Below are 53,660 nucleotides of genomic sequence, written 5' to 3' on the forward strand. Positions count from 1 at the left end.
CTAAAATTTGAGCTAAGCGATAAGCGAAGCCAAATTTTAGTAGTCAATTCTTGCGAGTGAGTGGAATTTTAAAATTTGCTTCGTCATACATATAAATTTCAGATAAATTTTAATTCTTAGGTACGAGTTCTAAGACGTTGCAGGCTCGTTTGCTGCCCATTTTGCAAGCTTTATCAAGGGCATTTGCAGATAGATCAAAGCTCTGCTCTACGCCGTTTCCTTGCAGATATTTTGTAGCTAGCTCGTAGCAAGCTTCGCTGCTGCCATTTTCTCAAAGCGACTTAAATATCTCATAAGATCTAACCAGATCTTTCTCCACGCCAAGACCTCGCCCTAGCATATCAGCATATAAAAAGCAAGAGGTTTTGTCTTTGTTCTCGCACTCGCTTGAAAGCTTTTTAGTAAAGCTCTCGCAAGCTTTTGCGTCACTTTTGTTGATGCAGTTTTGCATATTTTCATCCCAGTTTGCACTTAGAGATAAAACGGCAAAGGCTAAAAATAAAATGGATTTTTTCATAAATTTCCTTGAGAGAGATAAACCCCCTTTGGGGGAAAGGGGGTCATTACAAAAAGGAGGTTTCTTGTTGGACAAGTGGAATAATACAAGCCTCGTCTAAATTTAAAACCAACTCTTATTTAACAAAAAACAATCAAACAAGATCTCTCTTGCTAAAGCCCAAATAGCCGCAAACTAGTAAGATCACGCCAAGCACCAAAGGATAGATGATCGCATAAGCTACGAAGGTCGTTTTTGAAAATGTGCCTAATATAAAGTAAGATGCAGTACCTATGACTGCTAAATTTGGGTCAAAAAGGCTAAGTGCGGCTATCCTAAAAAGCTCAATCGGATTTAACATCGCGATAGAGTAGATGACGTACTCATCGACAGAGCTTCGCATAAGCAGCCCAATGAGCGCTAAGTCGATAAAAGCTAGCATGATAAGCCAGAGCAAAAACGCCACGCCTTGGCCAGTTTCTTGGTTTTTTATAAGGCTTGAGATGAAAAAGCCAAGCGATAAAAAGACGATACTTAGGCTAAAAAGCAGACCAAAGTAGAGCACCAGCACGCCCCAAGGTATCGACACGCCCTTTATAAAGCCAACCACCACGCAAAGCAAAAGCGAGAACAAAAGCGGCACAAAAACGACAAATGTCCGCCCAAGCGCCTTGCCAAAGTAGTACTCTTTAAGGCTTAGCGGGAAGCTTAGCACGTATTCAAGCAGGTTTGTATCCCTGTCTTGATTTATGCTTCTAACGGTTGAGATAAGGATAAATATCGGCACGATGATGACACAAATTTGTATAAACAAAAGTAGCGCCCTTGTTAGTCCAGAAAAGCCTAGCACGCGCGAGTCGGTCACTCCGCTAAATAAAAATCCTATCATCAAAGCAGAAAAAAGAAGCGCATAGATCGCAAACCACCTTGAGCGAAACGACTCTTTGACGTCTAGCTTTGCTATTAAAAAAAGGTTATTCACTCTTGCTCCTTAAATTTTCTTCTTTGATGATCTTGCCAAGGTCCATATAGACGCATCTATCGAGCAAATGAGCGATCTCATCTATGCGGTGCGAGATGAAAACTAGCGTCTTTTTTTGCGTGAAGTTGTCAAGTAAATTTTTAAAAGACTCCCTTGCTTTTACATCTAAATTTGCCGTTGGCTCGTCAAACATCAAGATTTCGCTATCTTTGGCAAATGCGATGGCTATTAGCATCTTTTGCTTCATACCGCCAGAGAGTTTGTAAAAGGACTTGTTTAAATTTGCATGCAGATCAAGCTCTAAAAGCTTGCTAAATTTCTCTATCTCTTCAAATTTGACATTTGAGCTTTTGCAGACAAATTCGCAAAGCTCACGCAGGCTAAATTTAAGCGGTGGCGGGGTTTGGGGCACAAATGAGATAAATTTCAGCGCCTCTTTTCTATCTTTTAGGGTATTTACGCCATTTATCGCGACACTTCCGCTATTTGGCACAAACTCGCCCAAGATGATACGCATGAGCGAGCTTTTGCCAGCTCCATTTTGCCCAAGTATCGCTATCTTTTCGCCAGCTTTTACATTTAGACTGACGCTATCAAGTATCTTTTGCGAGCCAAAAATTTTCGTTACTTCTTTTATATCTATCAAAAAATTTCCTTATATGAGTTTCTTAAAGCCGTTGTCAAATTTAAGCGCATCTTGGTGGCAAACGTCGATACACCTGCCACAAAGCGTGCAGTCAGCCCCAGCTATCCTAAAGAGCTTTTTACTATCGTCAGTTTTTGCGCCCTTTTTTGTCATAAAAAGCACGTGTGGCACTAGGCAAACATCGGTGCAAACTAAGCAGTGGTCACACTTTTCTTTATCCCAGCTGACCTTTATCGCATTTGGCTTAGCTAGTAGCGAATAGGTCGCTCCAATAGGGCAGACATATCTGCACCAAGCCCTGCGTGAGAAGAAAATCTCAACCACAAGCATAGCTACAACTAGCCAGATAGCGTGAAAGTAGCCATAGATGATAAATCTTGAAAATATCCCAACGACGTTAAAAATTTCAAAGACAAGACTTGAGCTAGCAAAGCTAAGAGCCAAAAACAAAATAGTAAAAGCGTATCGCCACTTTGTATCAAAAACTCTCGGCTTTACTATCTTTTTGGCGCGTAAATTTTCATGAATTTTCTCAGCTATCTCGCTTATGAGTGAATACGGGCAAACCCACGAGCAAAAGCCCCTACCGCCAAAAATGATGTAAAAGGTTAGGATACTAAGCGAGCCAATTAGTAAATTTACATGAATTTCATGCGTTGCCAAAAAGACTTGCAAGCTCATAAATGCATCTGCTAGGTGAAAGCCAAGTATCCTTGAAGCGCTGATGTCGCCCTCTAAAATTTGCACATCGACCCTATAAGAGAGCACAAATAAAAGATGCACTAATACGATAGTAAAAATTCGCCAAAAACGTATGCTTGGGCGCTTTTTGCCATCTTTTGTAGTCGTTATTAGCGTGCTTAGAAAGCTTACATTTCTAACGGTCGCACGAACGTTATATTTATCCATTTTTACTTTTTAAATTTAGAAATTTCATCAGCAAGGTTGTTTAGATCGCTGTCGCTAACATTTGTCAGCAAGCCCTTCATAAGCGTGTTTTGCACCTTGCCAGCCTTATAATCAGCCAGTTTTTTTAGCAGATCCTCTTTGCTTAGATGAGTGATATCAGGCGCTACGACGCCCTTGCCATTTGCGCCGTGACATGGTGCGCAAGAGGTTAGGTATTGCCTGCTAACGCCTTCATTTTGCGTCTTAGCCACGCTTAGGCTTAGCTCTTTTACCTTTTTTAGCTCATCTTCGCTGGCAAATTCTTCGCTAGACTTTGACTGCTGCTTTGTGAAATTTTGCTCCACTTTTGGCTGAACACTAGCTTCTGCTTTCTCCTTTTTAGGCGGAGTTTGGCTTAGCATAAACACCATGATGCCACATATCAGCACCGCTAAAATGATCGTTATGATTTTTCCGATTTTCATTGTTTGCTCCTAAACTGCGCATTAAAATCGCTTATCTCTTTGGCTAAATTTCTAACCTCACTCTCATCCATCTTTTTAATAAGATCACGCATCAAAACATTTACCTTTTCCTTGCTCTTGTAGGCGTTTATCATCTTGAAAATTTCATCCTCGCTCTTTGTTAAAAGAGATGGTCCGATTATGCCATTTGCATAGTCGTCGTGGCAGGCTGAGCACTTTGTGATGAAGTTCTTGCTAAGTCTGCCCTTTATAAGCCTTAAATTTATACTTTGAAGCGGGCTTTTTACCATGGCAAGCGCCCCGATCTGGCGGCTTACGTTGTTATCTTCAAGACCAAATTTAACGCTTTTTTCGCCGTGCATGTCGTATTTTATAAATTCATTTTGCTTATTTGCACTCTCATTATTTTCACTTTTTTCGACCTTTATACTAGCACTTGTCGCTACTTTTGCACCTTGCTCGCTAGCAGCCTCTTGCGCTTTGTCCTCGCTCTTTTCACAGCCGACAAATAGCAACGCAGCAGCTATTAAAGGTATTATTACTCTCATTTTTTCTCCTTGTAAATTTCATCATAACTCATCTTTGGGGCGATATTTATGATCTTTGCTGGGCAGACCTCAGCACAAACCCCACAACCAACACAGCCATTTTTTATAAGCGGCAAATTTGCCTCGCTCATTGCTATCGCGCTATCGCCAACTGGACAAAGCGTGACGCAAAGATCGCAAATTTGACCGATCTTGCCTTTTATCTTATCTTTTAACGCCTCTTCTCTGTCGTTATAGGCTTTGCGATCAAGCAGATGTTTAATGCCAGTTTCGCTTAAATTTTCTCTTTTAACGCTCAAACAGGCAGCCGTGTCACTTAAAACTGCAACGCCCATTTTGACATCGCCCACAACCTTTGTCGCGTGATCGAGCGCACCGCTAGGACAGGCTAGCACACATGGGAAAAGGTCGCACAAGTAGCATCCTCGCTCTTTGGCGTCGATGTGAGCTGAGCCACTTGAGTAGCCATCTTCTATATCAAGTAAATTTATGCTGTGATATGGGCAGACTTGCACGCACTGACCGCATTTTACGCAAAGATCATCAAAGTCATCAACAGCACCTGGCGGTCTAAGATAGAGTTTGTCGCCACTACTTTTTGGCAAAAACTTGCCTATGGCGTATCCAGCCACTGCTGCGGCTGAGCCTATTATCATAAAATTTCTTCTATCCACGTTTCGCCTTTAAAGCGTTGAAATTTGAAACATCAAGCGGTTTTATCCTAGGCGAACTATCTTCAAGTAGCTTTATCGGCTCAGAAAATGGAGCGAGTTTAGCTAAGAAATTTAAGACGCTAAAGACGCTTGAGCCATAGAAAAACTGCAAATTTGGATAGTACTGCCAGAGCTGATCGATGTATGAGAGGTGCAAAAATGGCGTGTCGCCGTAGCCATCTTTATCTCTATCAAAGCTCTCATACTCGTCATAATAGTTTTTGCTCCATCTATTTAGTAGCATCTTTTCGCCTGGGGTGTCGTTTACGACGATGTCCATGTTGCCGATAAAGTCGTTGTTTTCAAAGATACTTGTGCCTTGCGTGGCGTGAAAATAGACGCCAACTACGTTGTGTAAAATTTTATTGCCTATAAAATTTATAGTTGATCCTGGCTGAAACGGCGAGTTATCAAGCAAGATGCCACGCGCGTTATAGACAAGAGTGTTGTTTTCTATCGTAAAGTCAGACACGTCCTTTAGTCCGATGCCGATGCCAAAGGCGCCGTCGCTATCCATAACTAGGTTATTTTTTATATTTGAACTAGCTGAATACATAAAAAACATACCAACAGCGTTGCCGATAAATTCGTTATTTTCGACTAAATTTTGATTAGCATACATAAAATGCAGTGAATATCTGCTGCCAACTGCTTTGTTGCTTAGAAATTTATTGTGGCTTGCGTACCATGCGACCATGTCACGACTGTCACGGATATTGTTGTGCTCGATCAAATTTTCATGGCTATACCAAAGTCTCACCGCGTCACCTCTAAAGCCAAGGCTAGCGCCCTTTTTTGAGGTGATGTTGTTTTCAGTGATCTTTGAGCTACTGCACTCTTTAAAGTCAATCCCAAAAAGCACATCGCTTATGTCGTTTTTAGAAATTTCAACGTTATTTGCCTTGTCACAGCCTATGCCAGCGTCAAGTTCACCAAGGTCGTTGCCACTGCCACTTATCTTTAAATTTTTAAGTGTCACGTTTGAAGCGATGATCTTTATAACGCTGCCCTTGCCCTCCCCTTTTATGTGGGCATTTTTGCCCTCGCCGATGATAGTAAGAGGCTTATTTATCGTTATGCCCCCTTCATAAACGGCATCTCCTAGCTTTATCACATCGCCAGGGCTAGCGTTATTTATCGCATCTTGAAGGACATTTGCAAAGCCAAAAAGTGGCAAAAAAACAAGGACAAATTTAGAGAATTTACGCATTTAGCTCTTTTTTCTTTGAAAATACCGCAAGTATGCAAAGCACGCTCATCACCATCATCACCCAAAAGCCGATAGTTGGATAAGAGTGCGTTGTAAAGTGCGCCACGCTACCATCGCCTAAGACCGTTGGCATAAATGGCTTGATCTTAAAGGCGCCCCACTCTTGCATATTGTGTCCATACCAGTATAGCCAGCCCACAAATGCGCTCATAAATAGCACTGGTGCGATGATGGTTGGCACCATGAGAAGCGAGTTAAATTTACCGTCATAGTATAAAAATGCAAGCATGCAAAGTGTGGCGATAAGTAGATAGTAAGGTGCGATCGCTCGCTCGACATTGCCGCCATGCTCCATAGGATACATGCCGATGTAGTGGTTTATCGTATTCATCTCGTGCACGTCGCCACTATATCCATCTACGTGAAAATATACAGGTATGCCATCTGGAAAGGCTGCCTTTGGATAGTTTGGCGCTTCAAGAGATACGTACCAGATAGGGAGTGATGGCGTGCCGATCTCTGCTTTTTGCTCGATCATCTTATGAAGATCACTTGCTACCTCTTTTGGTAAAAGGTGGTTTTTATACTGAAATGAGCTATAAAGATCGTAGATGGTGTAAGCATAAGATGGTAGCTCGTCGCCATTAGCTATACGATCTTTTGCTCCGTGCCAGCCAAGAACTGGCAGAGTAAAACAAACGCTCATGATGATAAGTGCAACAATGGTATAAATTTTATATTTACTCATAATCTCTCCTTTAAATTTTAAAATTTAGCCTAGCAAAAGTTAAATTTTAAAATTTAAAAGGGGCAAAAATGCCCCTTAAAACTACATACCTGCGTTTTCGTCTATCCATTTTAGATACTGGATGATATTTTTGATCTCTTCGTCACTCATGTGCTGATTTGGCATTCTAAGTTTAAAGAAATCAATCATCGCTTTAACGTAGTCGTCGTTATAGAATTTAGCAGGGTCTTTTATAAAGTCTGCTACCCATTTTTCGCCGTTTTCATGTCTTAGCAAGACGCCAGTTAGATCTGGACCTGAGCTTACTTGACCGATAACGTGGCAGCCATTACATCCGCCTTTTAGATAAGCTTCTTCGCCTTTTGCAGCAGCTGGGCTCATCGGAGTTGCGATCTCTTTAGCTAGGTTGTTTTTAGCTCTTAGACCAACGTCAGCAGTTTTAACCATGTATTGCCATACTTGGTACTCCCAAAGGATAGCGCCATTTACGTCGCCTTTTTTGTAAGCTTCGTCAGCTTTAGCTTTTACCTCTTTGATGTGGCCGTATTGATCAAGTGCGTCATCAACCAAAGCTTTTACTTTTGGATATTTCTCATAATGTTTCTCTTTTAGGTATTTAACAACCTCTTGGATAACATCATCAGTTGCTTTGTTAGTTGCGATTACTTTGTCGTACTCAGCTTTTAGAGCCTCTGGACTTAGAGTTTTTAGCTTGCTATTTTTTGCAGATTCATATTTTTTATTTGGATCTTTAACAAGTAAATAACCCATCATCTCTAGGTGAAGTGCTGAACAAAACTCGGTGCAGTAGTATGGGAAGACGCCTTCCATATCAGCTACGAAATTTACTGAAGCAGTTTTGCCAGGCTCAAGTGAAGCGTGGATGTTGTAAAGGTCGATGCCAAAGCCGTGAGTCTCATCTTGAGCGCGCTCTAGGTTTGTTAGGTGGATAGTTACGTTATCGCCTTTATTTACCTCGATGTGCTCTGGGTTGATGTGGCTTCTGATCATTGTCGCATAGACAGTTACGTTTTTGCCGTTTCTCTCAACTCTTTCTTGACCAGCTAGGGTTGCGTATGGGCTAGCCTCGCCTGTTCTTGAGTTTGTACCCATATTGTAAGTAAGCGCTGGAGTTAGCTTGCTAGCAGCGATTGAGACAACGTCGTGTGGCTCACCAAGTGGGATAGGCATATCATAGATTAGATCCATTTTTGCACCAGTGATGTCTATTAGCTGATGGTTTTGTGGATGGAGTGGGCCAACTGGGTTGAAGCGATCGATTGAAAGTTTATCAAGAGCGATTGCGTATTTGCCCTTAGGTTTTGCTGATTTGCCCTCCATTGTGTCAAGGTGACCAATGTTGTAATGAACATTTACTTTATCAAGCACTTTTAAATTTTTGTAGTCCCATTTTACGATTTGGCTATCAACGTAAAGTGAAGTATAAAGTATGCCATCTTGTGAGTCAAATGATGTGTGCAGTGGTCCAAGGCCAAGTTCGACTTGTCCGTGCATTGACTTTTCTCTATCTAAGATAGGTATGCCGTATGGGTCAGTGCCAGCGTACTCTTTTTTGTCGATTAGCTCTTTGATCTTTCTAAAGTCATAAACTGATGCGTGAGTATCAAGCTTACCGCCAACGATGATGTATCTGCCATCTGGGCTTACGTCACAACCGTGTGGGCTCTTTGACTCTGGGATCAAAAATAGTGCTCCAGCTTTTACAGCAGCTTCTATCGTAACTACCCTGTGACCATTTATAACTTTGTAGTTTTTCTTGTCTTGTGCAAGTTTTTCTAAAATTTGCCAGTTATAAACGTGCAAGAAGTCGGTGTCGTTTCTACTAGCGCCTGCCTCAAATGGAGGAAGACCTTTTTCGATACCACCTGTATACATCTCGCTATTTATTGAGTTTGTAAAGCCCCAACCGTAGCTCTCGCCCTTACCAGCGTCACTTAAGTCTTGCCAGTATGGAGGAAGCTCAAGTGAGAAAGATGCTTTCTCGTCGATCTTGCCTTTTGGATAGTCAAATTTCCAAAATGTCACAGCACCTCTATAAACGGCTTCGTAGTCGTCCATTGAGTGATAGTTATCATCAAGTGGAGCTGCGTACTGGCTAGCTTCGATGACGTACTCACTGTTTGGAGTGATGAAGCTACCGCCATGCTCACTCTTCATGATAGGGTTTACGACCATTTGAGTTGTCTCAAAGTCTTTTAAATTTATAACAGCGATCCTTGGGTTTGCCTTGTCGTTGATAAATAGATAATCACCAACATACTCACCATTTTTCTCAGTGAAATTTGGGTGGTGTGTATCGCCCCAAGTTATCTCTTTGCCCCTGATGTTGCCTTGTTTTAAAACAGCTTTTGACTCATTGTCATAGCCATATCCTTGCCAAGGCTCTGGGGTGAAAACGCCGATGTATTTGTAAATTCTCATCGACGGAACGCCATAAACTAGCACTTGACCACTCTGCCCGCCAGATGAAAAGACGATGAAATCATCTTTTTTACCGCTTGGCTGATAAGTCTTAGCAGCTGCAAGGACATCTTTTTCGCTTAGCCCGCGCTCTTTCATGACTTTTTCAAGGTCACTACTAGCAGCACAAGCAGCAGTTAAAGATAGCCCAAGCAACGCAGCACTTGCGACACAAAATAACTTTTGCATTTACTCTCCTTTTTAAAATGAATTTATCTCTAAACTCTTTGTCTTATTACCTAGATCCACGCCAACAAGCACGTTTTTATCTATAAAAATTTCTTTTATCTCGCCGCTAAAAAGCTCTTTTTTACCCTTTAGCTTAAAGCTTTTGTCAAATTTATAGATTACTCCGTCCTCACTAGCTACTAAAACTTCATCTCCCGCGCAAGCAAGAGCTGAAATTTTAGATCTTAAAATTTGCTTTTTAGCTCCACTTTTAAGATCTAAAATTTCTCCGTTTCTAAAGCCTATGAAAATTTCATCATCACTAAATTTACAGGCACTAATGGGCGCAAAGCCAACGCTTTTTTGCTCTTTTGCATTAAGCTTGCTATCAAGCAAAAATGCCTTGCCATTAAAGCTTGTAAAAAACACTCCCTCACCAAGCGGTAAAAAGCTAGAAATTTTATAAACATTGTTAAAATTTTTTGATATAAATTTTTTAGAACTCTTGTCAAAAATGGCGGTTGTTACGACATTTGCCATATCGCAAGCGACGTAAATTTTCTCTTTATCCAGCAAGATATTTGAAACCTTACAGCCAACATTTGGCAGTGCAAATAAAAATTCCTTCTCGCTAGTTACCTTTACGATCTCGTTGTTTAAATTTGCAACGTAAAAAGAGCTCTCATCGTAAGCACATCTTTGATCTTTGTAAATTTTCTCCTTTAGCCCTAGGCTTTTTGTCTCGCCATCTTTTACAAAGATGATGTTTTGACTATTTTCATCGACTAAGCAGCCCTTACTCTCAGCAAAAAGCGCCATCAAAGATAAGCTAAGACATAGCAGAAATTTCATTATCTAGGTTGCTTTCATCGTAAATTTAAAATTTGTAAAAACTATACAAGCATAACTCTTAAAAGCAAATTAGCGATTAATTTACTTTTTTAAGCATTTAAAGAAAAATATCAGTAAATTTTTTTAAATTTTGCTATTTACAATAAATAGACTTTGTAATTTAACGGATAGAAATATACTTTTGATAAAATTTATTATCTATAAAAGTTCGTATTTTAGGCATATTATGCATTAAAAATTTAAATTATAAATATTTTTTTAAAAAAATTATTTAAATTAGATAATTATATTAAGAAATGAAAAAATCCTCTTGCCTTTTGAGCAAAGCTTAATTTTTAGATTTTTGATATTTTTTTGCTTAAATTTGCTGATAACTTAAATTTGCTTAAATAGGCTATAATCCATCAAAAAAAGGAGAGATAATGCTAACACATTTAGATGAAAAAGATCGTCCAAAGATGGTCGATGTAAGCCCAAAAGATCCCACAAAAAGAGTAGCAACTGCTAGCGGGATCATCAAAATGAGCAAAGATGCTTTTAAGGCGATCAAAGAAAATACCGGCAAAAAAGGCCCAGTCATCCAAACAGCCGTCGTCGCTGCGATAATGGGCGCTAAAAAGACAAGCGAGCTAATACCTATGTGCCATCCACTAGCCATTTTGGGTGTGGATTGTGACATCGAGGAGCTGCCTGAAATTTGCGCTTTTAAGCTTTACGTGAGTGTCAAGATAGAGGGCAAAACAGGCGTTGAGATGGAGGCGCTAACAGGCGTGAGCGTTGGACTTCTTACCATTTACGACATGGTAAAAGCCATAGATAAGGGCATGGAGATAGACAACATCGTGCTAGAGAGCAAAACAGGAGGCAAAAGTGGCGAATATATGCGATCTAAATAATAAAAAGGCAAAAATCGACTACCCAACACACTGGGAGTATAAAGTGATATTTGACGCTGGCGTAAATGCCGAAGAGAAGGTAAAAGAGATAGTAAAAGATAGAGAATTTAAGCTAGTTTTTTCAAAATTTAGCAAGGATAAAAAATACGCTAGCTATGATCTAACCGTGCTAGTTTTGAGCGAAGAAGAGAGACTGGAGATATTTTCAGCCCTAAAACACGAAGCAAAATACGTTTTATAAGGTAAAAATATGGATAAACTTGAGCAAAATTTACGTGATTATAAAGATAGCGAGGGGCTACTAACTAGCATAAAGGCTCTTTGCAACGACTTTTTTAGGGACGTCTCAGACAAAGACGAAAACACACTGCCTGATCTTTTGAAGCAAAAGATGAACGAGCTTTACGACAAGATGGATAAAGAGAGCCTCATAAATGCCAAAAACCTAAAAAGCGCTATGGAGGGGATAAATCAGGCCCTAGTTAGCGGCGAAGAGAAGGAGCTTTATGAGCTATTTGATAAAAGAGATGAGATAAATAGAGCCATCGAGACAAAGCGTGAAGAGATAAAAAATAGGCTAAAAATTTCATTTGAAGCGGCCGAAGAGGTCGTAAAAGATAGAAATTTTGGCGAAAAAGAGGAAATTTTAGAGCTTTTAAACAACGCCATTATCAGAGAAACAAGGATGCTTGGTATCTTAAAAGAGAGCGCTCAAATCGCCTTTCTAACGACACTTGAAGGTGCAAAAGATGTCGAAGAGACTGCTGGTGCGATAGCTAAAAATATGACCTACGCTGCGATAAGAGGCGGGGAGTTTAGCAAAGAGCGAATGTTTGAAATTTCAAAAAATATCATCAGTGCAGCTGGAAATTTAGCAAATGAGGGGCATATATTTGCAAAAGAGCTCATAAAAGGCGCGATAAATGGCACGAGAGATGGCATTTTAAGAGCTATTGAAAAGCTAAAAGATGAGGCTAAATTTGCTCCAGACGAGCTAAGGCTAAACTCACAGCTTTTAAATTTAAAAAACGTAGATGAAGAGTTTATAGCGCTTCTTAAAGAGCTTGAAAACGAATTTGATGGCGTAGCTAAAAGCGAGATCGAAAGCGTGATAAATAGCGAGCTTGACACAAATCTAGCAAAATTTAAACGCATAAGTGATCAAGCGATAGAGCAGATCAGCTCAAGGCTTGAAGAGCTAAAGTCAAACGGCGTTGCTAAGCTTATGAGCGAGGCAAATAATAAATTTGAAGCTCTAAAGCAAGAGCTAAATGACAAGAGCAAAAAGCTAAAGCTAAATTTTGACGCCAATGACAAGCTTGAAGGCCTCAAGCAAGATATCGCGGAGTTTGAGAAAAAGGCGAACGACAAGCTTGAAGACATCAAACAAATGGATATAAAAACAGAAGCTAAGAAATTTGGCGATAGAGCCTATCAAGCCGCAAAAGACTTTTTAAACGTCATAAAAAAAGATAAAAAAGAGGAGTAAATTTGCCAAGCTTTTTGGCAAATTTATCATTTTGGCTAGGTCTATCCAACCTAGCCCTTTTACAACTTAAATTTATAAAAATAGATAGAGTAAAAACGCACCCAAGATCAAGCGGTAGATGACAAAAGGTAGCATCCTGATCCTTGAGATGATCCCCATAAATAGCTTCACGCAGATATAAGCACTAACTGCACTTATGATGACGCCAAGGGCGATGTCGCTCCAAGGAAGCGCATTTGGATCTTTTATAAGCTTGATGCTCTCAAGTCCGCCAGCTAGGATAATGACAGGTATCGAAAGTAAAAATGAGAAATTTGCACTGCCTTTGTGGCTAAATCCTAAAAAAAGTGCCGCTGTCATCGTTATGCCTGATCTTGAGACGCCAGGGATGAGCGCCACAGCCTGCGCTAAGCCTATGATGAGAGCAAATTTTATGGTCATTTCGTATTCGCTTTTGTTTGTTGAGCGAAGATCAGCAAAGTAAAGTGCGATGCCAAAGATGATCGTTGTAACTGCGATCACAACGCCGCTTCTTGCGTACTCTTCGATCACGTTGTTAAACAAAAGCCCAAAGATGCCAACTGGGATAGTGGCAAATCCCACGCACCAGACAAGCAAGCTATCACCCACCATCTTTCTTTGCGCGATCGAGGCAAAAAAGTCGTGAAGTAGCTTAAAAATCGTATCTTTAAAATAAAAAAGTATCGCGCTTAGCGTACCAACATGCACTGCCACGTCAAAAGCAAGCCCTTGATCTGGCCAGCCAAGTAGCTTTGGCACCAAGATGAGATGAGCCGAGCTTGATATCGGCAAAAACTCGCTTATGCCTTGCACCAAGGCCAAAACGATAACGTGAGAAATTTCCATAAAATGCCTTTTTGATTTTAGATTGTAGCTGGGGATTTTACTCCCCAAAGTTAAATTTTATATAAGTTCGCTAGCAAAATTTGCAAGCTTTTGCGGAGTAAATCCGAAGTGATCAAATAGCTCATTTGCCTTGCCGCTGGCGCCAAAGCTGTTCATGCCATAAACTGCGTCAGCAAATTTATACCACTCATAGCCAGTTGCTGCCTCAACTGCGATGATGGTTGTATTTTTATCTAAAATTCTAGCAACATACTCAGCTGGCTGCTCGCAAAGTAGATCAAAACAAGGCGCTGATACGATGTTTGCACCCACACCTTGCTCAGCTAAAAGTGCGGCTGCTTTTACGCAGAGTGAGACCTCGCTGCCGCTTGCTATAAATGTGATCTTTGCATCTTTTGCCGAGCTTAAAAGATATGCGCCGTTGCCAACCTCGCCAAATTCGCCTTTTGCAAGTGGGTCAAGCCCTTGGCGGCTAAGTACAAATGCACTTGGAGCGTTTAAATTTAGAGCCGCTTGCCAGCTAGCTGCGTTTTCGTTGCCATCAGCTGGGCGGAAAGTGTAGAAATTTGGCATCGCTCTAAATGTGCTAAGCTGCTCGATAGGCTGATGTGTCGGACCATCTTCGCCAACGCCGATGCTATCGTGTGTGAAGACGAAAAAGTGCTTGATGCCCATTAGCGCTGCTATCCTTGCACTTGGCTTTAGATAGTCGCTAAAGATGAAAAATGTCGCTGAAAATGGCAAGAAAAGACCGTATCTGGCGATGCCATTGTTGATAGCTGCCATGGCGTGTTCTCTGATGCCGTAGTGGATATTTTTGCCATTTGGGAAGTCGCCCATGCCCTTTAGCTCGGTCTTGTTTGAAGGAGCAAGATCAGCGCTACCGCCGATAAAGCCAGGGAGTTTTTTCGCTATCTCGTTTAAAATGACGTGGTTTGTATCTCTTGTGGCTAGCTTTTTGTCGCTAAAGTCTGGAAATTCGATCTTGCTAAAGTCTGGATTAAGAAGTGAGTTTAATAAATTTTTGCCTTCAATGCTTAACGCCTCAACCTTTTTGTTCCACATCGCCTCTTCAAGATCGCCCTTTTCAACTGCACCTCTAAATCTTAAAAGCACGTCCTCGTCGATAGCAAATTTCTTCTCAGGGTCAAAGCCAGCTGCGGCCTTTGCCTTTTTGATGATCTCTTCGCCAAGCGGTGCGCCGTGGCTGTGGTGGCTGCCCTCAAGCTCCATTGCGCCGCGTGCTATGTGCGTGTTTGCGATGATGAGATATGGCGACTCTTTCTCGTTTGCTTGTTCAAGTGCAAATTCGATCTGGTTGAAGTCGTGTCCGTCGATGCGTGCGACCTCCCAGCCCTGCGCCTCAAACCTCGCCTTGACATCCTCGCTAAATGCGATCGCTGTATCGCCCTCTATCGTGATGTTGTTTGAATCATAAATGAGCACAAGGTTGTCTAGTCTTAAATTTCCTGCGATCGAACATGCCTCGTAGCTTATGCCCTCTTCAAGATCGCCGTCGCCGCAAAGGCAGTAAATTTTATGATCGATTATTTTATTATCTGGCTCGTTTAGCACGTTTGCAGCGTATTTTTCTGCCATGGCAAGGCCAACTGCATTTGCTACGCCCTGACCAAGTGGGCCAGTAGCCACCTCAACGCCTGGAGTGTGAATTTCTGGGTGTCCTGGGGTGTTTGAGCCAAGTTGGCGAAATTTCTTAAGCTCATCTAGGCTTAGATCGTAGCCGCTTAGATGTAAGAAGCTATAAACCAAGCTTGATGCGTGACCACCGCTAAAAACGAGCCTATCTCTGTTTAGCCATTTTGGATTTTTAGGGTTGTGTTTTAAAAAGTTGCTTAAAACCACCATGATATCGGCTAGGCCCATAGGAGCACCTGGGTGTCCGCTGTTAGCGTTTTGCACCATATCAGCGCACAAAAATCTTATAGTATCGGCTTGTTTTTTTAGCATATGATCTCCTTTTATTGCGTCAGATTATACAAAAAAGTGATTAAAACTTGCCTTGCATTTTTGCCCAAAATGTCTAAAAAGTGATATAAATTTACAAAATTTACGCACTATCTTAGGTGCTTGTCTGTAAGCTCTAAGATCATTTTTGCAATGCTTGCATCTATCTGTTTTAGTGCCTCTTCTATCTCGCAAATAAGCTCATCTTTTTTCTTTTTTGCACCAGATAGACCAAGTAAATTTGTAAATGAGTTTTTAGCTAGATCGTTATGCACGGGCTTTCCAGCGGCCGCTTCGTCGCTTGTAAGATCGATGATATCATCTTGTATCTGAAAAGCAAGCCCAAGCTTTAAGCCGATATCATAAATTTTCTCGCACTCTGTTTCGTCTAAATTTACTATCACAGCGCCCATTTTTAGGCTTGCAGCGATGAGCTTTGCGGTTTTGTGGATGTGTAAAAAGACTAGTTCATCAAGGCTTAGCATCTTGCCAGAGAGCCCAAATTTAGCCTTTGCTCTTTTGATGTCATCTTTGTTTGTATTTTCAAAGAAACAATCAAGCGCCTGACCTAGTACCATGCCGCTAACGCCAGCATTCTCGCTTAAAATTTCAACGCATTTTATACGCGTGTCAGCTGGCAACTTGGCACGTGAAATTTCATAAAAAGCATGCGTGTTTAGCGCATCTCCTGCAAGTATCGCAGTCGTCTCGTCGTATGTGACGTGAAGCGTTGGAGTGCCACGCCTTAGGCTTGCGTTATCCATAGACGGCAGATCATCGTGGATGAGCGAGTATGTATGCATCATCTCAAGCCCCAAAGCCACTCTCATCGCCTTTTGCGTGAGGCTTTTATCCACATTTTCGACCACACCAAGAAGCAAAAGCGCCCTAAAGTGCTTGCCTCCAGCCTTTAGCATAACGCCAAGCGCCTCCTCGTAGTAAGGATGAAAGCTCGGCGCCTTTGGCAAATTTGCATTTAGAAATTTTACGAAGTCCTCAAGCAGGCTCATTTTGGCACTCTTGCAAAGAACTGAAAGTCGTTTCTAGTAAATAAAAGCACGAAATTTTGCAGGTCGCTAATCTTTTCTAAAAGCTCCTCGCGGCTATTCACACTCTCTTTGTTGTAGCCTAAAATTTTATCGCCGATCTTGATGCCAAAGATGTCGGCATTTGACTTTGGCTCGACCTTAGTAACTACTAAATTTTTATCAACCGTGATACCATAATCCACCAAAACTTTATCATCTAGCAAGCTCTCAGGCGACTTTGGCATGACATTTAAATTTGGCAGGTCAAGGCTTGAAGGAGAGTCAATGTCTAGGCTTTGGTTAAATTTCACATCCCCGCTTACTGGGACTTGAAAGAGTAGCTCTTGCCTATCACGCTTCACGATGATATCCAGTTTTGCGCCCTTTGGAGCAAAAAGCACCATCTCGTTTAACTCTCTTAGGCTCTTTGGCTTGATGCCATTTACACTAACAAGCTCATCATCTACCATCATCATCTTACCGCGGCCCAGTGGATCAACAAGACCCACAAAAAATTTATCCTCTTTTTGTAAGAATTTCACGCCGATATCGCCGTAATAGACATCATCGTAAGATACAAAGTGCTTTAGATAGCGATTTGGTATAAATTTATCAGCTCCAACAGCTATGCCTATCATCTTGCAACAAGGCGTGTTTATCTCGCCAGTTGCGTTGTACTCAAAACTTAGCGTGTCAAAGTCGCCTAAATTTTGCCCCAAAGACTTGATGTGACCCATGACGGTGTTATTAGAGTCGTTTAAGATGCCAACCCAAGTGCTCTTTTTTATGCGCTCCTCGTTGGTCTCATCAGCCATCACGACAGGGCTTAGCTCCTTGCTAGAGCGCACTAAGAAAAGCTGCAAATATGGGTCAAATTTGACATATTCGCCAAGCGGAGCTCCCTCGCTTTTTGGCACTGCGATCAAATTTTTAGTGATAGCCACGCCAAAGTGTTTATTTACCGAGACGATCGAGTTTTTGTTCTTTTCAAAGCAGGCGTTAAAGTCCTCTTGCGTAGGCCTAGGATCGGCGTTTAGACAAAGCGCTGATAGCAAAAAAGCAAGGGCAAATTTATAATTTAGTCTCATTTTATCCCCATCGAAGCAAGGCCGCCAAGCATCCTTGAAGCGGTGTTTTTCTTATCGGCCTCAACCGACTTTAGCACGTCATTTACGGCGCTTATTAGCAAAATTTGCATGCTCTCTTTATCTTCAAGCAAGCTATCATCTATGCTGATATCAAGTATCTCGCCGCTGCCGTTTGCTCTAACGCTCACCAGCCCACCACCACTTTTTGCTCCAAATTCTTTATTCTTGCTCTCTTCTTCCATCTGCTTGGCTTGCTTTTGCACATCTTCAAGCATCTGCCCCATCTTTGAAAAGTCAAATCCCTCAAACATCGCCTACTCCTTTATGATCTCGTTTTTGTTATTTACGTGCACGATGGTTGGCTTAAATTTCTTAGCCTTTTTAAATTTCATACTAGCATACGCCACGATGATGACCACGTCGCCAACGCAGACCTTTCTAGCAGCTGCGCCGTTTAGGCAAATTTCGCCTTTTTTGCCCTTTATCACGTAGGTGGCAAATCTCTCGCCGTTATTTACGTCTAAAATTTCAACCTTTTGATTTTCTATCAAATTTGCAGCCTTTATAAGCTCCTCGCTGATGCTGATCGAGCCAACATAGTTTAAATTTGCGTCTGTTACGACGGCTCTGTGGATCTTACTAGCTAAAATTTCTATTGTCATTTTCTGCCTTGTTTAGTTTATTTGCACTCTATCACTGGTCTGTTTGCTAAAAATTTCTCGTTAAATTTCTCTGCCTTTAGCGTCTTTTCTAGCTCGTCAAGAGTTTTGAAATTTCTAGCAAAAGATACGCCGACTAGCCCACACTCGCTCGTTTTTGTAACATCTAGTGTTATCTCGTAGCTGTTAAATTTTGGATTATTTGGCTCTGGATAGTAAATTTCCTCACGGTAAGAGCTGTCGCTACCTATCTTTTCTATCTTAAATTTGCCCTTTTTTGGATCTGTGGTTTTTTTTATCGCTGTTATAAAATCATCTATGTTTTTGATGCTTGGCGCATAGGTAACGCTGATTAGCTTACTCCATCCATAGCCGCCCTCATCTTCCAAATAATACTCCACCGTAAATTCATTTTGGTATTTTTGGTGATAAATTTGGCCGTCATACTCTATCTTTTGTGGTAGGTTACTCACCAGATAGCTCTTTTGGTTTGCGCTAGATTGTGGCTTTTGCGGCTCTTTTTGAGCGGTGGCACATCCTAGTAGCAGCGCACTACAAGCAGCCACAAGGGCTAAATTTAAAATATTCATCGTTTTTCCTTTCGTAAGCTAGTGGGATAAAATTTCAAGCACTACTTCTTTGTCGCTAAATGGGTGCTTGACGCCCTTTATCTCCTGATATGGCTCGTCGCCTTTGCCAAGTATGACAAGCGCCCAACCAGGCTCTAGCTTGCTAATGGCTAGCGCGATCGCCTCTTTGCGGTTGGCGTTTCGTATCAAATTTTCATTTTGGCTCATGCCAGCGCAAATTTCATCGATTATGCTCTCTGGCTCTTCGCTTCTTGGATTGTCACTTGTGACTATGCAAATTCTTGCGTATTTTTGGGCTATTGCTCCCATTTTAGGGCGCTTTGTCCTATCTCTATCGCCGCCTGCGCCAAAGACTGCGATCAAATTTAGATGTCTAAGCGAGTTTAGCACCTTTTCGATGCCATCAGGCGTATGGGCAAAGTCCACGATGACTAACGGATCGGTGCTAACGACCTCCATCCTACCACTCACGCCTTTAAATTTACTTATCGCCTTTGAAAGTGCGGCTGCGTCTGGACGCTCAAGAAGGCAAACGGCGCCAAGGGCGGCGATTAGATTGTAAAGATTAAACTCGCCTTGAAGGCTTGAGTCTATCTCTACATCGCCATTTGGCGTCTTGATAACTGCGTCTATGCCGTCTTTTAGCCCATAAACTATCGGCGCAAAGCTGGCTGGCTTTTTGACCGCGTATGTGTAGGCGTTTTTTGGGTTAAATTTAACGCCACCATCATCAATGTTTATGAGCTTTACGCTCTCATCGTCAAAGAAGCTCGACTTAACCCTAGCATACTCCTCCATGCTCTTGTGGTAGTCGAGATGGTCTTGAGTTAGGTTTGTAAAAATTTTTAGAGCAAATTTCAAGCTCTCTATGCGCTTTTGAGCGATCGCGTGCGAGCTAACCTCCATCACGAAGTACTCACAGCCCTGCTCGCTGGCTACTTTTAGGTATGAGAGCGTCTTTAAAATGGCACTTGTTGTAAGCGCCTTGTCATCTATCTGCTCGCCCTCTATAAATGCCCCTCTGGTGCCACTTAGGCCGCATTTTTTACCTAAATTTCGCAAAGTCTCGTAGATAGCCGCAGCCGTTGTGGTCTTGCCATTTGTCCCTGTGATGCCAACTATTTTTAAGCTTTCATCGATCTTTAAAAGCTTTTTGCACTCTTCAAGGGTGATTATCTTAGCGCCCTTTTTTGCCGCGTCCTCTGCAAATTTCGCATTTGCAGTAGTTTGCACAAAGTATGCACCCTGCTCGCACTCGTTTGAGTCATCTGTTATGAAGCTATTTTCTACTGATATTTTCATCGTTTTGTCTTTTTTGTATCTCTTTAAAAAGCTGATCTATACGCTCGTCGCCGCCAAACATCACCGCCGCACTCTCAAGGTAGTTCATGCTCATGTCGATGAAGTCATTTTTTATCAAATTTCCTAAAAATTCCAAAAAATCGTCTTTGTTTGAGATCATTACCTTGGTTGAGAACATGATGTTTTCAAAGACCTTTTTAAAGCTGCCGTCCTTATAAACAGCCCTTTTAAAGTCCTCGTAGCTGATCGCGTCTTGCTCTTCAAAATACTCGCTCTCCTCGTCTCTGGACTCTAAAATTTTTAAAATTTCCTCCACGCCCTCGTCGTCTTCGCCGGCTCTTACCTTCGCCATGTAGTAGTCAAACAAGAGCTTTGCCTCCTCGGCATTTTCCTCGCCAAGAGAGCAAATTTGTATCAAAAATAGTAAATTTTTCTCCTGCGTCTTTTCGTAGGCTAGTGAAAAGTAAAAGATCGCATCTTTAAATTTAGAGCGTTTGAAATATTTTATGCCTATTTTTTTATAATCTATCAATGTCAAATTCCTCGCCTATTGGGACATTTATGACCTCAAGCTCTGGATGAATGTCTATGCGAAGTTGCCTTTCGATGCCGTATTTTAGCGTGGTTGTGCTAGCTGCGCATCCATGACAATGTCCTGTTAGTCTTACGTAAATTTTGCCGTTTTTTATGCCAAGTAGCTCCATGCCGCCGCCGTCATTTTCAAGCATAGGCAGCACCTTTTGCAAACTCGCAGTCACTGGTTTTAAAAGCTCTTCATCACTAAATGGGATCATATTTTTTCCTTAAATTTTTTAGCTATTATAGCAGATAAAGTGCAAACAAACGTTTTCTAGGCTTTTGCTGGGGGCATTTTGGCTTTAAATTTTGGTGGTTTTTTGTGAGAAAAAAGGGCAAATTTGCCCTTTAAGTTTAGTTTAGTAGAAGTGATTTTATATCGATTTTGTGCTCTATCATCTTGCTTTCAAGCATAAATTCTTGCGTAGCTTCAAGCGCTTTTATATCATCAGCCGTGATCTTTGAGCTAAAGTCATACTGAGGATACATGCTCTTTACCGCCTCTATACTAAGCCCAGTCTCTTCAGCCGTAAATTTAAGCGCCTCATCCTCGTTTGCTTTGATGTAGTCTAAAATTTCGTCCTGAGCCTTTTTAAATTTCTCAACTATGTCTTTATGCTTTTTGTAAAACTCTCCGCTTGTTGCCGTGACGATGACTGGTGTGATGACGCCTTTGCCAGTTGTCACTACATTTAGGCCTGATTTTTGAGCATTGTAGGCCGCTGGTCCTGCAAGAAGCGCTGCATCGACGCTGCCGTTTTCAAGTGCAGCTTGCGCAGCTGGGATACCCATAGAGATGAACTCTACGTCGTTTATACTAAGTCCGCCAAGCGCTAGATATCTAACTAAAAGCTCGTTTAAGATCGTGCCTTTTGGGCCTGCTATTTTTTTGCCTTTTAGATCTTTTGGCGACTTGATATTTTGGTCTTTAGAAAATATGACAAAGGCCTCTGGTGCCCTTGAATAGGCGCTTATGATCTTTATATCAGCCTTATTTGCCGCTGCAAGTATGACCGAAGTGCCGCCCACGCAGTTTAGAAACTGGAGCGAATTTGAAGCGAGCGCTTGCGTTTGCTTGGCACCCGAGGTGATCTCAGAGTACTCGACTGGCACGCCAAAAGACTTCGCGTAAAAGCCTTTAAATTTATCGACAATCGATGGGACGTTTAGCGGCGATTTGACGTAGGTCATGCCGATTTTATCTAAGCCCTCGCTTGCATTTGCGACTAGACAAAGCAAAGAGGCCGCGCACAAAACCTTAAAAAACTTTCTCATACTTGCTCCTTTTAAAAATTTTCAAGATTATATAATCTTTTGCTTTATTTTGGTTTTAATTATCATTTTATTTACCTAAATTTCACTCAAAATTTTGCGTTTTATCGCTATTAGCTCCTCGCTTAGCAGATCTCTTGGCCTTGCTAAATTTGATAGCTCGTAGTTTGACTTTATCCCGCCTTTTTCAAGCAAGATGATCTCATCAGCCAAAAATAGCGCCTCGTCGATGTTGTGCGTGACAAAAATGATGGTTTTGCCAGCTTGTATTTTTAAAATTTCAGCCTGCATGCTAGCTCTCGTAAAGGCATCAAGCGCGGCAAATGGCTCGTCCATAAGGATCAAATTTGCCTCATACGCAAGCACTCTAGCAAGCGAAACGCGCGAGCTCATGCCGCCAGAGAGCTGCGAAACGGTGGCAAATTTAAAGTCGCTAAGTCCTATCATCGATATCAAACTATCGATTTTTGCGGCCTCTATCTCCTGCTTTTTAAGAGGAAAAACGATATTTTCATAGACGTTTAGAAACGGCATGAGACGGGGCTCTTGAAAGACAAAGCCGATCTTTGCTTGCTCTTTAAATTTTATCTCGTCCTGACTTACGCTCTCAAGACCAGCGATAAGGCGCAAGAGTGTAGTTTTGCCACAACCGCTTCTACCAAGTATGACGGTGATCTTATCTTTTTTTATGTTTAAGCTTAGCTCTCTTAAAACGTCGATCCGCTTTTCGCCTATAAAAAAATGCTTGGATAAATTTGAAATTTCTATCATTTCTCACCTCGCAAAAGGCTAAATTTCGCTATCAAAAGCAAAAAGAGCCTATCTATGAGCACACCGCAAATGCCGATCGTAAAAATGCCCACAAATATCCTATCTGCGCGTGAGAGCTCCTCTGCGTCAAGGATTAAGTAGCCCAGCCCGCTTGAAGCCGCTATCATCTCAGCTCCAATGATCGCGCGCATGGCGTAGCCAAAGCCTATTCGCATGCCGACAAAGATATCTTTTAGCGCGCTTTTTAAGATGATCTTGTAAAAAATTTCAAATTTGCTAAAGCCAAAAATTTTGCCAACCTCGATGAGCTTTATATCGCAGCTAGTTAGCCCCTTTTGGATACTTAAAAACATCGGGAAAAACGAAGCTAGGATGATAATGATGATCTTTGGTGTCTCGTTTATGCCAAACCAAAGCACCAAAATCGCGATCAAACTAAGCGGAGGGATATTTCTAAAAAACTCCAGTATCCACTCGTAATAAACGCTGATCTTTGGCAAAAGTGCCGCTATACCGCCAAGCACGAGCGCTATGGCAAACGAGAGAGCATATCCTGCAAATATGCGCTTAAAGCTGATGATCGTATGCGTGGCAAGCTCGCCGCTTAGGCTCATGCTATACATCGTCTTTAGCGTAGCTAGCGGACTTGGCAGGATATACGGCGTGAAAATTTCTAGCTCGCAAACGACCTGCCAGATAGCAAAGATCGCTAGGATCAAAATGCTCTTTTTAAATATCTCCCTCACAGCCCATCTCCGTTGTGACAGCCGTTTTCGCAGTATAAAAGCTCGATGATCTGGTAGTTTTTAAGCTCGCTAAATTTATATGAAAGGGCGTTTTCTATCCTCTCTTTACTACTAAGACTTAGTGTTTTTACGCCCAAATTTGTGAAAAATCCCGGTGGTACCGGACTTTGCTCGATGTTGCGCGTCTTTAAATTTATAGCGTTTTGCTCCCTAAAGCTTCTCCATGTCAAAAATGTGGTTCGCGCTAAATTTAGCCCTCTGCCAAGCTCTGCCAACTCCTCGCAAGGTGTCGTCACGTAAAGCCACTCGTCCTCTTTTAGCTTTGAGCTAAGCTCAAGCGCGCTTTCTATTAAAATGGGGTTTAAATTTGAGATGAATACGGCCTGCTCTTTGAAATTTGCCCTGATGAAATTTACAGCCCTCGGACAGCGGCTATCGTAAATAAGCTCACTTTGGGCCAGAGCGTTTTTGTATGCGTTTTTTACGCTTTTAACGTGGTCTTTTTCGCACTCTACTACGCTAAAACCTTTGTCTTGCAAAATTTCTTTAAGTGCGGCAAAGTCGTAGATGTTTTTTACAACAGGATTTAACCAAACCACTTTTTTCATGAGAGCTCCCGTCAAATTTAAAAGCAAAATGTAATAATTAAAATCAAAATTGTATCACTTGAAAGTAAAAAGATGGCTTTGGAGGTTAAATTTATAAAAACAGCTAGACTTTTACGTCTAAATTTCGCTTTTTTTGGCTTTTCTCCATCAGTTTTAGTATGTCTATGCCGCTTTTTTCAAGGCGCATTAGCTCCTTAAGATAGGCAAATTTCTCATCTTTATTGATATCGTAGGTCGCTAGCTTCTCGCTTCGGCCGATCACCGAGGCATAGACCTTGTTGCCGTCAAGCTTGTCCGTGTTTTGCACATTATAAATCGACAGCACGCCCTCTATCACCTCTTTAAATTTCGCGCTGCTCTTCATGCCAGCCTTCATCAGCGTTAAAAATCTCTGCCTGCTCTCATCGTCAGTGAAATTTATACTTTGCATTGTCTCATATTCGATCGGTGGCTTGTTCGTGCTAGTTAGCATTGAGATGGCCTTCTTGCCTATCGTAATACTCTCCACGCCGACCCTCTCGCCAAGATATTGCCTCAGCGCATAGTCCAGCCATCTATCCTTGAACTCCTCGACGCTCAGGTCCTTATCAAGTATCTCAAAGCCCTCCACGTGGCTCTTGTGTCTAAGTCCAAGCAAGGTGCCGCTATCATCTTTTGACGTGTACTCTTTCGCGAAGAGATCGACATTTGTTGGATAGTATCCGATGATCGATTCGTAAAGTCTTCCAAAGCCAAGCGCCTCGGTCTGACTAACAAAGCTTTTAAGCTCATCTATCTCATTTTGGCTCATTTGCTTGTCATATCCCATGAGTTTGCCTCAGATGCTTATCTTGCCATTAGCGGCCATGCCTGTGAGCGAGTAGTCTTTAGCAAATTTTAGTGGCTCATCATCTTTGTTAAATTTGCTCTCGCTCATGCGACTTAAATTTATCTGCTCGCTACTTTGGTTGGCGTTTTTGACTAATTTTTGAGATGATAAATTTAAGGAATTTTCGTCCGCACTAGGCTTACTGCGGCTAGCGCTTTGCTCCTTAATATTTTGAAAGCCACTATGTAAATTTACATTAGCTCCATTTACGCCACCTATCATCTCAAATCCTTTGTAAGATAGTTAAAACAAATATCGTCTTTTCCAGAGTAAAATTTAGAAATTTGTAGAGTTTCACTTGTAAATTTAGACTGGATAAATTTGAATAATTTAGAATTTGCTTTGTAGAAATTTGCATCTATCGGTTTTACTTTTATTGCATCTAGTTCATATATTTTGGTTTGTTTTTATTGTATCTAGTCTATATATTTGGTTTTGAATTTATCATATACAACTCTTTTATCATATTATGGCTATTTCGGATCAAATTTGCACCATCTTCTCCAACACTGTAGCCATGTTAGTCAAGCCTTTTTTGCAGTCTGTCAAAATTTAGAATTTGCTTTTTTGAATAAATTAAAATCAAGATAGATCATAAAGATAATTTGTCCCGCGTTTTATTTAGCATTATAAATTATCTAACATTCACCCCTAAAACTTCACAAACTGCCATGTAAATTTAGCCACAACTACCTTAAATCCTCACAAACCACTCCAAATAAATATCCTATAGACTTTTGCAAAAGCGCCAAAGTAAAAATTAAAAACCTAGCCAGCCTTAAATTTAGAGATTTATAGTGTTTTGGTATTGAAATTTAATAGGATAAATTTGAGCTAAAAATTTGCAACATCATTTTGGAGATTTTTGATAACTCAAATTTGATGCTCTGAGCATCTACATACTTTTTGTATTTCATGGGTGCTGTAAATTTTACTTGCCCCAACTTTAACCCATCACATCAGCTCATCTAAAAGCCACGAAATAAAATTTATAATGCTCCGACTTGTAAATTTGCCACAGTCCAAGATGGATAAATTTAAAACAAAAATTTTTTAAAAAAAACGTAAAAAGATAAATTTAGAAAGAAAAGAGAGCCAGATAGGCTCTCTGGGTATTATTCAGCTACTAGCTCTATATAAGCCATCTCAGCTGCGTCGCCTCTGCGAACACGAGTTTTGATGATCCTTGTATAGCCACCGTTGCGCTCTTTAAATTTTGGAGCTACTTCAGTAACTAGCTTATTTGTAGTTTCTTTGTCTTGCAATGAAGCAAATACTGCTCTGTGAGCGTTAGAGTCGCCCTTTCTAGCTCTTGTGATAAGCTTTTCAACATAGCTTCTAAGCTCTTTTGCTTTTGGTAAAGTTGTCTCTATCTTTTCGCTTTTGATAATAGCTATCGCTAAATTCTTAAGCAATGCAGATCTATGAGATGACGTTCTACCAAGTTTGCGATATCCGTGTTTATGTCTCATCTATTGTCCTTTTATTCTTTTGCACTCATTTGTGATTTTAGCTCGGTTATTTTCTTTCTGAGTTGCTCTTTGCTATCTTTTAACACATCGACACCAACTGGATAGCCTATCTCTTCCATAACCGCTTTTATCTCTTCAAGAGATTTTTTACCTAAATTTTTAAGCTCTTTAAGCTCGTTTTCGTCCATCAACGCAAGCTCACCGATAAACCTTATATCGGCTTTGTCAAGGCAGTTAAAACTTCTAGCGCTTAAATTTAGATCTTCTACACTAGAAAGTAGCTTTGAGAACTCGCCACTTGCGCTTGAGCTAGCAACTGGGGCACTAACATCAATATCCAAAATTCCTTTAAATACTGACATTTGTTGATACATAGCTTCTAAACAATTTTTAAAAGCTTCTACTGGACCAACTTGACCATCTGTTGTAATCGTAAATACGATTTTCTCGTAGTCTGGGTCATCTTCAACCAAGACGTTTTGTATATCGTAAACTGCTTTTTTAACTGGTGTAAAGAAAGCGTCAAGTGCGATAAAGTCGTCTTCGATCTCTTCTCTGATCTCTTCACTAGGAACATATCCGATACCTTTTTGGATGATAACTGAGAAATTTAACTCAGCATCTTCGTTGATAGTCGCAAGATATGCATCTGGATTAACGATCTCAACTAGGTCGTTATTTAGGTCAGCGCCAGTTATCTCTTTTGGTCCTTTAAAGCTATACTCTATAACTTCACGCTCACTGCCGCTTTTTAACTTAAATCTGATCTTCTTCAAATTTATAATAAAAAACGCTACGTCTTCAAGCATGCCGCGCATACTATCAAATTCGTGGCTAACGCCTTTTATCTTTACACCAATAGGAGCAAAACCTACCGTACTTGTGTAAAGAAGGCGGCGAAGCGGGTGAGCCAAAGTAACAGCATAACCTGCCTCAAAAGGATATGCTGTAATGTTAGCAATATTTTCGCTAACACTTTTAACTTCAATTTCAGTTGGCATATAAGCTGATGTAGTAATCTTTCTCATCTTTATACCCTCTATTATTTCGAATAAAGCTCTACTATAAATCTTTCCTCAACAGGAATGATAACCTCTTCTCTTTCTGGATTTCTAGTGAAAATTCCAAATTTTTTCTCTTTTTCCACATCTACCCATGCAACGATGCCAGTTTGAGCTGTAAGATCGATCGCACGAACGATTTGTGGATTGTTTTTAGATTTCTCAGCAACTTCTACTTTAGAGCCTGGTTCCACTCTGTAAGATGGGATATCCACTCTCTTGCCATTTACTAAAATATGTCCGTGAGTTACAAGCTGACGAGCAAAGCGACGAGTCGTTGCAAAGCCCATTCTGTAAACAACATTGTCTAATCTCTGCTCTAATAGTTGAACCAAAAGAGCACCAGTGTTACCCTCGCGGCGTGCTGCTTCTTGGAACAATCTTCTAAATTGTTTCTCTGAAACACCATACATAAATTTAGCTTTTTGCTTCTCACGAAGTTGTAAGCCATATTCGCTTATTTTTGCTCTTCTTTGTCCGTGTTGTCCTGGTGCATAAGGTCTTTTTTCTAAAGCACTTTTACCAGCAAGTCTTCTTTCGCCTTTTAACGCAAGAGACACACCAAGACGTCTTTCTAATTTTTCAACAGGTCCTGTATATCTAGCCATAATAATTTCTCCTAATTTTCTCTAATTATACGCGGCGGCGTTTTGGCGGTCTGCAACCATTGTGTGGTAAAGGTGTGATATCTTTGAAGAAAGTTACTTTTATACCTTCAACACCACCTACACTCTTAACAGCCGTTTCACGTCCGCTACCTGGACCTTGAACCTTAATGCCAACTTCTTTAATGCCGTGCTCTTTTGCTTTATTTAAAGCATCTTCTACGGCTTGTTGAGCTGCATAAGGAGTTGATTTTTTACTACCTTTAAAGCCTAAGCCACCTGCACTACTCCATGCAATAGCATTTCCCATCTCATCAGTTACAGTTACCATAGTATTGTTAAATGTTGCACTGATATAAACGATACCTTTGGCTATGCTTTTTCTAACTACTTTTTTCTTAACAATTTTTCTTTTCGCCATTTATTATCCTTTAACCCTTGCCTTACTTAGTAGCCGCACCGACAGTTTTACGTCTGCCTTTTCTAGTTCTAGCATTAGTTTTAGTCTTTTGACCACGAACAGGAAGACCTTTTCTGTGGCGAAGACCTCTATAACTTCCAAGATCCATAAGAGCTTTGATATCCATAGCAACTTGTTTTCTCAAATCACCCTCAACGATATGATGCTCTTGAATTTCTTTACGGATAGCTGCTGCTTCGTCTTCGCTAAGCTCGTAAACTCTCTTGTCGTAAGAAATTCCAGCTGCGTCAAGGATTTGACGAGATTTATAAAGACCTATACCATAGATATAAGTCAAACCATACTCTATTCTCTTTTTGTTTGGTAAATCTACACCTGCAATACGTGCCATGCCTTATCCTTGTCTTTGTTTATGTTTTGGATTTTCGCAGATAACACGAATTATGCCACTACGTTTGACAATTTTACATTTGTCACACATCTTCTTTACAGAAGGACGAACTTTCATTTTAGTCTCCTAAAAATTTATTCCACTTTTTTAGGGGCTGCATCAGGTCTAAAGAAATAATTTAAACCAACTATTTTCAAAATAAGTGGGGAACTTTGAAAATAATTCTTCATACAGCTTTTCGCAAAGCTTGGATTTTACCCAAAACCAGCTTTAAATTTACTTAGCATATTTGCCACAAAATCAAATTTACTTATATCTATAAGTGATCCTGCCCTTATCTAGGCTATATGGCGTAAGTTCTACTTTTACGCGGTCGCCAGGCATTATCTTTATATAATGCATTCTCATCTTTCCGGCGATATGACATAAAATTATATGTTTGTTGTCGAGCTCAACTTTAAAAGTTGCATTTGGCAGTGCTTCAACAACATTTCCATCAATCTCAATGACATCGTCTTTTGCCACAAATTCTCCTTTCTTTAAATTTTTCTCTAAATTTCACGCTTGACTTAAAATTTCAGCTTTGCCATTAACTATCGCCATGCAGTGCTCATAATGGCTAGTTCTCAAACCATCTTTTGAGGTTACTTTCCAGTTATCACTTCCTAAAACTGGCGTACCATCTTTTTGGCAGATCATCGGCTCTATACAAAAAACCATTCCCTCTTTTATCTTTGGGCCAGCTTTTGGGTTGTTTCCTTCAATATAATTTGGAATTTCTGGCTCTTCGTGTGGCCTTTTGCCTATGCCATGACCGCAATATCCGCGCAAAGGCACATAGCCTCTACCTAGTATAAAATTTTCAAGCTCATAGCTAATCTCTTTAAAATGCATACCAGCTCTTATAAAATCAATCGCAAAATAAAGCGCGTCTTTTGAGCAAGCGATCAAAGCCTCGTCATCTTTTGAAATTTTACCAACCCCAAAAGTCCTAGCCGAGTCACCAAAATAACCATCTAAATTTGAACCGATATCAACACTAACGATATCGCCTTCTTTTAGTTTGTATTCGTTTGGAATTCCGTGGATCACCACTTCATTGACGCTTATGCAAGCTGCATTTGGAAAGCCGTAAAGCCCTTTAAAGGCAGGTTTTGCTCCAGCAGCTCTTATCATATCTTCGCAAATTTTATCTATCTCAAGAAGTGAAATTCCAGGTTTTATAATCGTAGAAACATGATCAAGTGTTCGAGCGACGATCTTATTCGCCGCTCTCATTTTCTCTATCTCAGCTGGTCTTTTTAGCGTGATAGCCATTTTATAGACCTACTGCACTTAGAGTTTGGTATTTGTTTGTATAAGACTGAGCTTCTATACGCCTCATAGTATCAAGAGCGACAGAAACCACGATCAGCACCGACGTTCCGCCAAAATAGAATGGAACGCCCATAGTTTTTACAAGCACCCATGGCAGAGTTGAGATGATGCCTAGATATAAAGCACCGCCCAAAGTTAGCCTGCCAGCTACTTCGTTTAGATAGCTAGCAGTACTTTCACCTGGTCTAACACCGGGGATAAATCCGCCTTGTTTTTTCAAATTTTCACTTATATCTTTTGTATTAAATACGATCGATGCGTAGAAAAACGCAAAGAAGATGATAAATAAAAATGTTAAAAAGTTAAACATATATCCATTTGGACTTAAAAAGTCGTTGATGGCTTGGATTACTGGATTTGTACTAGCCTGCAAAATAGTGCTTGGAAACATCAAAATCGCACTAGCAAATATCGGTGGGATAACGCCACTTAAATTTACTTTGATCGGTATATAGTTCATTATACGTTTGTTTTGATTTTCCATTATCACTTTTCTTGAGTAAGAAATAGGGATACGTCTTTCGCCCATCTCGACAAAGATAATAGCACCAATGGTCGCTAAAATGATCACCAAGATAGCGATGACTGTTAGGAAATTCATCTCAGAAGTATTTACCAAATTTACAGTTCCGCCGATCGCACTAGGTATGCCAGAGACGATGCCCGCAAAGATGATAAGACTTATACCATTGCCTATACCGCGCTGTGTGATCTGCTCGCCTATCCACATAAGTAGCATAGTGCCAGTTAGCATAGATACAGCAGAGATCGCGATAAATAAATTCATATCTATCATAATAGCCTGCTCGCCACCACGACCGCTTAAGCTTTGAAGTCCGATAGAGACGCCGATTGATTGTACAAGAGTGATAACGATGGTTGCATAACGTATGATTTGCATATATTTTTGCATACCGTCGCGCTCTTTTTTCATCTGACCTAACTTTGGAAATGTCGCTGCTAGAAGCTCCATGATGATCGAAGCTGTGATGTAAGGCATAATGCCTAGAGATATGATACTTAAACGCTCAGCGGCCTTACCACTAAACATATTAAATAGACCCAAGGCGTTGCTATTGTTTGAATTGAAAAATTCTTTAATTACGTCGACATTAACACCAGGAACTGGCACATAAGCCAGTATCCTGTATGCGAACAAAAATGCCAACGTGATTAAAATCTTGTTGGTCAGTGTTTTATCCATTATTTTGTTCCGCTAACGCTAACGTTCTCGTCTTTGATCTTTGAAGCAAGAGCTTTTGCGCTTGCACCGATTAGTTTTATCTTAGTAACGCTCTTTGAAATTTTATGAACGCTAGCTATTGTTGCGATTGAAATTTCCGCAAGCTCTTTTATAGCTGCGATCTTTTCAACATTGATAACATAAGGTTTTTCAAATTTAGAAGCAAAGCCTACCTTTGGAAGACGTCTTTGAAGTGGTTGTTGTCCGCCCTCAAAACCTCTTTTTTCATTGTAGCCTTTTCTTGCTCTTTGACCTTTATTACCTTTGCCAGCAGTTTTGCCATTGCCACTGCCTTGACCACGACCTATTCTTTTAGTTGCATGAGTTGAACCTGCAGCAGGTGTTAATTTTTCTAATGCCATCTTAACTCCTTTCTCTTAGCTTTTTAGCAAACTAAGTGCTTTTATAGTAGCACGAACGACGTTTGCTGAATTGTTTGAGCCAAGTGATTTAGTAAGGATATCCTTAATACCTGCAAGCTCGATAATAGGACGCGCACTACCACCAGCGATAACACCAGTACCTTCGCTAGCTGGGCGAAGTAGCATTCTACTTGCGTTGTATTTTACCTCTACGTCGTGAGGGATAGTTGTGCCCTTGATCTTAACGTGGATAATATTTTTAAATGCGTCGTCAATCGCTTTTCTCATCGCATCTGGCACCTCTTTCGCTTTGCCATATCCAAAGCCAACTAGGCCATTTCTATTACCAACAACAACTAAAGCTGTAAATCTAAATCTACGACCACCTTTAACAACCTTTGTAACCCGACCGATATCGACGATTACTTCTTCAAATTCTTCTCTATTATATTTTTCCATCGATTTTCCTTTGGGTTATAGCTTGATGCCATTTTCTCTTAAAGCTTCAGCAAATGCTGCGATAACACCATGGTATAAATAACCATTTCTATCAAAAATTGCAACATCTATCTTCTTAGCTTTCAAAGCCTTAGCAAATTCTTTAGCTAAAGTGACCGCACCTTCTTTATTTGCTTTTATGCCTATTTTTCTACCATCAACTGCAGCTAGTGTAGTAGCTGTAACATCGTCAATCGCTTGAACATAAAGAGTTCTATTTGATTTGAAAATAGAAACTCTTGGGCAAGTTGCAACACCAGAAATTTTACCTCTGATTCTTCTTTTTCTCTTAATTCTAAGAGCGATTTTTCTTTTTAGTACTTTTGCTGTCATTTACCGCTCCTTACTTCTTAGATGTCTTGCCCGCTTTGCGGATGATGCGTTCTTCTAGATATTTAACGCCCTTGCCTTTATATGGCTCAGGTGGTCTAAATCCTCTAACTTGAGCAGCCACTTGACCTACTACTTGTTTGTCGTCACCTTTGATAGTAATAACGTTTTTATCAACGCTAGCTTCAACGCCCGCTGGTAGCTCATAGTTGATAAGGTGTGAAAAACCAAGAGAAAGCTCTAAAATTTTACCTTTTGCAGCTGCTTTATAACCAACGCCGTTGATCTCAAGCTGGCGAGTAAAGCCATGAGTGATACCAGTTACGATGTTATTGGCAAGTGCTCTATATGTTCCCCAGTAAGCTCTGCTTTGGCGATCTTCGCCCTTTGGAGCAAAAACTATATGACCATTTTCTATCTTGACATCAACGTGACCTTTTGTGTCAAGCTCTTTTAAGTGATTGCCCTTTTTAAATTTTAGGACATTATTTTCAACGCTAACGTCTACACCACTTGGGATAGCGATAGGCTGTTTTCCAATACGTGACATTTTTTTCCTTTACTTGTCTAGGGTGTTCCTACATTTACGAATAAACACCACAATGCCGTAAATTTGATCGTCAAATTTGACGAAACCTTCATTTGAATTTCTAAATTTAGCTTTGGCGAAATATAAAATTTCACCTAGCTAAAAAGAAATTTTAACCTTAAGCTATAAGGTTAAAATAGCGTTTTTAACGCAGTTTATTACCAAACGGTGCAAAGAACCTCGCCGCCAACGCCAGCTTTACTTGCCTCAATACCGCTCATAACGCCTTTGCTTGTGCTAACGATAACTGTTCCGTAACCATTTTTAAAACGCTTAATGTCGTCTTTGCCTTGATAAACACGGCGACCAGGTTTTGAAACCCTTTTAAGCTCGTTTATAACGCTTCTGCCGTACTCATCATACTTTAAAACTACGTTTATAAATTTCTTGTTACCTTCTTCGATAACGTTGTAGCTCTCTACATAGCCTTTTGCTGCAAGGATAGAAAGAGTAGCCTCAACAACCTTAGAATGAAGCAATTTCGCAGTCTCAAGTCTTCTCATACTTGCATTTCTAATGCGTGTTAATCCATCTGATATTAAATCGTTCAACATTTCTCTTCCTTACCAACTTGCTTTTTTAAGACCAGGTATTAGGCCTTCGTTAGCCATTTTTCTTAGGCAAACACGGCAAATTCCAAAATCTTTATAAACAGAGTGCGGACGACCGCAAATTTGGCATCTAGTATAGCCGCGAACCGCAAATTTCGGCTTGCGTGCAGCTTTTGCTATCATTGATTTCTTTGCCATTTTACTTTCCTTTTGCAAACGGCACACCAAATAGCTCTAGCAATTTGAATGCCTCTTTATCGTTTTTAGCCGTAGTAGCAATCGTAATATTCATACCATGAGTTCGTAAAATTTTATCATACTCAACCTCTGGAAACATTAGCTGCTCGCTAAGACCGAAGTTATAGTTTCCACGTCCATCAAAGCCATTTTTTGGAAGACCACGGAAATCTTTAACTCTTGGAAGAGCAACGCTGATTAGCTTATCTAAGAAAGCATACATTTGCTCTTTTCTCAAAGTTACTTTGATACCAACAGGGAAACCTTCGCGAACTTTAAAGCCAGCAACTGATTTTTTAGCATCAGTGATAACTGCTTTTTGTCCAGCGATAAGTGAAATGGTATCAGCCATATTTTGAAGCACCTTCTGATCTTTCGCAGAGTCTCCAGCGCCTACACTGATCACGATCTTCTCGAGCGCAGGGATAAGCATTGGATTTTTGATGTCAAATTCTTTTACGAGAGCTGGCTTGATAGTTTCGTTAAATTTATCTTTTAATCTACTCATATCTCTTATCCTTCAACTTTCGCGACGTTTGATATGTCAATTGGCATCTCTTTATTTACGTGACCACCATTTGGAGTTTTTTCGCTTGGTTTGATAGCTTTTTTAGCTACTTTGCATCCCTCAACTATAACCTGACCTTTTTTTGCAAGAACTGCTAAAATTTTACCAGTTTTGCCTTTATCGTCACCAGCGATGATCTTTACAGTATCGCCTTTTTTGACTTTAAATTTTACATTAGCCATTATAAAACCTCCGGAGCTAGCGAAACAATCTTCATAAAGTTAGCATATCTAACTTCACGTCCAACTGGTCCAAAAATACGAGTGCCGACTGGCTCTTTTTTGCTATCAAGTATAACAGCTGCGTTCTCGTCAAAGCGGATTAACGAACCATTATCTCTTTGAACCTCTCTTTTAGTTCTTACAACAACAGCTTTTACAACCTGTCCTTTTTTGATCTTACCATTTGGAAGAGCTTTTTTAACAGAGCAAACTATGATATCGCCAAGTGTAGCGTATCTTCTTTTGCTGCCGCCAAGAACTTTTATACACATTAACTCTTTTGCGCCGCTGTTATCAGCAACTGCAAGTCTTGTAAAACTTTGAATCATTACTCAACTCCCTTTGCCAATACAGCTTTTAAGCGAAAATTCTTGCGAGCTGAAAGTGGTCTGCACTCAACTGCAACAACTGTATCGCCTGCTCTTGTCTCATTTTTCTCATCATGAACTAAATACTTTTTAAAGCGTTTTACAAATTTATGGTATCTTGGGTGCATAACGCGTCTTTCTACCAAAATAGTAGCTGTCTTATCTCCAGCTTTTTGTAAAACAACACCTTGAATTTCTCTTTTTAATGCCATTTTACGCCCCTTGTCTTGTTGCACTAATTGCAGTGTTGATCTGAGCTATCTCTTTACGAACAGCACTAATCTCATTAGGGTTGCTTAACTGCATAGTTTTTAGCTTTTGTCTCAATGTAAATAAAAGCACCTTTTTCTCTTTTAGCAACGCGTTTAATTCTGCAACGCTCTTATCTTTTAACTCAGTATATTTCATTTTCACTCTCTCGCGTTACAAATTTTGATTTGAAAGGAAGTTTGTGTAGAGCCAAAGTTAAAGCTTCACGAGCCAACTCTTCGTCAACACCAGCCATTTCAAATATTATACGACCAGGTTTAATGTTCATAACCCACTCTTCAACTCCTGCCTTACCTTTACCCATACGAGTTTGTAGAGGTTTTTTAGTAAGTGGCTTGTCAGGGAAAACCCTAATCCAAATTTTAGCCTGTCTCTTTACGTGACGAGTTAGAGCTTGACGAGCAGCTTCTATTTGGCGTGAATTTACTCTACCAGCCTCAACAGCTTTAAGCGCAAATTCGCCAGTTGCTAAAGATGCTCCGCGAGTCGCATAACCACGGTTGCGACCTTTCATTTGCTTACGAAATTTCGTTCTTTTAGGCATCAACATAATTATTTACCTCTTCTTGCTCTACGTGTTTTCTTAGGTGCCTCTTCTTCAGTTTTCTCAGGTTGAACACCTTTTTGAAGAACCTCACCTTTAAAAATCCATACTTTAATACCTATGTTTCCATAAGTTGTATGAGCCTCAGCTACACCGTAATCTATCTTTGCTCTAAGAGTATGAAGCGGAACGCGACCTTCTAGATACCACTCGGTTCTTGCCATCTCAGCGCCACCTAAACGACCAGCAACTGAAATTTTGATACCTTTAGCGCCTGATTTTTGAGCACCTTGGATAACTTTTTTCATAGCACGTCTAAATGCGACACGCTTTTCAAGTTGCATAGCTACGTTTTCAGCAGCAAGTTGAGCTGAAGCTTGAGCTTTTCTTTCTTCTTTGATATTTACATTTACTTCTTTGCCGATAAGTTTGCTAACTTCGTTCTTTAGGTTTTCAACATCTTGACCTTTTTTGCCGATGATGATACCAGGACGAGCTGCAACTACGGTTACACGAAGTTTTTTAGCCGTTCTTTCGATTAAAATTTGGCTAATTCCTGCATAATAAAGTTTTTTCTTTAAAAATGCACGAATTTTGTAATCTTCGCCGATATTTTCAGGAAGACTTTGTTTGGTTGGAAACCATCTAGATTCCCAGTTGCGGTTAATTCCTAGTCTAAGACCTATTGGATTTACTTTTTGTCCCATATTATGCTTCCTTCTTTTCAGGTTTAGATACTTCTACCATTACATGAGAAGTAGGTTTGCGAATTTTGCTCGCTGTTCCTCTTGCTCTTGGTCTAAATCTCTTTAATACAGGACCAGCATCAACGCGGCAACTAGTTACTACAACCTCTTCTGGTTCAAATCCGCCATTTGCTACTGCTGAGCTAATAGCGTTTGCTATAAATTTAGCACCACGATTTGGCATAAATTGCAAGCTTGCAAGTGCTAACTCGGCATTCATACCTTGAACTTCTCTTGCTATAAGTCTTGCTTTTGTAGGAGAAAGTCTTACGAATTTTATAATTGCTTTACTCATATCATCTCCCCTTACTTGCCGATTTTCTTTTGCACTGAGCCTTTGTGACCCTTAAATGTGCGTGTTGGAGCAAATTCGCCAAGTTTATAGCCTATATGATTTTCTGTAACATATACAGGAATAAAGCTCTTGCCATTATGAACGTTAAATGTTAGTCCAATCATTTCAGGTACAATCGTGCTACGTCTTGACCAAGTCTTGATTGGTTTGTTATCGTTTGCATTTTTTGCGGCAATAACTTTTTTCATTACATGATCATCTACGAAAGGACCTTTTTTGAGTGATCTTGCCATCTCTATTTTCCTTTCCTTCTTGAAATTATAAGCTTATCGCTAGCTTTTTTACGGCGAGTCTTAGCACCTTTAGTTGGTTTACCCCATGGAGTAACTGGGTGACGGCCTGAATTTTTCTTACCTTCACCACCACCGTGTGGGTGATCAACTGGGTTCATAGCAGAACCACGTGTTTGTGGGCGGATACCGCGGTAGCGATTACGTCCAGCTTTACCGATAGTGATGTTGGCCCAGTCTTCGTTGCCTACTACACCGATACTTGCCATACACTCAGCTAGTACTTGTCTCATCTCGCCGCTTGGCATTCTTAAGATAACATACTTCTCTTCTTTACCCATTAGCTGAGCATAACCGCCAGCTGAACGAGCTATCTGAGCGCCTTTGCCAGGTTTTAGCTCTACGTTATGAACGATAGTACCAACTGGTATAAATCTTAATTTCATAGCGTTGCCTGGTTTAATATCTAGTGAGCCCTCATCGATAGATGCGATAACATCACCAACATTTAGGCCGTTTGGTCTAATGATGTAGCGCTTTTCACCATCTTTATAAGCTATAAGAGCGATACGGCAGTTTCTGTTTGGATCGTACTCAATCGCTTCAACTTTACCTTCTATACCAAATTTGCGACGTTTAAAGTCGATGATACGATAAAGTTTTTTTGCACCTGCTTCTTTATGTCTTGAAGTTATACGACCATTGTTGTTTCTACCGCCAGTTGCAGGTAGTTTAACAAGCAAGCTTCTAACGCTTGGTTTAGCTGTTATATCTTCAGAGCTTAGTCCAGTCATATATCTACGACTAGGTGTATATGGTTTATATGATTTTATAGCCATCTTACGCCTCCGTATTTTCTAGGCTTACGCCTTCAGGTAACTTAACGTAGAATTTCTTTATCTCGTCACGTTGGCCTGCTCTTCCTCTAAAACGCTTAACCTTGCCGCTAATTCTAAGTGAATTTACGCGAACAGGCGTTACTCCAAAATACTCTTGTAAAACCGCTTTTAAGCTGTTTTTTGTAACTCTTGGTGAAGTTTGGATAACAACAACGCCTTGTTCTTGAAGGCCTAGAGTTTTTTCTGTATAAATAATTGTTTTGATATCAGTTATATCCGCCATTTTAGCCCTCTTTTGTTATAGTTTTTAGTGCAGCTTTTTCAATGATAACCGAACTAAATGTAGAGACAAGATAAGCATTTACCTCATTTGCATCTACTACATAGCAGTTTGCTAAATTTCTAAAAGCAAGTAGTGTTTTATCGTCTAGTAAATCTTTAACGATAAGCGCGTCTTTTACTTTTAAATTTTTGATGATATTAGCTGCATCTTTTGCCTTTCCAGACTCGATTGAGATGCTATCTACTGCGAAAATTTTACCATCTTGTGCTTTTACTGCCAAAGCGTACTCAAGAGCTAGTCTTTTTTGTTTTTTATTGACTTTTTGAAAATAGTTTTTCTCGTTTGTTGGACCGAATGCAACTGCACCGCCTACCCAAACGTTAGTTCTAGTTGAACCCGCTCTTGCACCACCACGTCCTTTTTGTCTCCATGGTTTTTTACCACCACCGCTTACAAAAGCACGGCTTTTAGTATGAGCCGAATTTGCTCTTATACCAGCAAGGTAAGATTTTACATAAAGATATAGGTTGTGCGGATTTACTTCAGCGTAGCTTGCAGGAAGCTCTAACTCGCCTGAATTTTCAAATTTATCGTTTAATACGTGAATTTTACTCATTTTACAATCCTTATTTTACCCATTGCACCATTGTGACCAGGAACGCAACCTTTTACAACTACGATGCCATTTTGAGCGTCAAAGCTTATTAGCTCGTTTTTAACAGTAACTTTCTCATTACCCATGTGTCCTGCCATTTTCATACCTGGTTGAACACGACCTGGCCATTCGCAGTTACCAATTGAACCATGGCGTCTGTGGAAACGTGAGCCGTGGCTTTTTGGACCACCACCGAAACCATGTCTTTTTACCACACCTTGGTAGCCTCTACCTTTTGAGTTAAAGCTAACTTTTAAAATTTTAGCCTCATTTAATGGTGTAAAGTCTAGGTTTCCAACTTCGCTATTAGCTACTTCAAGCGTAGCAAATTTGTTAAATTCTGCTGTCAGATTGTATTTCTTTTGCTGACCAGCGATAGCTTTGTTGTTTGCTTTAGTGTGGGCATACGCTACGATAGCACGTTTGTTTTCGTCGATCTCACATACTTTAGCCTCAACTAGCTTAAGTAGTGTAACTGGCGTACTCTTCGTGGCAATCGTTCTACTCATGCCTATTTTTTCTACAATATATTCCATACTCTTATCCTTTTGTCCGCTTATTTCATCGCACGAACTTCGACATTAACTTCTGGAGCTAGGTCGAGTTTTGTTAGGCTATCTACAGTTTCTGGAGTAGCAGCTACGATGTCAAGCATACGAGCGTGTATTCTCATCTCAAACTGCTCACGTGAGTCTTTGTTGATGTGTGGAGATTTTAAGACTGTATAGCGTTTGATCTTTGTAGGCATTGGTACCGGGCCACGAACGTCGGCACCTGTTCGTTTGACAGCTTCTACGATTGCTGCAACAGTGCGGTCTAGAACTCTATGGTCGTAAGCTTTTAGCTTTAACCTGATTCTTTCCATGTGTTTTCCTTTAAAAAGAACTTGTCGCAAACTCGCGACCTCTTTACATCAAAATAACTCGCATAGGATCAAGCGATCGTACGAGCAAGACATAGGTCTTTCGTAAAGAGATAGGGATTTTACAAAAAAGCCATTATAGTTGTCAAGAAAAATGCTATTTTTTGTTGAATTTTGATTAATTATTTCCTTTTGATAAGGAAAGTATCTTTGAGCTTAGCCAAAGAAATTAAAGTAAAAAATAAATACTCAGTCCTGAACTAAGCTCATCTAAACTTGGATTATTTTAAGACATCATACATACTACAAGTCATTTGCCAAAGACTTTTATAATTGGGGTTACTTTGTGTAGAAGAATCAAGTCTACCAAGATCACAAGCTTTTTTAAAATATAGTGCGGCTTCGCTTTTGTTGCCACGTCCATAGTGATATGCGGCAAAATTTCTGCATCCATTCCAATCACCAACATCACAAGCCTTTCTCATATACGATAAACCTTTTGATACATCTTTTTTTACACCTTTTCCGTTTTGATACATAAGCCCCATATTTGAACACGCTATAGCGCTTCCTGCCTCACAAACCATTTTATATAATTGAAAAGCTTTTTTATAGTCTTTTTTAGTACCAAGACCACTATAGTATATATTTCCAAGATTTCCACAACTTTCAATAAAAGACTCGTCTTTTTGAGCAACCTCACCAATTTTACAAACCTTTTCAAAATAATATCTTGCTTTTTTGTAATCTATTTTTATTCCGCCATATAAATAATAATATTCGCCAATTAATGTGCAATACTTTAGATTTCCATTCTCACACTCTTTTTCAACATATTCAATTTGAGCTTGTGTTAGTTCTTCAGAAGAAAATGCCAAATTCATTAAAACTAGCAAAAACAAAATCATCTTTTTCATTTATACTCCTTTAAGATTATTTTTAGTCAATACAAACAATATAATCAATTTTCAATTACTACTATAAACAATAATTATCCACATAATCAAACCGATGATTAGTATTACAAAAACGTTAAACAAATAATATATGCCATCAAATATATTAACTGCTATACCTCCGACAATACCACTAAGAATAGATAAAGAAATTTGAATGAAAGCTTCGTTTTGCTTATCTTTTTTCATACTTTTTGCTTTATCATTTTTTGACACTATTTCTCCATCTTCGATTGAAGCATTACTCTCATTAAATTTATCCTCAGACATATACTTTCCTTTTAGCAAATTTTTAACATTCTACCCCCCCCCCTTAAGAATAAATTAATTACAAATATAATATAGATTTAAATATTATTCCTTTTTAAAAGGAAGTGGCTATAATTTCAAAAAGCTAAAAAGGTCAAATTTGAAAAGTTTAGAAACGCTCTATCAAGCACCCATTAAAAATGCAAAATTTATCCCCAGAAAATATGAGATCATCTCGCCAAAGACGCTTATCATTGGCGCTATATCAAGTGGCAAAACAGCCCTTGTTTATGAGTTTTTGAGCCATTATAAAAGCGAGGAGAGGCTTTATATAAATTTAGACGATATAAGGATAGATAGAGCCTTGCTTTTAGCAAATTTAAAAGAGTTTTTAGAAAAAAATGCCCAGATAAAGGTGCTCGCAGTTGAAAATTTACAAGGCGCTGATCTTGCAAATTTAGACTTTCTAAAAGACGCTGCACTTGAGAATATCATCCTTACAAGTAAGGAATTTTCACTCTCGCTTGAGGGCTTTGCACGTATAAATTTAAACTACCTCGACTACGAAGAATTTATACTTTTTTTTAAGAAAAATTTAGACCAAGACCTGCTTTTTAGCTACTTTTTGGCTCATGGCAACGAGATAGCAAGCGCCTTTTTGGACTCCAGCGAGGTCACAGCCCACTTGCAGCAGCTCTTAAGAGCAAATTTAAACGAGCAAAGCATCGCTATCTTAAAAGAGTGCGCGACAAAGTGTCACGACACGATAAGTGCCTTTGGGATTTATAAAAACCTAAAAGAGCAGATGAAAATTTCAAAAGATAGCGTTTATAGCGCGATAAATTTGCTAAATGAGAGTGGATACGTTGAGTTTGTGCCAAATTTAGATGAGAGTAGCACGAGCAAGAAAATTTACTTTACAAATTTCGCACTTCGCAACGCTTTGTGTCTGAAAAAGGACTTTTTGGCTGTCTTTGCGAATGTCGTTTTTTGCGAGCTGCTTAAATTTAAAGATGAAATTTACTATACAAAAGAGATCGATTTTTTCCTTACAAAAAGGAAGCTTGCGATCATTTGCGTGCCATTTTCTGCGCCTGAGATCGTCTTTTTGAAATTTAAAAAACTCCACGCGAGCCTAAAAGAGCTGGGCGTTAGCAAACTTCAAATCATCAGCGTCGCAAACCAAGCCGAGCAAAGCATCGAGGGGATAAAGTGCGAGATCTTGCCATTTTCTAGGTGGAGCCTAGGTTTATAAATTTAAACTCTTTGTTTGATTATCATTTTAAAAGTCTAGGGATAAAATAGTTATAATCAAAAAAACTATAAAGGACAGACATGAGAGCATTTTTTGGGATCTTATTCATCGCTGCAAGTCTTTTTGGCTATGAGATAAACCACGAAAACTGGGCTAAATTTTATAAATTTAGTGGCGATGCAAATGGTGTGAAATTTGAAGTTTATATGAACTATTTTAAAGATGAATTTGAAAATTTCAAACAAACCAAGAGCTTTAAAGTCCCAGCCAAGATAAGCGGACACATCTTTTTTGACGGCGCAAAATACGACTATGAAAAGGGCTCTTTTGAGCAAAATGGCAGTGAAATTTCATCATTAAATGCAGTCTCAGACAAGATAAATTTAGACGTTAAAAACGAAAATGGCGAGCTAAAAGGCAAGATAATCGTCAAAAACAAAGCCTACAACGCCACCGTAAAAGAAGACAAAGAGTATGAGATCCTAAATATCGGCATCCAAATGACCGAGGCAAACGGCACAAGATACGAAGCGATCACTAACGACATCTTCGCTAAAGACTCAGCTAAAAAGTATAAAAACAAGCTTCTTGCAGAGTTTTACGACCTAAAAAGCGAGCGCAAAAAATGGCCAAACAACCAGTATGAGAGCCTAAAAGATATCTACTACATCAACGACAAGATAAAGAGCGTTTGCACCTATAAAAATGAAAAAACAAACTGCGAGGTGATCTCGCTTGCGACGAACAAAAAGCTAAAGCTAAAGCAAATTTTTAAAGATATAAACGACAGCCACCTAAAAGCAATCCTTGCAAATGCAGGCGTGAGCGATAACTTCGTGCTTTCGCCACTTGGACTTACATTTTTAAACGAAGAGCAGATCAGCGTACCACTTGAGGAGCTAAGACCTTACTTTAGCGATGAAGTCGGGCTGTAATGGCTAAAATTTGCGGTATCGACGAGGCTGGACGTGGGGCGCTGGCTGGGCCACTAAGCGTGGCTGCTTGCGTGCTAAATAGTGAAATTTCAGGCCTAAACGACTCCAAAAAACTAACCGCAAAAAGGCGCGAGGAGCTCTTTAAAGAGATCACAAAAAGCTCAAATTTCCTCATCGCCTACTTCTCAAACGCCCAGATAGACGAGCTTGGGCTAAGTGAGTGCCTAAGGCGCGCGCTCAAACTTTTTAAGGCACATTTTGAGGGCTTTGAGATCATTTATGACGGAAATTTAGACTACGGCGTTGGCATCACGACGATGATAAAGGCTGATGGCAAGGTCGCTGGGGTAAGTGCGGCCAGCATATTAGCAAAAGTAAGCCGTGACCGCTTGATGAGTGGCTGGGATAAATTTTATCCAGCATACGGCTTTGCAGGGCACAAAGGCTATGGCACCAAGTCGCACCTAGATGCCATAGCTAAATTTGGCTACTCAGACTTTCATAGAAAAAGCTTTGTCATAAAGCCAAAACTCACGCAGGGCTCGCTATTTTAGCCGCACATCCTCCATATAAAAAAGCACGCTTGCATCGTAAAATTTATAAACTCCGTTTTCTTGCACAATTTCCATAGACCTCAAAACAAAGGCGCGCTTGCCAACTTCAAAGATCAAAAGCTGCTCTTTTAGCCGCTCAAATACCTCAGCGCCAAATTCGCCATCTGGCTTTAAATTTAGACTTGCGAGCGCCTTTTCTAGGTGTTTTTGCATATTTATGCTAACACTTTCATGACCTAGCTGTATGACGAGCTCATCACCATTTGTGCTGCTTGCGATGGGCATTTTGATGGTCGCATCTTTGACGTTTATGCCGATATTGCCTGAGTTAATGCTAAATATCTGCCACTTTTTCTGCTCAGCTTTCTCAAGACCTGCTATAAATTTTTTATTTTCTAACGCAAATTTATCGCCGTTTTCTGTGAGATAGTCAAATTTATCTTGCAAAAAGTAGAGCTTCTCTTTGCCTATCTTGCTCACGTCGCCACTTAGCAAGCCGCTACCATCAAGTAAATTTAGCACCCTTAGCTCTCTTAATAAAAGCTCTTTTTGAGAATTTAGCACAAGCTGCTTTGTATCAAGGACAAAATGGGTGAAAAATATGCCAAATATCATAAAAAACGCTAGAAATTTATAAGGGAAATTTCTAAGAAATATCATCACAAAATAGCTCAAATTTGCAAATATCACGCAGGCGATGAGATAGATCCTAGCCTCGCTTAGACCGTACTCGCCGACCCTATGCATGACTCCCCACCAAAGCATTATGCTAGGCAAGATGACAAAAAGTGGCAAGAGCTTAAAAATTTGATCATAAATTTGGCTTTTGATGAGTAAATTTAGCCCTCTTAAAACAAAGCCAGCGATCAAACAAGCAAACACGATGTAGGCCACCCCGCCACGTGGTAGCTCAAGCAATACAAGCCTATAAATGCAGTATAAATTTAAAAGCGCTACATAGATGATGAGCACGGGATTTAGGATGAAATTTATGACGATCTTGATGAAATTTAAGAGCCTATACTCGCTAAATTTACTCTCAAAAAAGATAAATAGACAAGGCAGACCAAAAGAGGCCAGCGTCAGATAGAGCCTTTGCGTCCTGTGGCTGGTTAGAAGCTCTAAATCAAAAAGGTAGTTAAGCCCTGCACAAACAGCCACAATGCCAAGAAAAAATAGGTGAAAAAGAGCAAATGAGATGAGTAAATTTAAAAGTCTTGCTAGGCTCCCTCTTATAAATTTCTCATTATCTTTGGCAAAATTTAAAGAGAATAAAAGCACAAAAGCTATGAGATAAAGTGCCACAAGATCGCTAGCGTGACCGCTTAGCTTAAGGCCAAAAAAGTAAAGGCTAGCTCCAAATATCAAAAAGTATAAAGGGAGTAAAATTTGCCTTTTATTTAGGTAGATAGCGACCAAAAGTAGCGGCTCAAGTAGCCAAAAACCTCTATATTCATCCACTATCTGGCTTGGACTAAAAAAAGATGGTAGCTAGGCTAAATGCCAAAATGGTAAGAAGCAAAATTTTTTTATCAGCAAATGCGGTTTTTAGTTCAGTGGCGATCTGCAAGGTCGTCCTTTAAAGGATGAAATTTAGCCACTTTGTATGGCTAAAAATAGAGTTTAGAAATTTGCTAGAGGCGCAAATTTCTAAGTAAATTTAGATTTTTAAAAGCTCGGCTTCTTTCTCTTTTACGAGAGTGTCGATCTTTGCGGTGTAGGTGTCAGTTATCTTTTGAACCTCATCTTGACCTTTTTTGCTCTCGTCTTCTGTTATAGCCTTGTCTTTTTCAAGCTTTTTGACCTCGTCATTTGCGTCTTTTCTCACGTTTCTGATGCTAACTTTAGCCTTTTCGCCCATAGCTTTTGCGTGTTTTGCATTTTCTTGGCGTTGCTCGACGGTCATCGGTGGGAAAAATAGCTTAACGCTCTCGCCGTCGCTGTTTGGATTGACGCCGATGTTTGCAGCTTGGATAGCTGATGAGATCGCTTTTATCATGCTCTTTTCCCAAGGGGTGATAGCGATAGTTGAAGCGTCACTTGTAAGCACGGTGGCTACTTGATTAAGCGGAGTTGGCGAGCCATAGTAATCAACCATAACGTTATCTAGGATATTGATATTTACCTTGCCAGTTCTTAGCGTTGTAAAATCGCGTTTTAAAGAAGCGATCGCCTTTTCGCAACCCTCTTTTTGGGTATCGTAAATTTTATTTAGCATTGGTGTCCTTTATTAGAAGTTTTGTGCTTCTGTGATGATCTACTTTTAGCGACATTAACACTTTGCGTTTATCAAGTGGTGGGTTAAATTTACACTCAAAAACGCCATTTGTCATAGGTACTTTTCTAAATCCGTCAAAGCCAGTCATGAAAAAACTGCCCTCACTTGCGTTTGTATCGGTTTTGATGATGAGCTTGTCGATCGCATTGTTTTGCGGATAGCCCTCTGGAAATATCCACTGGGCATTTAAAAATTTGCTATTAAAAGTTAGTGCTATCTTTGTGCCGTTCATCACTGGCGTTCTGTAAAGATCATAAACATCGCTTTTATCTGAAACTGCGCCTGAGTTTTGATTTAAAAGTGCTAAAAAGCCAAATTCTTTTGCCAAAGAGACGACCCTACTATCGATCTCCCCGTAAGGTACTGCGAAGTATTTAGGCTTATAACCCATATGCTTTTCAAAGGTCTCAACGCCCTTTTGAAAGTCCTCTCTTAAGGCCTCATCGCTAAGTTTAGTCATCCTTGGATGAGCGTATGAGTGATAGCCGATCTCTCCGTAAGCTTCTAGCTCTTTGATCTGATCAAAGTCTAGATAATCGCCATATTTGTTCGCGCTTGCCTCTACATAGACCATCAAAGCAAATGGGTAGTTATACTCTTTAAAAAGCTCAAGAGCGTTATTGTAAAAGCTTTTGTATCCATCATCAACGGTGATAACGATCCAGTTATCAGGGATCGGTTCACCAGCATTTACCGCATCGACAAGCCTTGATAGCTTGACAACTTCGAAGCCATTGTTTTTAAAGTATTCAAACTGCTCTCTTAAATTTTGGATAGAAATATCTGTGCTAACGTGCCTTGGATCGTCAAAGCGGTGATAAACTAGGATGTGAGCGTCTGCCAAAGCAAACGTTAGCGTCAAAAGTGACGCTAAAAACGTTTTTATCATTGTTATTTTACTGGATTTTGTGGTGCGCTAGGAGCTGCTGGCACGTCGTTTGATTTTGGTACGACTAGAGATTTGCTATCGACACTATCAACGATAGAGCGTTTTAGATCTTTGTTGTAAAAATATCCAAGTGCAAGTGTGTTTAGGATAAACAAAACGCCTACCACAAAGGTAAATTTAGCTAAAAACCCAGCTGGTCCTTTTGCTCCAAAAAGGCTCTCGTTGCTTCCACTGTATGCTCCAAGACCGATAGATGAGCTCTTTTGGAGTAAAACTGCGATCGTGATAACGACAGCTAGAACAAATTGCAAGATTAAAAATATTAAACTCACGAAATTTCCTTTAAATTTTTTTAAATAGTTTGCGATTATACAAGAAAAGATTTAAATTTTTAGTTAAAGTTCTTTTTCAAGCTCATAAAGCTCGTATCTTATGCTTTTAAAAAGCTCGGCTCGCTCTAAATTTACAAGCTTAAAGCACTCTTCAAGCACGCGAGCGCTCTCCTGGGCACGCTTGAAATTTGCAGTGATGATCTCGTCTAAATTTGATCTTTCTTGCTCGCTTTTTGTGCTGGTTTTTAAGACATCATTTTGTGAATTTCTAAATTTTAAAAATTCTTTTTGTGGGATCTTTGCCTTGTGGCGGAGGGACTTTATCTTATAGGCGAGCTTAGCGTCATCAAAGACATATCTTTTTATATCTTCAACGACGCGAAGCCCTTCTTTTAGCCTATTTAAATTCGCATCTATCACTCGGTAGATGCGCTCGTCATTAGTCATTTCTGTTAAAAATGCCTAAAATTTGTAGTAATGATGTAAATAAATTTACAAAATCAAGATACAAAGCAACTGCACCCTCAACTGGTGTCTCATAGTTGCCACGGATGATATTTTGTGTATCAAAAAGTATGTAAGCACTAAATAAAATCGAAGCGATGCTTGAGATAACTAGTTGAAACATCGTGCTTTTAACGAAAATGTTGATGATCGCTGCCACAACGATAACTATCAAAGTTATAAATAGCATCTTGCCCATCGTTGTGAAGTCGCGTTTTGTATTCATCGCAAAGACGCTTAGAGCACCAAATGCAACTGTCGTCAAGCCAAATGCTTGAGCCACGATACTAGCACCACTTGGCATAGCGAGGATCGCTGAAAGTAGCGGAGTTAGCGTAAGACCGCTTACAAATGTAAATGCGAAAAGGAGTATTAAATTTAATCCCTCTTTGCGTTTAGCCGCCATTAGCCCAAAAAGCAACACAAACTCAAGTATCACAAGTCCCCAAAACAAAAATCTATTTGCCGCAAAAACGCCAGCGATACTAATGCCTACATAAGCGCCAGCAGTAGCTGAAAGTAGTGATGCTGCAAAAAGTTGATAAGTCTGTTTTATAAAAGTGCTTAGTGAGCTTTGAGAATACGCAAGCTCTTCTTGATTTTGCTTAGCGTAGTTTCTATCATACAAACTCATTTTTTCTCCTTATGAATTTTTTTGGTGAGTTTAGCCTAAAATAATTAAACAATATATAAAAAGAAGTTTAATAAAAAATATTAGTTTAAAGTTCGTTTTAGAGAGCATTTTTTTGATTAAATAAAAGTTGCTATAATCGCGATAAAAATATAAAAAATGGAGATAAATTTTATGGATGATTCAATACTTGAAGGTGCAGTAAAATTTATGGAAGATGGTTTTTTAGAGCATGAAGAGCTCTTTAAAAGTCTGCAACACAAACAAGATCCGCACACGCTTTTCATATCATGCGTGGATTCAAGGGTCGTGCCAAATTTGATAACAAACTGCCTACCAGGCGAGCTTTTCATGGTGCGTAATATCGCAAACATCGTGCCACCATATAGAGTGAGCGAAGAGTTTTTGGCGACCACTTCGGCGATAGAATATGCACTTGAAGTTTTAAACATAAAAAACATCATCATCTGCGGACACTCTGATTGTGGCGGATGCGCGGCACTTTATGTTGATGAAAAGAAGCTAAAAAACACTCCAAACGTTAAAAACTGGATAAAGCTGATCGAGCCGATCAAGCGAGAAGTGCTTAAATTTACAAGCGACGATCCAGCCAAAATGGCGTGGCTAACCGAGAGGCTAAACGTGATAAACTCGATCGAAAACATAATGACCTATCCAAATGTAAAAGAGGAGTATGAAAGCGGCAAGCTTCAAATTTATGGCTGGCACTACATCATAGAAACTGGCGAAATTTTTAGCTACGATTTAAAAGAGGGCACATTTAAGCTTCTAGCGGACAAAAGAGGCGAAAATGCGTAAATTTCTAGCCATTATCCTACTTTGCTTTACCTTTGCTTTTGCGGCTGAGAGCAACAAAACTCAAGAAGAAGACATAATAAGCATAACAAATCAAATCCAAACCATAAACAGCCAGATAAAAATTTTAAAAGCACAGCAAAAAGATGCAAATAACTCAAAGGCTGACAACTCAAATTTAGCCAGCCTCCACAAAAAAAAGAGCGATCTTTTAGAAAAGATACCAAACTATATCATGCAGATCGAATTAACCCAAAGCGATATCAATAAATTTAATCTGCAAAAAGAGGCACTAGAAAAAAAGGTCGCAAGACTTGAGAAGCAGTCAAACAAGGATGCCTACATCCAAAGTGCTATCGAGCTTGAGAAGATGAAGGTTGATTACGCTTACTACTCAGCGCTTATTAGCCTAGAAGAGGTCTTTAAAAAGGGCGCTAAGGCAAATTCTATAAGAGATGTGATAGATAATGGACTTTTAAATTTACAGACAAATTCTTATGTGAGTATAAAAGATCTAAAAGACTCACTAAATGACACTTCAGGCTCTTATGACAACGCCTTTTTTGACCTTGAGCTGAAAAAAGAGAGTGAAGAAGAAATTTTAACCTATCTTAAAAATAACGCCGATCTTCTAAGCTCAAGCATGCTCTTGTCTGAGCTAAATTTAGTCGATGCAGTCGAATATATAAACAAAACAACAGCCATAAATTCAAGCAAATTTAACATCGGCAAGATCGTTGTTATCGTTGCGATATTTTTATTTTTCGTCTCGCTAACTAGAATTTTAGCCAAGCTCACCTACTGGGTGATGTCGCTCATCGCTTCAGGCGAAGGGGTAAAAGAGGCTAAAAATCAGATCGTTGATATCATCAAAAAGCCGATCTCAGCACTTCTTATCATCTATGCGCTAAACATCTGTATCGGCATTGGATTTTATCCAGTGCCAGTGCCTCTAACGGTAGCAAATATCTTTTCTATCATATATATAGTCGCATTTTCATGGCTTGTCCTCACCATACTAAATGGCTACGGCATCGCTATAATCGACAAGATCGCGCAAAAAAGCAAGCGTAAAGAGGTGATAAACCTAGCACTAAAAGTGATCTACGTGATCGTGCTTATCATCACGCTTTTACTGATACTTCAAAAGCTTGGCTTTGATATCTCAGCACTCATTGCCTCGCTTGGTATCGGTGGTCTTGCTGTTGCCTTCGCTGCTAAAGACATCATCGCAAACTTCTTTGCATCTGTTATGATGCTCTTTGACAACTCATTTTCACAAGGCGACTGGATAGTTTGTGGCGACATCGAGGGCACGGTCGTTGAGATAGGATTTAGAAAAACAACAGTTAGAAGCTTTGATAACGCCCTTATCTTCGTGCCAAACTCAAAGCTAGCGAGCGATCCTGTTAGAAACTGGAGCAGAAGAAAGGTCGGCAGACGCATCAAAATGCTAATAGGCATAGAGTATGGGCCTACGACTGATGAGATCAAAAAATGTGTAAATGACATCAAAAATATGCTGATAAATCACCCAGATATCGCTAAAAGTGAAGATATCGCGGCTAATAAAAGAGGACTAAGATATAGACAAAACATAGTCTCAGTTGATGACTACGCTGGATATAAGTCAAATTTATTTGTCGTGGTTGATGACTTTGCTGATAGCTCGATAAATATCCTAGTTTATTGCTTTGCCAAAACTATCGTTTGGGGAGAGTTTTTAGATGTAAAACAAGATGTAATGCTAAAAATTATGGATATTTTAAAGCAAAATGGTCTAAATTTTGCATTCCCAAGCCAAAGCTTGTATATAGAAAATATCAAAGATAAAATTTAAGGAGAGAAAAATGAGTGATGATTTTGACTACGAAGAGGTAGAAGAAGACTACTCTGAATTTAACGATGAAGACGAGGATAGTAGCGATAGCTATGACTATAACTACGACGAAAATGACTACAACTATGAAGATAGCGATGAGGATGAGGATAGTTACGACTCGTATTAAAATGGTCTAATTAAATTTAATGGATGAAATTAACGGAGAGAATGCTTGGTACAGGAATTTATAGAGCAAGATAGCTATAAGGCTATCGATGACATTTACAAAACGATATTAAACGTAGCGATAGTAAGTAACGCCTTTGTCTTGATCGCGCTTTGCAGTTTTTACTTTGACTTAACGATCATTTTTATCTGTTTTTTATTTCTTTCTATTAGCACTGCTTTAAGGATTAGATTTAATATCAAATACAGATTTTTAATCTCTGCCATCTTTCAACTAAATGTCATCACCGCAGTTATCGCTGGCGTTGTTGGCATGGGCTGGAGCTCTAATATATGGATAACACTCCTTGGCGTTATCTTTATAAACTACTTTTTGGCTTTTAACCAAAGACTTCTTACCTACTCTGTCTGCCTTCTTGAGCTATTTGTCCTTTTGTGGCTATATCTTACATATAAAGATAAAGTAGTTGAGATAGACACCATGGTACAAATAGGCTCAACCTGTATAAGCGTTTTCTTTACTTTTTACTTGGTCTTTAGACTTTCGTTTTTCTCTGATGCGATCACATCTAGTGGCTACAAACAGATCAGCGAAGAGAAAGAGGAGATAGAGAGAATTTCTAAGTATGACTTTTTAACCGGTCTTTTAAATAGACGCTCGATCGAGAGAACACTTAGATATGAGCTAAAAGAGCTTAGAGAAAAAAGCAGTGACGCAAATTTAGTCGTTATGCTAGGAGACATCGATAACTTCAAAAAGATAAATGACACCTACGGACACGACTGGGGCGATAAGGTCTTAAAAGAGATCGCAAGGGCTTTGCAAGATACTTTTAGAGAAAATGACCACATTTGTAGGTGGGGTGGAGAGGAATTTCTAGTTATCTTGCCTGAAGTTAAAACTGAAGACGTAAAAAAAGTTGAAACCAGACTTGGCACAAGGATAGCACAGGTAAAGTTACCTGATAAGAGCTCAGTAACGATGACCTTTGGTCTGGTTCTTTGTGCAAATGGCGTTATAACTGATATCGACACAGTCATAAACAAAGCTGATAAAAAGCTATATGAGGGTAAGAAAAATGGCAAAGACCGCATCGAGTATGAGATCATGAAGGCAAATAAGGACAAAGACAATGCCTAAAATTTCACTTTATATCTCACAAAAGATCATCGTCTTTTCGCTCCTAGCTGTACATACTTTTTACCTAGTTATGTTCTACCTCATGGGCGAAGAAATTTTGGCTGTGGCAAACATCCTTTCTGTTAGCATATATCTTTTTGCACTAAAGATACTCTTTGATAGCGAAGAGAACAACAAGATCGTGATGCTCATCTTGCAAGTAGAAATTTTACTCCACGCCTCACTTTGCGTCTTTATACTAGGTCTAGGCTGGGGCTTTGAAATTTTATTTTTAACATCAACTATTAGCCTCTTTTTCTTATCAGTTAGCTTTAAAATGTTAAGCAGAATTATCTCTTTGCTAGATATCGCGGCATTTTTACTTTTTTATCTAGTGATAGATATACCAGCAAAGGACGATCCTTTATACAAAGAGATATTTTTTGTATTTAACCTAACTGCATCTTGCGTATTTGCTGTCTTAACCTCATTTTTGCTAGAGAGCTCAAATTTATTTATATTCTTAGGCATCTTAGAAGAGAAAGAGTCTGCTAAAGCTGTCTTTAACCACGACCCACTAACCGGACTTTTAAACCGCGCCTCAATGCAACAAATTTTTAGACAAAAGAATTTATTTGACGGCAACGACTTTGCTATCGTGATGTGCGACATCGACAACTTTAAAAAGATAAACGACACCTACGGACACGGCGCAGGCGATGAAGTGCTAAAGAGCCTTTCTAAAATTTTCAAAAACGCTTTTAGAAATGAAGATAGGGTTGCAAGATTTGGCGGCGAGGAGTTTTTGGCTGTTATCTTTGACGTTAAAAAGGCAAAAGCAGTTAGCATCTTAGAGCGTATCAGAGAGACGCTTAATCAAAATGTCGTTGAGTTTGAAAACCACAGGATAATAGCTACTATGACCTTTGGCGTCGTGGCTCACAGCGGCCATACTGATGTAAATATCGAGCGCATGATCAAGCAAGCTGACGAGCTACTATATGTCGGTAAGCGAAATGGTAAAAATATCGTTATGAGTGCGGATTACGATCCAAAAGGATAAATTTAGAGGCCTAAGCCTCTAAATTTTAATGTCCATACATTATGTTTGGC

76 protein-coding genes (1 of these 76 only partly in view) are annotated in these 53,660 nt (G+C 39.7%); 11 read left to right on the forward strand and 65 right to left on the reverse strand.

What is annotated here, in order from left to right; all coding sequences use genetic code 11:
* Positions 1–271: 271 nt before the first annotated feature.
* The 11 genes from F3G91_RS10435 to F3G91_RS05975 form a co-directional block, all read right to left on the reverse strand.
* Positions 272–517 carry a hypothetical protein gene (locus tag F3G91_RS10435; protein WP_223227834.1) on the reverse strand — a complete coding sequence of 82 codons (246 nt, stop codon included), beginning with the start codon at positions 515–517 and terminating at the stop codon, positions 272–274.
* A 133-nt stretch (positions 518–650) separates the two neighbouring features.
* On the reverse strand, positions 651–1,478 hold the full coding sequence (locus F3G91_RS05930; protein WP_012140532.1) for an ABC transporter permease: 828 nt from the start codon (positions 1,476–1,478) through the stop codon (positions 651–653).
* Positions 1,471–2,124, reverse strand: coding sequence for an ABC transporter ATP-binding protein (locus F3G91_RS05935; protein WP_103580951.1), 654 nt, complete (start codon positions 2,122–2,124; stop codon positions 1,471–1,473). Before F3G91_RS05935 ends, F3G91_RS05930 begins: the two co-directional genes overlap by 8 nt.
* Positions 2,125–2,133: 9 nt before the next feature.
* A complete protein-coding gene (locus F3G91_RS05940; RefSeq protein ID WP_149701009.1) occupies positions 2,134–3,033 on the reverse strand; it encodes a NapH/MauN family ferredoxin-type protein in 900 nt (299 codons plus the stop codon).
* A 2-nt stretch (positions 3,034–3,035) separates the two neighbouring features.
* Positions 3,036–3,497, reverse strand: coding sequence for a c-type cytochrome (locus F3G91_RS05945; protein ID WP_012140533.1), 462 nt, complete (start codon positions 3,495–3,497; stop codon positions 3,036–3,038).
* Complete coding sequence (locus F3G91_RS05950; protein WP_012140534.1) at positions 3,494–4,045, reverse strand: c-type cytochrome; 552 nt, start codon at positions 4,043–4,045, stop codon at positions 3,494–3,496. Before F3G91_RS05950 ends, F3G91_RS05945 begins: the two co-directional genes overlap by 4 nt.
* Entirely contained in the window at positions 4,042–4,719 is a 678-nt protein-coding gene (locus F3G91_RS05955; protein ID WP_048809891.1) for a 4Fe-4S dicluster domain-containing protein, read from the reverse strand. The genes F3G91_RS05950 and F3G91_RS05955 overlap by 4 nt, the downstream gene beginning before the upstream one ends.
* Entirely contained in the window at positions 4,712–5,968 is a 1,257-nt protein-coding gene (locus F3G91_RS05960) for a nitrous oxide reductase family maturation protein NosD (protein WP_149701010.1), read from the reverse strand. Before F3G91_RS05960 ends, F3G91_RS05955 begins: the two co-directional genes overlap by 8 nt.
* On the reverse strand, positions 5,961–6,716 hold the full coding sequence (locus F3G91_RS05965) for a cytochrome C (RefSeq protein ID WP_149701011.1): 756 nt from the start codon (positions 6,714–6,716) through the stop codon (positions 5,961–5,963). The genes F3G91_RS05960 and F3G91_RS05965 overlap by 8 nt, the downstream gene beginning before the upstream one ends.
* An 81-nt stretch (positions 6,717–6,797) precedes the next feature.
* A complete protein-coding gene (nosZ, locus tag F3G91_RS05970) occupies positions 6,798–9,386 on the reverse strand; it encodes a Sec-dependent nitrous-oxide reductase (RefSeq protein WP_149701012.1) in 2,589 nt (862 codons plus the stop codon).
* Positions 9,387–9,398: 12 nt separating this feature from the next.
* Positions 9,399–10,217, reverse strand: a complete 819-nt coding sequence (locus F3G91_RS05975) for an ATP-dependent protease (protein WP_149701013.1) — start codon at positions 10,215–10,217, stop codon at positions 9,399–9,401.
* A 419-nt stretch (positions 10,218–10,636) separates the two neighbouring features.
* Between F3G91_RS05975 and moaC the strand changes: the two genes are divergently transcribed.
* From moaC to F3G91_RS05990, 3 genes are read left to right on the forward strand one after another with little or no spacing between them, the layout of a single operon-like run.
* On the forward strand, positions 10,637–11,113 hold the full coding sequence (moaC, locus tag F3G91_RS05980) for a cyclic pyranopterin monophosphate synthase MoaC (protein ID WP_180543840.1): 477 nt from the start codon (positions 10,637–10,639) through the stop codon (positions 11,111–11,113).
* Positions 11,088–11,354: an HP0495 family protein gene (locus F3G91_RS05985; RefSeq protein WP_149701014.1), complete on the forward strand. Its 267-nt coding sequence runs from the start codon at positions 11,088–11,090 to the stop codon at positions 11,352–11,354. The genes moaC and F3G91_RS05985 overlap by 26 nt, the downstream gene beginning before the upstream one ends.
* A gap of 9 nt (positions 11,355–11,363) precedes the next feature.
* Positions 11,364–12,602, forward strand: coding sequence for a hypothetical protein (locus tag F3G91_RS05990; RefSeq protein WP_149701015.1), 1,239 nt, complete (start codon positions 11,364–11,366; stop codon positions 12,600–12,602).
* A 72-nt stretch (positions 12,603–12,674) separates the two neighbouring features.
* On the opposite strand, the gene F3G91_RS05995 is transcribed toward F3G91_RS05990, so the two are convergent.
* The 47 genes from F3G91_RS05995 to F3G91_RS06225 form a co-directional block, all read right to left on the reverse strand.
* On the reverse strand, positions 12,675–13,469 hold the full coding sequence (locus F3G91_RS05995; protein ID WP_103598708.1) for an undecaprenyl-diphosphate phosphatase: 795 nt from the start codon (positions 13,467–13,469) through the stop codon (positions 12,675–12,677).
* Positions 13,470–13,526: 57 nt separating this feature from the next.
* Positions 13,527–15,437: a transketolase gene (gene tkt / locus F3G91_RS06000; RefSeq protein ID WP_149701016.1), complete on the reverse strand. Its 1,911-nt coding sequence runs from the start codon at positions 15,435–15,437 to the stop codon at positions 13,527–13,529.
* Between the two features lie 107 nt (positions 15,438–15,544).
* On the reverse strand, positions 15,545–16,444 hold the full coding sequence (locus F3G91_RS06005; RefSeq protein ID WP_149701017.1) for a polyprenyl synthetase family protein: 900 nt from the start codon (positions 16,442–16,444) through the stop codon (positions 15,545–15,547).
* Positions 16,441–17,550, reverse strand: coding sequence for a DUF7488 domain-containing protein (locus F3G91_RS06010; RefSeq protein WP_149701018.1), 1,110 nt, complete (start codon positions 17,548–17,550; stop codon positions 16,441–16,443). The genes F3G91_RS06005 and F3G91_RS06010 overlap by 4 nt, the downstream gene beginning before the upstream one ends.
* Complete coding sequence (locus tag F3G91_RS06015) at positions 17,547–17,861, reverse strand: YbaB/EbfC family nucleoid-associated protein (protein ID WP_002941513.1); 315 nt, start codon at positions 17,859–17,861, stop codon at positions 17,547–17,549. The genes F3G91_RS06010 and F3G91_RS06015 overlap by 4 nt, the downstream gene beginning before the upstream one ends.
* Positions 17,862–17,864: 3 nt before the next feature.
* Positions 17,865–18,212 carry an aspartate 1-decarboxylase gene (gene panD, locus F3G91_RS06020; RefSeq protein WP_021087260.1) on the reverse strand — a complete coding sequence of 116 codons (348 nt, stop codon included), beginning with the start codon at positions 18,210–18,212 and terminating at the stop codon, positions 17,865–17,867.
* 17 nt (positions 18,213–18,229) lie between these two features.
* Entirely contained in the window at positions 18,230–18,799 is a 570-nt protein-coding gene (locus F3G91_RS06025) for an HI_0983 family protein (RefSeq protein WP_149701019.1), read from the reverse strand.
* A gap of 18 nt (positions 18,800–18,817) precedes the next feature.
* Entirely contained in the window at positions 18,818–20,101 is a 1,284-nt protein-coding gene (locus F3G91_RS06030; RefSeq protein WP_149701020.1) for a UDP-N-acetylmuramoyl-L-alanyl-D-glutamate--2,6-diaminopimelate ligase, read from the reverse strand.
* Positions 20,079–20,633 carry a hypothetical protein gene (locus tag F3G91_RS06035; protein WP_009295268.1) on the reverse strand — a complete coding sequence of 185 codons (555 nt, stop codon included), beginning with the start codon at positions 20,631–20,633 and terminating at the stop codon, positions 20,079–20,081. Before F3G91_RS06035 ends, F3G91_RS06030 begins: the two co-directional genes overlap by 23 nt.
* Positions 20,620–20,895: a NifU family protein gene (locus F3G91_RS06040; RefSeq protein ID WP_009295267.1), complete on the reverse strand. Its 276-nt coding sequence runs from the start codon at positions 20,893–20,895 to the stop codon at positions 20,620–20,622. Before F3G91_RS06040 ends, F3G91_RS06035 begins: the two co-directional genes overlap by 14 nt.
* Positions 20,896–21,031: 136 nt before the next feature.
* Complete coding sequence (locus F3G91_RS06045) at positions 21,032–21,952, reverse strand: ABC transporter substrate-binding protein (RefSeq protein WP_149701021.1); 921 nt, start codon at positions 21,950–21,952, stop codon at positions 21,032–21,034.
* Positions 21,953–22,027: 75 nt separating this feature from the next.
* Complete coding sequence (locus tag F3G91_RS06050) at positions 22,028–22,720, reverse strand: ABC transporter ATP-binding protein (RefSeq protein WP_149701022.1); 693 nt, start codon at positions 22,718–22,720, stop codon at positions 22,028–22,030.
* Positions 22,717–23,466: an ABC transporter permease gene (locus F3G91_RS06055; RefSeq protein WP_149701023.1), complete on the reverse strand. Its 750-nt coding sequence runs from the start codon at positions 23,464–23,466 to the stop codon at positions 22,717–22,719. The genes F3G91_RS06050 and F3G91_RS06055 overlap by 4 nt, the downstream gene beginning before the upstream one ends.
* Positions 23,463–24,074 carry a hypothetical protein gene (locus F3G91_RS06060; protein WP_149701024.1) on the reverse strand — a complete coding sequence of 204 codons (612 nt, stop codon included), beginning with the start codon at positions 24,072–24,074 and terminating at the stop codon, positions 23,463–23,465. Before F3G91_RS06060 ends, F3G91_RS06055 begins: the two co-directional genes overlap by 4 nt.
* Positions 24,075–24,177: 103 nt before the next feature.
* Positions 24,178–24,882: a hypothetical protein gene (locus tag F3G91_RS06065; protein WP_149701025.1), complete on the reverse strand. Its 705-nt coding sequence runs from the start codon at positions 24,880–24,882 to the stop codon at positions 24,178–24,180.
* A gap of 9 nt (positions 24,883–24,891) precedes the next feature.
* Positions 24,892–25,164, reverse strand: coding sequence for a hypothetical protein (locus tag F3G91_RS06070; RefSeq protein ID WP_149701026.1), 273 nt, complete (start codon positions 25,162–25,164; stop codon positions 24,892–24,894).
* A gap of 893 nt (positions 25,165–26,057) precedes the next feature.
* Positions 26,058–26,414: a 50S ribosomal protein L17 gene (gene rplQ / locus F3G91_RS06075; protein ID WP_002941584.1), complete on the reverse strand. Its 357-nt coding sequence runs from the start codon at positions 26,412–26,414 to the stop codon at positions 26,058–26,060.
* 11 nt (positions 26,415–26,425) lie between these two features.
* On the reverse strand, positions 26,426–27,442 hold the full coding sequence (locus tag F3G91_RS06080; protein ID WP_149701027.1) for a DNA-directed RNA polymerase subunit alpha: 1,017 nt from the start codon (positions 27,440–27,442) through the stop codon (positions 26,426–26,428).
* Positions 27,443–27,456: 14 nt separating this feature from the next.
* On the reverse strand, positions 27,457–28,083 hold the full coding sequence (gene rpsD, locus F3G91_RS06085; protein ID WP_002941501.1) for a 30S ribosomal protein S4: 627 nt from the start codon (positions 28,081–28,083) through the stop codon (positions 27,457–27,459).
* A gap of 25 nt (positions 28,084–28,108) precedes the next feature.
* Positions 28,109–28,501 carry a 30S ribosomal protein S11 gene (rpsK, locus tag F3G91_RS06090; protein ID WP_002941551.1) on the reverse strand — a complete coding sequence of 131 codons (393 nt, stop codon included), beginning with the start codon at positions 28,499–28,501 and terminating at the stop codon, positions 28,109–28,111.
* Positions 28,502–28,523: 22 nt separating this feature from the next.
* Positions 28,524–28,892: a 30S ribosomal protein S13 gene (gene rpsM, locus F3G91_RS06095; RefSeq protein WP_002941610.1), complete on the reverse strand. Its 369-nt coding sequence runs from the start codon at positions 28,890–28,892 to the stop codon at positions 28,524–28,526.
* Between the two features lie 3 nt (positions 28,893–28,895).
* The gene (gene rpmJ / locus F3G91_RS06100) at positions 28,896–29,009 is read right to left on the reverse strand and encodes a 50S ribosomal protein L36 (RefSeq protein WP_002941545.1); all 114 of its coding nucleotides are present in this window, start codon (positions 29,007–29,009) and stop codon (positions 28,896–28,898) included.
* A gap of 189 nt (positions 29,010–29,198) precedes the next feature.
* Positions 29,199–29,417 carry a translation initiation factor IF-1 gene (gene infA / locus F3G91_RS06105; RefSeq protein ID WP_002848031.1) on the reverse strand — a complete coding sequence of 73 codons (219 nt, stop codon included), beginning with the start codon at positions 29,415–29,417 and terminating at the stop codon, positions 29,199–29,201.
* 33 nt (positions 29,418–29,450) lie between these two features.
* Entirely contained in the window at positions 29,451–30,209 is a 759-nt protein-coding gene (gene map, locus F3G91_RS06110) for a type I methionyl aminopeptidase (RefSeq protein WP_149701028.1), read from the reverse strand.
* Between the two features lies 1 nt (position 30,210).
* Complete coding sequence (secY, locus tag F3G91_RS06115) at positions 30,211–31,473, reverse strand: preprotein translocase subunit SecY (protein ID WP_149701029.1); 1,263 nt, start codon at positions 31,471–31,473, stop codon at positions 30,211–30,213.
* Complete coding sequence (gene rplO / locus F3G91_RS06120) at positions 31,473–31,874, reverse strand: 50S ribosomal protein L15 (RefSeq protein WP_002941506.1); 402 nt, start codon at positions 31,872–31,874, stop codon at positions 31,473–31,475. The genes secY and rplO overlap by 1 nt, the downstream gene beginning before the upstream one ends.
* 15 nt (positions 31,875–31,889) lie before the next feature.
* On the reverse strand, positions 31,890–32,333 hold the full coding sequence (gene rpsE, locus F3G91_RS06125) for a 30S ribosomal protein S5 (protein ID WP_002941646.1): 444 nt from the start codon (positions 32,331–32,333) through the stop codon (positions 31,890–31,892).
* 15 nt (positions 32,334–32,348) lie between these two features.
* Positions 32,349–32,705: a 50S ribosomal protein L18 gene (gene rplR / locus F3G91_RS06130; protein WP_002941658.1), complete on the reverse strand. Its 357-nt coding sequence runs from the start codon at positions 32,703–32,705 to the stop codon at positions 32,349–32,351.
* Between the two features lie 10 nt (positions 32,706–32,715).
* Complete coding sequence (rplF, locus tag F3G91_RS06135) at positions 32,716–33,252, reverse strand: 50S ribosomal protein L6 (protein ID WP_002941606.1); 537 nt, start codon at positions 33,250–33,252, stop codon at positions 32,716–32,718.
* A 197-nt stretch (positions 33,253–33,449) separates the two neighbouring features.
* The gene (rpsH, locus tag F3G91_RS06140) at positions 33,450–33,845 is read right to left on the reverse strand and encodes a 30S ribosomal protein S8 (protein WP_009295261.1); all 396 of its coding nucleotides are present in this window, start codon (positions 33,843–33,845) and stop codon (positions 33,450–33,452) included.
* A 9-nt stretch (positions 33,846–33,854) separates the two neighbouring features.
* Entirely contained in the window at positions 33,855–34,040 is a 186-nt protein-coding gene (locus tag F3G91_RS06145; protein WP_002941532.1) for a type Z 30S ribosomal protein S14, read from the reverse strand.
* Between the two features lies 1 nt (position 34,041).
* On the reverse strand, positions 34,042–34,587 hold the full coding sequence (gene rplE, locus F3G91_RS06150) for a 50S ribosomal protein L5 (protein ID WP_002941643.1): 546 nt from the start codon (positions 34,585–34,587) through the stop codon (positions 34,042–34,044).
* A 5-nt stretch (positions 34,588–34,592) separates the two neighbouring features.
* Positions 34,593–34,829: a 50S ribosomal protein L24 gene (rplX, locus tag F3G91_RS06155; protein ID WP_009295260.1), complete on the reverse strand. Its 237-nt coding sequence runs from the start codon at positions 34,827–34,829 to the stop codon at positions 34,593–34,595.
* Positions 34,829–35,197 carry a 50S ribosomal protein L14 gene (gene rplN, locus F3G91_RS06160; RefSeq protein WP_002941516.1) on the reverse strand — a complete coding sequence of 123 codons (369 nt, stop codon included), beginning with the start codon at positions 35,195–35,197 and terminating at the stop codon, positions 34,829–34,831. The genes rplX and rplN overlap by 1 nt, the downstream gene beginning before the upstream one ends.
* Entirely contained in the window at positions 35,197–35,448 is a 252-nt protein-coding gene (rpsQ, locus tag F3G91_RS06165; RefSeq protein ID WP_002941511.1) for a 30S ribosomal protein S17, read from the reverse strand. Before rpsQ ends, rplN begins: the two co-directional genes overlap by 1 nt.
* Position 35,449: 1 nt before the next feature.
* Positions 35,450–35,644 carry a 50S ribosomal protein L29 gene (gene rpmC / locus F3G91_RS06170; protein WP_002941625.1) on the reverse strand — a complete coding sequence of 65 codons (195 nt, stop codon included), beginning with the start codon at positions 35,642–35,644 and terminating at the stop codon, positions 35,450–35,452.
* The gene (gene rplP / locus F3G91_RS06175) at positions 35,631–36,056 is read right to left on the reverse strand and encodes a 50S ribosomal protein L16 (RefSeq protein ID WP_002941572.1); all 426 of its coding nucleotides are present in this window, start codon (positions 36,054–36,056) and stop codon (positions 35,631–35,633) included. The genes rpmC and rplP overlap by 14 nt, the downstream gene beginning before the upstream one ends.
* 2 nt (positions 36,057–36,058) lie before the next feature.
* A complete protein-coding gene (gene rpsC, locus F3G91_RS06180; RefSeq protein ID WP_002941650.1) occupies positions 36,059–36,757 on the reverse strand; it encodes a 30S ribosomal protein S3 in 699 nt (232 codons plus the stop codon).
* Position 36,758: 1 nt separating this feature from the next.
* Entirely contained in the window at positions 36,759–37,091 is a 333-nt protein-coding gene (gene rplV / locus F3G91_RS06185) for a 50S ribosomal protein L22 (protein WP_009295259.1), read from the reverse strand.
* Between the two features lie 11 nt (positions 37,092–37,102).
* A complete protein-coding gene (rpsS, locus tag F3G91_RS06190) occupies positions 37,103–37,384 on the reverse strand; it encodes a 30S ribosomal protein S19 (protein WP_002941639.1) in 282 nt (93 codons plus the stop codon).
* Positions 37,385–37,386: 2 nt separating this feature from the next.
* Positions 37,387–38,220: a 50S ribosomal protein L2 gene (gene rplB, locus F3G91_RS06195; RefSeq protein ID WP_002941522.1), complete on the reverse strand. Its 834-nt coding sequence runs from the start codon at positions 38,218–38,220 to the stop codon at positions 37,387–37,389.
* 1 nt (position 38,221) lies between these two features.
* Complete coding sequence (locus tag F3G91_RS06200) at positions 38,222–38,503, reverse strand: 50S ribosomal protein L23 (protein WP_002941535.1); 282 nt, start codon at positions 38,501–38,503, stop codon at positions 38,222–38,224.
* 1 nt (position 38,504) lies between these two features.
* Positions 38,505–39,119: a 50S ribosomal protein L4 gene (gene rplD, locus F3G91_RS06205; protein ID WP_149701030.1), complete on the reverse strand. Its 615-nt coding sequence runs from the start codon at positions 39,117–39,119 to the stop codon at positions 38,505–38,507.
* Positions 39,116–39,694: a 50S ribosomal protein L3 gene (gene rplC, locus F3G91_RS06210; protein WP_002941563.1), complete on the reverse strand. Its 579-nt coding sequence runs from the start codon at positions 39,692–39,694 to the stop codon at positions 39,116–39,118. Before rplC ends, rplD begins: the two co-directional genes overlap by 4 nt.
* A 20-nt stretch (positions 39,695–39,714) precedes the next feature.
* Positions 39,715–40,023 (reverse strand): 30S ribosomal protein S10, encoded by a 309-nt coding sequence (gene rpsJ / locus F3G91_RS06215; protein ID WP_009295257.1) that lies wholly within the window; start codon positions 40,021–40,023, stop codon positions 39,715–39,717.
* A 278-nt stretch (positions 40,024–40,301) separates the two neighbouring features.
* Positions 40,302–40,937 carry a tetratricopeptide repeat protein gene (locus F3G91_RS06220; protein WP_149701031.1) on the reverse strand — a complete coding sequence of 212 codons (636 nt, stop codon included), beginning with the start codon at positions 40,935–40,937 and terminating at the stop codon, positions 40,302–40,304.
* A gap of 51 nt (positions 40,938–40,988) precedes the next feature.
* A complete protein-coding gene (locus F3G91_RS06225; RefSeq protein WP_149701032.1) occupies positions 40,989–41,246 on the reverse strand; it encodes a hypothetical protein in 258 nt (85 codons plus the stop codon).
* Positions 41,247–41,385: 139 nt separating this feature from the next.
* Between F3G91_RS06225 and F3G91_RS06230 the strand changes: the two genes are divergently transcribed.
* The 3 genes from F3G91_RS06230 (at position 41,386) to rnhB (ending at position 43,969) form a co-directional block, all read left to right on the forward strand.
* The gene (locus tag F3G91_RS06230; protein ID WP_149701033.1) at positions 41,386–42,480 is read left to right on the forward strand and encodes an ATP-binding protein; all 1,095 of its coding nucleotides are present in this window, start codon (positions 41,386–41,388) and stop codon (positions 42,478–42,480) included.
* 80 nt (positions 42,481–42,560) lie between these two features.
* Positions 42,561–43,415 (forward strand): S-adenosylmethionine tRNA ribosyltransferase, encoded by an 855-nt coding sequence (locus tag F3G91_RS06235; RefSeq protein ID WP_149701034.1) that lies wholly within the window; start codon positions 42,561–42,563, stop codon positions 43,413–43,415.
* Positions 43,415–43,969, forward strand: a complete 555-nt coding sequence (gene rnhB, locus F3G91_RS06240) for a ribonuclease HII (protein ID WP_103634520.1) — start codon at positions 43,415–43,417, stop codon at positions 43,967–43,969. The genes F3G91_RS06235 and rnhB overlap by 1 nt, the downstream gene beginning before the upstream one ends.
* Here rnhB and F3G91_RS06245 read toward each other — a convergent pair.
* From F3G91_RS06245 to F3G91_RS06270, 6 genes are all read right to left on the reverse strand, one after another.
* Positions 43,961–45,430, reverse strand: a complete 1,470-nt coding sequence (locus F3G91_RS06245; RefSeq protein WP_223227835.1) for a DUF4153 domain-containing protein — start codon at positions 45,428–45,430, stop codon at positions 43,961–43,963. The genes rnhB and F3G91_RS06245 overlap by 9 nt on opposite strands.
* 199 nt (positions 45,431–45,629) lie before the next feature.
* Positions 45,630–46,187, reverse strand: coding sequence for a ribosome recycling factor (gene frr / locus F3G91_RS06250; RefSeq protein WP_002941557.1), 558 nt, complete (start codon positions 46,185–46,187; stop codon positions 45,630–45,632).
* Positions 46,177–47,136: a polysaccharide deacetylase family protein gene (locus F3G91_RS06255; protein ID WP_021087211.1), complete on the reverse strand. Its 960-nt coding sequence runs from the start codon at positions 47,134–47,136 to the stop codon at positions 46,177–46,179. The genes frr and F3G91_RS06255 overlap by 11 nt, the downstream gene beginning before the upstream one ends.
* Before the next feature lie 2 nt (positions 47,137–47,138).
* Positions 47,139–47,468: a preprotein translocase subunit SecG gene (gene secG / locus F3G91_RS06260; protein WP_021089287.1), complete on the reverse strand. Its 330-nt coding sequence runs from the start codon at positions 47,466–47,468 to the stop codon at positions 47,139–47,141.
* A 63-nt stretch (positions 47,469–47,531) separates the two neighbouring features.
* Positions 47,532–47,915 carry a hypothetical protein gene (locus F3G91_RS06265; protein ID WP_021089275.1) on the reverse strand — a complete coding sequence of 128 codons (384 nt, stop codon included), beginning with the start codon at positions 47,913–47,915 and terminating at the stop codon, positions 47,532–47,534.
* Entirely contained in the window at positions 47,908–48,606 is a 699-nt protein-coding gene (locus F3G91_RS06270; protein ID WP_021089286.1) for a Bax inhibitor-1/YccA family protein, read from the reverse strand. Before F3G91_RS06270 ends, F3G91_RS06265 begins: the two co-directional genes overlap by 8 nt.
* A gap of 171 nt (positions 48,607–48,777) precedes the next feature.
* Between F3G91_RS06270 and F3G91_RS06275 the strand changes: the two genes are divergently transcribed.
* The 5 genes from F3G91_RS06275 to F3G91_RS06290 are packed head-to-tail and all read left to right on the forward strand — an operon-like array spanning position 48,778 to position 53,610.
* Complete coding sequence (locus F3G91_RS06275) at positions 48,778–49,422, forward strand: carbonic anhydrase (RefSeq protein ID WP_103579107.1); 645 nt, start codon at positions 48,778–48,780, stop codon at positions 49,420–49,422.
* Positions 49,415–51,259: a mechanosensitive ion channel family protein gene (locus tag F3G91_RS06280; RefSeq protein WP_149701035.1), complete on the forward strand. Its 1,845-nt coding sequence runs from the start codon at positions 49,415–49,417 to the stop codon at positions 51,257–51,259. Before F3G91_RS06275 ends, F3G91_RS06280 begins: the two co-directional genes overlap by 8 nt.
* A gap of 10 nt (positions 51,260–51,269) precedes the next feature.
* On the forward strand, positions 51,270–51,428 hold the full coding sequence (locus F3G91_RS10225) for a hypothetical protein (protein ID WP_002941615.1): 159 nt from the start codon (positions 51,270–51,272) through the stop codon (positions 51,426–51,428).
* A gap of 45 nt (positions 51,429–51,473) precedes the next feature.
* A complete protein-coding gene (locus F3G91_RS06285; RefSeq protein ID WP_103576210.1) occupies positions 51,474–52,568 on the forward strand; it encodes a GGDEF domain-containing protein in 1,095 nt (364 codons plus the stop codon).
* Positions 52,561–53,610 carry a GGDEF domain-containing protein gene (locus F3G91_RS06290; protein WP_149701036.1) on the forward strand — a complete coding sequence of 350 codons (1,050 nt, stop codon included), beginning with the start codon at positions 52,561–52,563 and terminating at the stop codon, positions 53,608–53,610. The genes F3G91_RS06285 and F3G91_RS06290 overlap by 8 nt, the downstream gene beginning before the upstream one ends.
* 25 nt (positions 53,611–53,635) lie before the next feature.
* Here F3G91_RS06290 and F3G91_RS06295 read toward each other — a convergent pair whose 3' ends face one another.
* On the reverse strand, positions 53,636–53,660 hold the final stretch of the coding sequence (locus F3G91_RS06295; protein ID WP_103568883.1) for a TRAP transporter large permease. 1,259 nt of this gene lie beyond the right edge of the window; only the last 25 of its 1,284 coding nucleotides appear in the window; its start codon lies off the right edge, out of view — the gene reads right to left on this strand; its stop codon occupies positions 53,636–53,638.

This window comes from Campylobacter concisus, assembly GCF_902460715.1.
Lineage (GTDB): Bacteria > Campylobacterota > Campylobacteria > Campylobacterales > Campylobacteraceae > Campylobacter_A > Campylobacter_A concisus_AK.

Bases quoted from the DNA above. Each gene is read 5' to 3' on its own strand.
- tkt (WP_149701016.1), bottom strand. From the start codon at position 15,437: ATGCTAAAAAAACAAGCCGATACTATAAGATTTTTGTGCGCTGATATG.
- rnhB (WP_103634520.1), top strand. From the start codon at position 43,415: ATGGCTAAAATTTGCGGTATCGACGAGGCTGGACGTGGGGCGCTGGCT.
- rpmC (WP_002941625.1), bottom strand. From the start codon at position 35,644: ATGAAATATACTGAGTTAAAAGATAAGAGCGTTGCAGAATTAAACGCG.
- F3G91_RS06070 (WP_149701026.1), bottom strand. From the start codon at position 25,164: ATGATAGGTGGCGTAAATGGAGCTAATGTAAATTTACATAGTGGCTTT.
- F3G91_RS05975 (WP_149701013.1), bottom strand. From the start codon at position 10,217: ATGAAATTTCTGCTATGTCTTAGCTTATCTTTGATGGCGCTTTTTGCT.
- F3G91_RS06040 (WP_009295267.1), bottom strand. From the start codon at position 20,895: ATGATCCCATTTAGTGATGAAGAGCTTTTAAAACCAGTGACTGCGAGT.
- rplC (WP_002941563.1), bottom strand. From the start codon at position 39,694: ATGGAATATATTGTAGAAAAAATAGGCATGAGTAGAACGATTGCCACG.
- rpsQ (WP_002941511.1), bottom strand. From the start codon at position 35,448: ATGGCATTAAAAAGAGAAATTCAAGGTGTTGTTTTACAAAAAGCTGGA.
- frr (WP_002941557.1), bottom strand. From the start codon at position 46,187: ATGCTAAATAAAATTTACGATACCCAAAAAGAGGGTTGCGAAAAGGCG.
- F3G91_RS06280 (WP_149701035.1), top strand. From the start codon at position 49,415: ATGCGTAAATTTCTAGCCATTATCCTACTTTGCTTTACCTTTGCTTTT.
- F3G91_RS06265 (WP_021089275.1), bottom strand. From the start codon at position 47,915: ATGACTAATGACGAGCGCATCTACCGAGTGATAGATGCGAATTTAAAT.
- F3G91_RS06005 (WP_149701017.1), bottom strand. From the start codon at position 16,444: ATGAGCCTGCTTGAGGACTTCGTAAAATTTCTAAATGCAAATTTGCCA.
- F3G91_RS06065 (WP_149701025.1), bottom strand. From the start codon at position 24,882: ATGGGATATGACAAGCAAATGAGCCAAAATGAGATAGATGAGCTTAAA.
- rpsH (WP_009295261.1), bottom strand. From the start codon at position 33,845: ATGTTGAACGATTTAATATCAGATGGATTAACACGCATTAGAAATGCA.
- secY (WP_149701029.1), bottom strand. From the start codon at position 31,473: ATGGATAAAACACTGACCAACAAGATTTTAATCACGTTGGCATTTTTG.
- F3G91_RS05950 (WP_012140534.1), bottom strand. From the start codon at position 4,045: ATGAGAGTAATAATACCTTTAATAGCTGCTGCGTTGCTATTTGTCGGC.
- F3G91_RS06220 (WP_149701031.1), bottom strand. From the start codon at position 40,937: ATGAAAAAGATGATTTTGTTTTTGCTAGTTTTAATGAATTTGGCATTT.
- F3G91_RS06200 (WP_002941535.1), bottom strand. From the start codon at position 38,503: ATGGCGGATATAACTGATATCAAAACAATTATTTATACAGAAAAAACT.
- F3G91_RS06010 (WP_149701018.1), bottom strand. From the start codon at position 17,550: ATGAGACTAAATTATAAATTTGCCCTTGCTTTTTTGCTATCAGCGCTT.
- panD (WP_021087260.1), bottom strand. From the start codon at position 18,212: ATGACAATAGAAATTTTAGCTAGTAAGATCCACAGAGCCGTCGTAACA.
- F3G91_RS06045 (WP_149701021.1), bottom strand. From the start codon at position 21,952: ATGAGAAAGTTTTTTAAGGTTTTGTGCGCGGCCTCTTTGCTTTGTCTA.
- F3G91_RS05940 (WP_149701009.1), bottom strand. From the start codon at position 3,033: ATGGATAAATATAACGTTCGTGCGACCGTTAGAAATGTAAGCTTTCTA.
- F3G91_RS06080 (WP_149701027.1), bottom strand. From the start codon at position 27,442: ATGAGAAAGATTACTACATCAGCTTATATGCCAACTGAAATTGAAGTT.
- F3G91_RS06015 (WP_002941513.1), bottom strand. From the start codon at position 17,861: ATGTTTGAGGGATTTGACTTTTCAAAGATGGGGCAGATGCTTGAAGAT.
- rplE (WP_002941643.1), bottom strand. From the start codon at position 34,587: ATGAGTAGATTAAAAGATAAATTTAACGAAACTATCAAGCCAGCTCTC.
- rplF (WP_002941606.1), bottom strand. From the start codon at position 33,252: ATGTCACGTATTGGAAAACAGCCTATCGCTATCCCAAGTGGTGTAGAC.
- F3G91_RS06290 (WP_149701036.1), top strand. From the start codon at position 52,561: ATGCCTAAAATTTCACTTTATATCTCACAAAAGATCATCGTCTTTTCG.
- rpmJ (WP_002941545.1), bottom strand. From the start codon at position 29,009: ATGAAAGTTCGTCCTTCTGTAAAGAAGATGTGTGACAAATGTAAAATT.
- F3G91_RS10225 (WP_002941615.1), top strand. From the start codon at position 51,270: ATGAGTGATGATTTTGACTACGAAGAGGTAGAAGAAGACTACTCTGAA.
- F3G91_RS06225 (WP_149701032.1), bottom strand. From the start codon at position 41,246: ATGTCTGAGGATAAATTTAATGAGAGTAATGCTTCAATCGAAGATGGA.
- map (WP_149701028.1), bottom strand. From the start codon at position 30,209: ATGGCTATCACGCTAAAAAGACCAGCTGAGATAGAGAAAATGAGAGCG.
- rplD (WP_149701030.1), bottom strand. From the start codon at position 39,119: ATGAGTAAAATTCACGTATTAAACGATAAATTTGAAAATTCAGGCGAG.
- F3G91_RS05965 (WP_149701011.1), bottom strand. From the start codon at position 6,716: ATGAGTAAATATAAAATTTATACCATTGTTGCACTTATCATCATGAGC.
- rplR (WP_002941658.1), bottom strand. From the start codon at position 32,705: ATGACAGCAAAAGTACTAAAAAGAAAAATCGCTCTTAGAATTAAGAGA.
- rpsM (WP_002941610.1), bottom strand. From the start codon at position 28,892: ATGGCACGTATTGCAGGTGTAGATTTACCAAACAAAAAGAGAATAGAG.
- rpsS (WP_002941639.1), bottom strand. From the start codon at position 37,384: ATGGCAAGATCACTCAAAAAAGGTCCTTTCGTAGATGATCATGTAATG.
- rpsC (WP_002941650.1), bottom strand. From the start codon at position 36,757: ATGGGACAAAAAGTAAATCCAATAGGTCTTAGACTAGGAATTAACCGC.
- F3G91_RS06275 (WP_103579107.1), top strand. From the start codon at position 48,778: ATGGATGATTCAATACTTGAAGGTGCAGTAAAATTTATGGAAGATGGT.
- rplV (WP_009295259.1), bottom strand. From the start codon at position 37,091: ATGAGTAAAGCAATTATAAAATTCGTAAGACTTTCTCCTACAAAAGCA.
- F3G91_RS05960 (WP_149701010.1), bottom strand. From the start codon at position 5,968: ATGCGTAAATTCTCTAAATTTGTCCTTGTTTTTTTGCCACTTTTTGGC.
- rpsJ (WP_009295257.1), bottom strand. From the start codon at position 40,023: ATGGAAAGAATCAGGTTAAAGCTAAAAGCTTACGACCATAGAGTTCTA.
- nosZ (WP_149701012.1), bottom strand. From the start codon at position 9,386: ATGCAAAAGTTATTTTGTGTCGCAAGTGCTGCGTTGCTTGGGCTATCT.
- F3G91_RS06025 (WP_149701019.1), bottom strand. From the start codon at position 18,799: ATGAATATTTTAAATTTAGCCCTTGTGGCTGCTTGTAGTGCGCTGCTA.
- F3G91_RS05990 (WP_149701015.1), top strand. From the start codon at position 11,364: ATGGATAAACTTGAGCAAAATTTACGTGATTATAAAGATAGCGAGGGG.
- F3G91_RS05945 (WP_012140533.1), bottom strand. From the start codon at position 3,497: ATGAAAATCGGAAAAATCATAACGATCATTTTAGCGGTGCTGATATGT.
- F3G91_RS06255 (WP_021087211.1), bottom strand. From the start codon at position 47,136: ATGATAAAAACGTTTTTAGCGTCACTTTTGACGCTAACGTTTGCTTTG.
- rplP (WP_002941572.1), bottom strand. From the start codon at position 36,056: ATGTTGATGCCTAAAAGAACGAAATTTCGTAAGCAAATGAAAGGTCGC.
- F3G91_RS05995 (WP_103598708.1), bottom strand. From the start codon at position 13,469: ATGGAAATTTCTCACGTTATCGTTTTGGCCTTGGTGCAAGGCATAAGC.
- F3G91_RS06235 (WP_149701034.1), top strand. From the start codon at position 42,561: ATGAGAGCATTTTTTGGGATCTTATTCATCGCTGCAAGTCTTTTTGGC.
- rplQ (WP_002941584.1), bottom strand. From the start codon at position 26,414: ATGAGACATAAACACGGATATCGCAAACTTGGTAGAACGTCATCTCAT.
- F3G91_RS06060 (WP_149701024.1), bottom strand. From the start codon at position 24,074: ATGAAAAAAGTGGTTTGGTTAAATCCTGTTGTAAAAAACATCTACGAC.
- rplB (WP_002941522.1), bottom strand. From the start codon at position 38,220: ATGGCTATAAAATCATATAAACCATATACACCTAGTCGTAGATATATG.
- rpsK (WP_002941551.1), bottom strand. From the start codon at position 28,501: ATGGCGAAAAGAAAAATTGTTAAGAAAAAAGTAGTTAGAAAAAGCATA.
- rplO (WP_002941506.1), bottom strand. From the start codon at position 31,874: ATGGCATTAGAAAAATTAACACCTGCTGCAGGTTCAACTCATGCAACT.
- rpsD (WP_002941501.1), bottom strand. From the start codon at position 28,083: ATGGCTAGATATACAGGACCTGTTGAAAAATTAGAAAGACGTCTTGGT.
- F3G91_RS10435 (WP_223227834.1), bottom strand. From the start codon at position 517: ATGAAAAAATCCATTTTATTTTTAGCCTTTGCCGTTTTATCTCTAAGT.
- F3G91_RS06050 (WP_149701022.1), bottom strand. From the start codon at position 22,720: ATGATAGAAATTTCAAATTTATCCAAGCATTTTTTTATAGGCGAAAAG.
- rplX (WP_009295260.1), bottom strand. From the start codon at position 34,829: ATGGCTAATGTAAAATTTAAAGTCAAAAAAGGCGATACTGTAAAGATC.
- F3G91_RS06270 (WP_021089286.1), bottom strand. From the start codon at position 48,606: ATGAGTTTGTATGATAGAAACTACGCTAAGCAAAATCAAGAAGAGCTT.
- rplN (WP_002941516.1), bottom strand. From the start codon at position 35,197: ATGATTCAAAGTTTTACAAGACTTGCAGTTGCTGATAACAGCGGCGCA.
- F3G91_RS06145 (WP_002941532.1), bottom strand. From the start codon at position 34,040: ATGGCAAAGAAATCAATGATAGCAAAAGCTGCACGCAAGCCGAAATTT.
- rpsE (WP_002941646.1), bottom strand. From the start codon at position 32,333: ATGGAAAAATATAATAGAGAAGAATTTGAAGAAGTAATCGTCGATATC.
- F3G91_RS06030 (WP_149701020.1), bottom strand. From the start codon at position 20,101: ATGAAAATATCAGTAGAAAATAGCTTCATAACAGATGACTCAAACGAG.